Origin of the sequence: Dyadobacter crusticola DSM 16708 (genome assembly GCF_000701505.1) — a bacterium.
Taxonomy (GTDB): Bacteria; Bacteroidota; Bacteroidia; order Cytophagales; family Spirosomataceae; genus Dyadobacter; species Dyadobacter crusticola.
Genome location: NZ_JNJB01000001.1, coordinates 691,462 through 749,132, shown reverse-complemented (window position 1 = coordinate 749,132; position 57,671 = coordinate 691,462). Strand labels below are relative to the sequence as shown.

Annotated in this window: 42 protein-coding genes and 3 tRNA genes (2 of these 45 only partly in view); 12 read left to right on the top strand and 33 right to left on the bottom strand. The window is 44.6% G+C overall.

Annotated elements, in window-relative coordinates; all coding sequences use genetic code 11:
* Both tig and Q369_RS0103250 read right to left on the bottom strand, forming a co-directional pair.
* Window positions 1-182, bottom strand: partial view of a trigger factor gene (gene tig / locus Q369_RS0103255; protein WP_031526347.1) — the beginning only. The gene continues 1,168 nt to the left of window position 1, outside the view; the window shows 182 of its 1,350 coding nt (coding positions 1-182); its start codon is at window positions 180-182; the stop codon falls past the left edge of the window.
* Window positions 183-344: 162 nt separating this feature from the next.
* Window positions 345-426: transfer RNA gene (locus Q369_RS0103250), tRNA-Leu, on the bottom strand.
* Window positions 427-611: 185 nt separating this feature from the next.
* Here Q369_RS0103250 and Q369_RS0103240 point away from each other — a divergent pair.
* From Q369_RS0103240 to Q369_RS0103230, 3 genes are all read left to right on the top strand, one after another.
* Window positions 612-2,903 (top strand): RelA/SpoT family protein, encoded by a 2,292-nt coding sequence (locus Q369_RS0103240; protein WP_031526346.1) that lies wholly within the window; start codon window positions 612-614, stop codon window positions 2,901-2,903.
* Between the two features lie 123 nt (window positions 2,904-3,026).
* Window positions 3,027-3,530, top strand: a complete 504-nt coding sequence (locus Q369_RS0103235) for a Fur family transcriptional regulator (protein ID WP_031526345.1) — start codon at window positions 3,027-3,029, stop codon at window positions 3,528-3,530.
* A gap of 79 nt (window positions 3,531-3,609) precedes the next feature.
* Window positions 3,610-4,905 (top strand): adenylosuccinate synthase, encoded by a 1,296-nt coding sequence (locus tag Q369_RS0103230; RefSeq protein WP_031526344.1) that lies wholly within the window; start codon window positions 3,610-3,612, stop codon window positions 4,903-4,905.
* Window positions 4,906-5,073: 168 nt separating this feature from the next.
* Here the strand turns inward: Q369_RS0103230 and Q369_RS0103225 are convergent, their stop codons facing one another.
* The 5 genes from Q369_RS0103225 to nirB form a co-directional block, all read right to left on the bottom strand.
* A complete protein-coding gene (locus Q369_RS0103225) occupies window positions 5,074-8,016 on the bottom strand; it encodes a DEAD/DEAH box helicase (RefSeq protein WP_031526343.1) in 2,943 nt (980 codons plus the stop codon).
* A gap of 239 nt (window positions 8,017-8,255) precedes the next feature.
* Window positions 8,256-8,930 (bottom strand): response regulator, encoded by a 675-nt coding sequence (locus Q369_RS0103220; RefSeq protein ID WP_031526342.1) that lies wholly within the window; start codon window positions 8,928-8,930, stop codon window positions 8,256-8,258.
* A gap of 24 nt (window positions 8,931-8,954) precedes the next feature.
* Window positions 8,955-10,382 carry an ATP-binding protein gene (locus Q369_RS0103215; protein ID WP_031526341.1) on the bottom strand — a complete coding sequence of 476 codons (1,428 nt, stop codon included), beginning with the start codon at window positions 10,380-10,382 and terminating at the stop codon, window positions 8,955-8,957.
* 4 nt (window positions 10,383-10,386) lie between these two features.
* Window positions 10,387-10,740: a nitrite reductase small subunit NirD gene (gene nirD, locus Q369_RS0103210; RefSeq protein WP_031526339.1), complete on the bottom strand. Its 354-nt coding sequence runs from the start codon at window positions 10,738-10,740 to the stop codon at window positions 10,387-10,389.
* A gap of 174 nt (window positions 10,741-10,914) precedes the next feature.
* A complete protein-coding gene (nirB, locus tag Q369_RS0103205) occupies window positions 10,915-13,431 on the bottom strand; it encodes a nitrite reductase large subunit NirB (protein WP_031526338.1) in 2,517 nt (838 codons plus the stop codon).
* 277 nt (window positions 13,432-13,708) lie between these two features.
* On the opposite strand from nirB, the gene cobA reads away from it, so the two are divergent.
* The 5 genes from cobA to Q369_RS0103180 all read left to right on the top strand — a co-directional run bounded on the left by cobA (window position 13,709) and on the right by Q369_RS0103180 (window position 22,423).
* Window positions 13,709-14,467 carry a uroporphyrinogen-III C-methyltransferase gene (gene cobA / locus Q369_RS0103200; protein WP_031526337.1) on the top strand — a complete coding sequence of 253 codons (759 nt, stop codon included), beginning with the start codon at window positions 13,709-13,711 and terminating at the stop codon, window positions 14,465-14,467.
* A 24-nt stretch (window positions 14,468-14,491) separates the two neighbouring features.
* Window positions 14,492-15,850, top strand: coding sequence for an alginate export family protein (locus tag Q369_RS0103195; protein ID WP_031526336.1), 1,359 nt, complete (start codon window positions 14,492-14,494; stop codon window positions 15,848-15,850).
* Window positions 15,851-15,890: 40 nt separating this feature from the next.
* A complete protein-coding gene (locus tag Q369_RS0103190) occupies window positions 15,891-17,198 on the top strand; it encodes a NarK family nitrate/nitrite MFS transporter (protein ID WP_031526334.1) in 1,308 nt (435 codons plus the stop codon).
* Between the two features lie 209 nt (window positions 17,199-17,407).
* Entirely contained in the window at window positions 17,408-20,935 is a 3,528-nt protein-coding gene (locus Q369_RS0103185; protein ID WP_035332862.1) for a nitrate reductase, read from the top strand.
* Window positions 20,936-20,968: 33 nt separating this feature from the next.
* A complete protein-coding gene (locus tag Q369_RS0103180; protein WP_031526332.1) occupies window positions 20,969-22,423 on the top strand; it encodes a rubredoxin domain-containing protein in 1,455 nt (484 codons plus the stop codon).
* 120 nt (window positions 22,424-22,543) lie between these two features.
* Here the strand turns inward: Q369_RS0103180 and Q369_RS28655 are convergent, their stop codons facing one another.
* The gene (locus tag Q369_RS28655; RefSeq protein WP_084165627.1) at window positions 22,544-22,840 is read right to left on the bottom strand and encodes a response regulator transcription factor; all 297 of its coding nucleotides are present in this window, start codon (window positions 22,838-22,840) and stop codon (window positions 22,544-22,546) included.
* A 383-nt stretch (window positions 22,841-23,223) separates the two neighbouring features.
* Here Q369_RS28655 and Q369_RS0103170 point away from each other — a divergent pair, with 383 nt between their 5' ends.
* Window positions 23,224-24,672, top strand: a complete 1,449-nt coding sequence (locus Q369_RS0103170; protein WP_169739231.1) for a T9SS type A sorting domain-containing protein — start codon at window positions 23,224-23,226, stop codon at window positions 24,670-24,672.
* A 101-nt stretch (window positions 24,673-24,773) separates the two neighbouring features.
* Here the strand turns inward: Q369_RS0103170 and Q369_RS0103165 are convergent.
* Both Q369_RS0103165 and Q369_RS0103160 read right to left on the bottom strand, forming a co-directional pair.
* A tRNA-Leu gene (locus Q369_RS0103165) sits at window positions 24,774-24,862 on the bottom strand.
* A gap of 68 nt (window positions 24,863-24,930) precedes the next feature.
* A tRNA-Gly gene (locus tag Q369_RS0103160) sits at window positions 24,931-25,003 on the bottom strand.
* A gap of 351 nt (window positions 25,004-25,354) precedes the next feature.
* Between Q369_RS0103160 and Q369_RS0103155 the strand changes: the two genes are divergently transcribed.
* Both Q369_RS0103155 and Q369_RS0103150 read left to right on the top strand, forming a co-directional pair.
* Window positions 25,355-26,434: a TerC/Alx family metal homeostasis membrane protein gene (locus Q369_RS0103155; RefSeq protein WP_031526328.1), complete on the top strand. Its 1,080-nt coding sequence runs from the start codon at window positions 25,355-25,357 to the stop codon at window positions 26,432-26,434.
* Window positions 26,435-26,457: 23 nt separating this feature from the next.
* Entirely contained in the window at window positions 26,458-30,456 is a 3,999-nt protein-coding gene (locus tag Q369_RS0103150; protein ID WP_031526327.1) for an AAA domain-containing protein, read from the top strand.
* On the opposite strand, the gene Q369_RS0103145 is transcribed toward Q369_RS0103150, so the two are convergent.
* On the bottom strand, window positions 30,451-31,161 hold the full coding sequence (locus Q369_RS0103145; protein ID WP_031526326.1) for a 3-keto-disaccharide hydrolase: 711 nt from the start codon (window positions 31,159-31,161) through the stop codon (window positions 30,451-30,453). The genes Q369_RS0103150 and Q369_RS0103145 overlap by 6 nt on opposite strands.
* 123 nt (window positions 31,162-31,284) lie before the next feature.
* On the opposite strand from Q369_RS0103145, the gene Q369_RS0103140 reads away from it, so the two are divergent.
* Window positions 31,285-31,674 carry an HIT family protein gene (locus Q369_RS0103140; protein ID WP_031526324.1) on the top strand — a complete coding sequence of 130 codons (390 nt, stop codon included), beginning with the start codon at window positions 31,285-31,287 and terminating at the stop codon, window positions 31,672-31,674.
* A gap of 7 nt (window positions 31,675-31,681) precedes the next feature.
* Here the strand turns inward: Q369_RS0103140 and Q369_RS0103135 are convergent, their stop codons facing one another.
* From Q369_RS0103135 to Q369_RS0103030, 22 genes are all read right to left on the bottom strand, one after another.
* Complete coding sequence (locus Q369_RS0103135; RefSeq protein ID WP_031526323.1) at window positions 31,682-33,154, bottom strand: capsule assembly Wzi family protein; 1,473 nt, start codon at window positions 33,152-33,154, stop codon at window positions 31,682-31,684.
* Between the two features lie 104 nt (window positions 33,155-33,258).
* On the bottom strand, window positions 33,259-34,527 hold the full coding sequence (locus tag Q369_RS0103130; RefSeq protein ID WP_229206723.1) for a capsule assembly Wzi family protein: 1,269 nt from the start codon (window positions 34,525-34,527) through the stop codon (window positions 33,259-33,261).
* A gap of 225 nt (window positions 34,528-34,752) precedes the next feature.
* Window positions 34,753-36,174 (bottom strand): capsule assembly Wzi family protein, encoded by a 1,422-nt coding sequence (locus tag Q369_RS0103125; protein WP_031526320.1) that lies wholly within the window; start codon window positions 36,172-36,174, stop codon window positions 34,753-34,755.
* Between the two features lie 42 nt (window positions 36,175-36,216).
* Entirely contained in the window at window positions 36,217-36,816 is a 600-nt protein-coding gene (locus Q369_RS29440) for a sugar transferase (protein ID WP_229206722.1), read from the bottom strand.
* Window positions 36,817-37,439: 623 nt separating this feature from the next.
* Entirely contained in the window at window positions 37,440-38,612 is a 1,173-nt protein-coding gene (locus Q369_RS0103115; protein WP_031526318.1) for a glycosyltransferase family 4 protein, read from the bottom strand.
* On the bottom strand, window positions 38,605-39,600 hold the full coding sequence (locus Q369_RS0103110) for an SDR family oxidoreductase (protein WP_031526316.1): 996 nt from the start codon (window positions 39,598-39,600) through the stop codon (window positions 38,605-38,607). The genes Q369_RS0103115 and Q369_RS0103110 overlap by 8 nt, the downstream gene beginning before the upstream one ends.
* 27 nt (window positions 39,601-39,627) lie before the next feature.
* The gene (locus Q369_RS0103105; RefSeq protein ID WP_031526315.1) at window positions 39,628-40,893 is read right to left on the bottom strand and encodes a nucleotide sugar dehydrogenase; all 1,266 of its coding nucleotides are present in this window, start codon (window positions 40,891-40,893) and stop codon (window positions 39,628-39,630) included.
* A 197-nt stretch (window positions 40,894-41,090) separates the two neighbouring features.
* The gene (locus tag Q369_RS28180; RefSeq protein WP_051663875.1) at window positions 41,091-43,283 is read right to left on the bottom strand and encodes a hypothetical protein; all 2,193 of its coding nucleotides are present in this window, start codon (window positions 43,281-43,283) and stop codon (window positions 41,091-41,093) included.
* Window positions 43,284-43,635: 352 nt separating this feature from the next.
* Window positions 43,636-44,736: a glycosyltransferase family 4 protein gene (locus Q369_RS0103095; RefSeq protein WP_031526313.1), complete on the bottom strand. Its 1,101-nt coding sequence runs from the start codon at window positions 44,734-44,736 to the stop codon at window positions 43,636-43,638.
* Between the two features lie 11 nt (window positions 44,737-44,747).
* Window positions 44,748-45,956, bottom strand: a complete 1,209-nt coding sequence (locus Q369_RS0103090) for a hypothetical protein (protein WP_035332859.1) — start codon at window positions 45,954-45,956, stop codon at window positions 44,748-44,750.
* Between the two features lie 290 nt (window positions 45,957-46,246).
* A complete protein-coding gene (locus tag Q369_RS0103085; protein ID WP_031526311.1) occupies window positions 46,247-47,398 on the bottom strand; it encodes a hypothetical protein in 1,152 nt (383 codons plus the stop codon).
* A gap of 2 nt (window positions 47,399-47,400) precedes the next feature.
* The gene (locus tag Q369_RS0103080; RefSeq protein WP_169739230.1) at window positions 47,401-48,474 is read right to left on the bottom strand and encodes an EpsG family protein; all 1,074 of its coding nucleotides are present in this window, start codon (window positions 48,472-48,474) and stop codon (window positions 47,401-47,403) included.
* Between the two features lie 36 nt (window positions 48,475-48,510).
* Window positions 48,511-49,323 (bottom strand): glycosyltransferase family 2 protein, encoded by an 813-nt coding sequence (locus Q369_RS0103075; RefSeq protein WP_051663874.1) that lies wholly within the window; start codon window positions 49,321-49,323, stop codon window positions 48,511-48,513.
* Between the two features lie 55 nt (window positions 49,324-49,378).
* Complete coding sequence (locus Q369_RS0103070) at window positions 49,379-50,542, bottom strand: glycosyltransferase family 4 protein (RefSeq protein ID WP_229206721.1); 1,164 nt, start codon at window positions 50,540-50,542, stop codon at window positions 49,379-49,381.
* Between the two features lie 35 nt (window positions 50,543-50,577).
* Window positions 50,578-51,270: a class I SAM-dependent methyltransferase gene (locus Q369_RS0103065; RefSeq protein WP_169739229.1), complete on the bottom strand. Its 693-nt coding sequence runs from the start codon at window positions 51,268-51,270 to the stop codon at window positions 50,578-50,580.
* A 105-nt stretch (window positions 51,271-51,375) separates the two neighbouring features.
* Window positions 51,376-52,824, bottom strand: a complete 1,449-nt coding sequence (locus tag Q369_RS0103060) for a lipopolysaccharide biosynthesis protein (protein WP_031526303.1) — start codon at window positions 52,822-52,824, stop codon at window positions 51,376-51,378.
* Window positions 52,824-53,753 carry a glycosyltransferase family 2 protein gene (locus tag Q369_RS0103055; protein ID WP_031526302.1) on the bottom strand — a complete coding sequence of 310 codons (930 nt, stop codon included), beginning with the start codon at window positions 53,751-53,753 and terminating at the stop codon, window positions 52,824-52,826. The genes Q369_RS0103060 and Q369_RS0103055 overlap by 1 nt, the downstream gene beginning before the upstream one ends.
* Before the next feature lie 55 nt (window positions 53,754-53,808).
* Window positions 53,809-54,699, bottom strand: a complete 891-nt coding sequence (locus Q369_RS0103050; RefSeq protein WP_051663872.1) for an NAD-dependent epimerase/dehydratase family protein — start codon at window positions 54,697-54,699, stop codon at window positions 53,809-53,811.
* Window positions 54,689-55,768 carry a CDP-glucose 4,6-dehydratase gene (gene rfbG, locus Q369_RS0103045; RefSeq protein ID WP_035332854.1) on the bottom strand — a complete coding sequence of 360 codons (1,080 nt, stop codon included), beginning with the start codon at window positions 55,766-55,768 and terminating at the stop codon, window positions 54,689-54,691. The genes Q369_RS0103050 and rfbG overlap by 11 nt, the downstream gene beginning before the upstream one ends.
* Before the next feature lie 8 nt (window positions 55,769-55,776).
* Entirely contained in the window at window positions 55,777-56,550 is a 774-nt protein-coding gene (gene rfbF, locus Q369_RS0103040) for a glucose-1-phosphate cytidylyltransferase (RefSeq protein WP_031526296.1), read from the bottom strand.
* 60 nt (window positions 56,551-56,610) lie between these two features.
* Window positions 56,611-57,669, bottom strand: coding sequence for a GumC domain-containing protein (locus tag Q369_RS0103035; protein WP_051663871.1), 1,059 nt, complete (start codon window positions 57,667-57,669; stop codon window positions 56,611-56,613).
* Window positions 57,669-57,671, bottom strand: the 3' end of a protein-coding gene (locus tag Q369_RS0103030; RefSeq protein ID WP_031526294.1) for an SLBB domain-containing protein. Its footprint extends 2,391 nt past the window's final position; the window shows 3 of its 2,394 coding nt (coding positions 2,392-2,394); its start codon lies off the right edge, out of view; it ends in the stop codon at window positions 57,669-57,671. The genes Q369_RS0103035 and Q369_RS0103030 overlap by 1 nt, the downstream gene beginning before the upstream one ends.

The window sequence follows — 57,671 nt, the reverse complement described above, 5'->3', positions numbered from 1 at the left end:
CTTTTTCCGTACATCCGCTGGATCACGTGCGAAGGCACTTTCCCAGGGCGAAAACCTTTCAGGTTAACCTTTTTTGAATAATCCTTTATGGTTTTATCAATTTTCGGCTGGTAATCTTCTTTGGTCAGCGTCACTTTGAGTGAAGCCATTGTAGGCGAGCTTTTTTCTAACAGAACTTCCATGTTTCGCTTATGCTAATGGTAATACCTTGGGTAAAACAGAAAAGAAAAATAAAAATGCCCTCAAAACGAAGTCCTGAGGGCATTTGACGGGTCTTACTACGGAGCAGCACATTTTTCTAAATGGGATAGGAATCTGATGCCCCGTCATTCCCTTGTAATTTGTACGGGCGGAGGGAATCGAACCCCCACGCCTTGCGGCACTAGATCCTAAGTCTAGCACGTCTACCAGTTCCGCCACGCCCGCTCACTTTTTCCGCTTCCGATCGCAGTTGATAATGTCGCCTGTTCTCGAATTGGGAGTGCAAAGGTATTTCTATTTTTTAGATAGATGCAAGCTTTTTTCAAAATTTTATCTTTTGGTAATGACATATTGAAAAATGTCGCCGGAATTTGTTATTTTGGTGAAGCATACTAATTTAAAAAACAGCAGTGGAGCAACTCGTCGAGGCCCTCAATATTGACCTGGAGCAAGAGCGGAAGGATATCCTCAAGAAGTACAGGAGATTATTACGTACAGCCAAGCCATTCTTGAAGGATAATGATGCCAAATTAATCAAAAAGGCTTTTTATACTTCTGTCGACGCCCATAAAGATATGCGGCGCCGGTCGGGAGAACCCTATATTTATCACCCTCTGGCAGTAGCCCAGATCGTCGTGGAGGAGATCGGGCTGGGTACCACAGGCATTGTAGCTGCATTGCTGCACGATGTGGTAGAAGATACCGATATGCGGATCGAAGATATCGAAAGGCTGTTCGGTAAAAAGGTCGCCAAGATCATAGACGGACTTACCAAGATTTCCGGGCGCTTTGAGTACGGATCGTCACAGCAAGCTGAGAATTTTCGGAAAATGCTGCTCACGCTCTCTGATGATGTGCGGGTAATCCTTGTGAAGCTGGCGGACAGGCTGCACAACATGCGGACACTTGACAGTATGCCGCGTGACAAGCAGCTGAAAATCGCGTCGGAGACCATTTTTATTTATGCGCCGCTCGCGCACCGACTTGGATTGTACAGTATCAAATCCGAGCTGGAAGAGCTTTATCTGAAATATACTGAACCTCAGGAATACCGCGCAATTGCCAGGAAGCTGAGAGAAACGAAAGGGATACGTGACCGGTTTATCGCCAAGTTCATGGAGCCGATCGCGCAAGACCTGGAATCGGCGGGTTTAAATTTCATCCTCAAAGGAAGGCCCAAGTCGATTTATTCGATCTGGAACAAAATGCGGAAGCAGAATAAGCCTTTTGAAGAAATCTACGATCTCTTCGCCATTCGCATTGTACTTGAATCTTCGGCGGAAAATGACCGTGAAAAAGCCATTTGCTGGCAGGCCTATTCCATTGTTACCGACCATTATAAGCCTAATCCTGATCGTTTAAAAGACTTTTTGAGTACGCCAAGAGCGAACGGCTACCAGTCGCTGCACTCCACGGTGATGAGCAAAAGCGGGCAGTGGGTGGAAGTCCAGATCCGCACGACGCGAATGGACGAAATCGCTGAAAAAGGCTACGCGGCGCACTGGAAGTACAAAGGGAATGATACCAAAGTCCGCGGCAACATCGAACAATGGATCACGCAGGTACGCGAAACCCTTGAAAACGGCTTTGGAGATAAAACAGCAGCAATAGAATTCCTCGACGAATTCAGGAGCAATCTGTTTAACGAAGAGGTTTTTGTATTTACTCCAAAAGGGGAGTTGAAAGTACTGCAAAGCGGGGCTACCGCGCTGGATTTCGCATTCGATATTCACTCGGAAGTAGGTGCGCATTGCATGGCCGCCAAAGTGGGCGGTATTTTGGTCCCAATTAGCTACGTGCTCAACAATGGGGACCAGATCGAAATTATAACTTCTAATAAGCAAAAACCCAATGAAGACTGGCTCCGGATCGTAGTTACTTCAAAGGCGAGGGCACGGATCAAGGATTTTCTGAAAGAAGATAACCGGCGTTACGAAACTGACGGTCGGCAAATGGTTGAGAAAAAGCTCAAAACGCTGGGTATCGAGCTCACTGCCGAGGTTGTCAACCAGCTGCGCGCATTTTTTGAATGTAAAACGGCGGCCGACTTTTTCTATCGCATTGGAAAGGGATACATCCAGCTCGATGAACTGAAAAGATTCAAGAAAGATAAAGAGATAAAAGAGCGGAAAGCCGATACTGCCAATACAGTGAGTACAATTCCCGGCCCGCTCGGAAGCGATGGTAAGACGTTAACCAAGTTTTTAAAGCAAATTCACGGCGACCGGGCAGACAGTGACACACTGCTGATCGGCGATGATATGGACAAGATCGATTATAAACTTGCCGTCTGCTGCAACCCGATCGCAGGCGACGACGTTTTTGGTTTTGTCACGATCAATGAGGGCATTAAAATACACCGGACTACCTGTCCGAATGCGGCCGAACTCATGTCTAAACACGGTAACCGCATTATCAAGGCTAAATGGGAATCGAACAAGGATGAAGCCTTTTTAGCGGGACTTTATCTGTCGGGAACAGACCGTGTGGGACTGGTGAATGACGTAACGAGGATCATCTCAAATGAGCTCCATATCAACATGCGCGGGCTCACGATTGATACCAAAGACGGGGTGTTTAATGGCGATATCAAGCTCTATGTACAGGATACGCGGCATTTGGATATTCTGATCAGTAAGCTGGAACAGGTAGAAGGAGTTTACAACGTACAACGCTTTGACACGAACCTGAACCACACCTGATTGGGTGAACGATTATCATCAGGCAGTGTTAATAAATGGTGTCGACCCTGGTATTGTTAAATTACCAGATTGACTGTGATTTAGTATAAAAAAGCGTATTTTCGCGCAAGAATAGTCAGAGATATGCCACAAGCCAGCAAACCAAATTTCGAAGCCGCCAAGAAAATCCTGACGGCTTACCTGGAAAATAAGGGACTTCGTAAAACGCCTGAGCGCTTTGCGATATTGGAAGAGATCTACACCAGGGAAGATCATTTTGACGTGGATGAGCTTTACATCAGCATGAAAAACAAACGGTACCGGGTTAGCCGCGCCACTGTATATAACACGCTCGATGTTTTGGTAGATTGTGACCTTGTGACCAAACACCAGTTTGGTAAAAACCTGGCGCAGTTTGAAAAATCTTACGGTAACAAACAACACGATCACCTGATCTGCACAGATTGCCACAAAGTAATGGAGTTCTGCGATCCAAGGATCCAGTCTATCCAGAACATGGTAGGCGAAATGCTGAATTTCAGCGTGATGCACCATTCACTTATCTTCTACGGTAACTGTACCAAAGAAAATTGCCAGAACCGCAACGACGTACCGAGGGAAACTTCGGCTGCATACGAAGACAGATAATGTCGGAAATCCTTTAAGGCAGGGGCTTGCTCCTGCCTATCTTATTCTTACACATATAGTTTCAGTAATCAAAAATTGAATGAAAGTTGACGTACTACTTGGGCTCCAATGGGGAGACGAGGGAAAAGGTAAAATTGTGGACGTTTTGGCGCCGCGTTACCAGGTTGTAGCCCGTTTTCAGGGCGGCCCGAATGCAGGCCACACGCTGGAATTCGATGGTATCAAACATGTTTTGCACCAAATTCCTTCCGGGATCTTTCGCAGCGATATCCAGAATATTATCGGAAACGGCGTGGTTCTCGACCCGATCGTTTTCAGAAGAGAAATTGAAAACCTCGGCAAATACAACCTTGACCTTGTGAGCAACCTTGTTGTTTCCAAGAAAGCGTCGATCATCGTACCCACGCATGCATTACTTGATGCAGCTTATGAGCGCTCCAAAGGTGATTCCAAAATCGGTTCTACATTGAGGGGAATCGGTCCTGCTTACCAGGATAAAACTGCGAGGCTCGGGCTTCGTGTGGGTGACGTTCTTTCACCGAATTTCGCACAGAAATACCAGAAATTAGTTGATGCCCACAAGGTTATCCTTGATTTCTACCAATACGATTACGCAGAAGCTTTACCGAAAGCAGAAGAGAACTTCTTCGCTGCGGTGGAATTCATGAAGCAGTTTACATTGGTTAACAGCGAGTATGTTGTAAACGATGCATTGGCCAACAACAAGACTGTACTAGCCGAAGGAGCTCAGGGATCTTTGCTGGACATTGACTTTGGTTCATATCCTTTTGTAACCAGCTCAACTACAATGGCCGCCGGCGCCTGCACCGGGCTAGGTATTGCTCCCAAGCAGATCGGCGAAGTTTTCGGAATTTTCAAAGCTTACTGTACACGCGTTGGCAGCGGTCCATTCCCAACCGAATTGTTAGAAGAAACCGGCGAGAAAATGCGTCAGGAAGGGCGTGAATTTGGTGCCACTACCGGTCGCCCACGCCGCTGCGGCTGGCTCGATCTGCCTGCATTGAAATACGCGATTATGATCAATGGTGTTACACAGCTGATCATGATGAAGGTAGACGTACTTACTGTTTTTGACTCGATCAAAGTTTGTACGCACTACAAGCTGGCAGACGGAACCCTGACGGAGCAGCTTCCCTACGACTTATGTGATGAATCTGTTGAGCCGATATATAAAGAATTCAAAGGCTGGCAGCAATCACTCGACGGCATCCACGATTTCGACGCGATTCCGGAAGAGTTGCTCACTTACGTGAAGTTTTTGGAAGAAGAATTGAAGTTGCCGATCACTTTCATCTCCACCGGCCCCGACCGTGAAGCGCTGATTAGCAGAGAAACGTCAGCATTGTCGGTTTAGGTCTTTTTAGCTCAAAGAACTACTGCTTTGTCACCCTGAGCGGAGTCGAAGGGCGCTACCACCAAGCGGTAGCGCCCTTCGACTCCGCTCAGGGTGACAGGTAAAAGCTCAGGGTGACAAAGTTGTAGGGTACAGGCTGACAAAGTAAGTGCCTTAGGAACAAGCGTTTTACGCCAGCAGGTTCAGCACATCCTCCCTGCTTAGCGACTTGATAAACCCTTCTTCATTTGAGATCAGGTCGTCAGCGAGCTGCTTTTTCGATTTCTGCAATGCAAGGATCTTCTCTTCTACGGAGTTTTTGGTTATAAACTTATACGTAAATACAGTTCTGTGCTGGCCAATGCGGTGCGCGCGGTCTACTGCCTGTGCTTCAATGGCGGGGTTCCACCAGGGATCGAGGATGAAAACGTAATCGGCAGCAGTGAGATTAAGGCCAAGCCCGCCTGCTTTCAGCGAGATCAGAAATATTTTGATACCTGCTTGTTCCTGAAATGTCTCCACCTGCTCCTGCCGGTCTTTGGTTGAGCCGTCGAGATAGGCGTACCTGATATTTCGGTCGTCAAGATAATGCCTGAAAAGGTCGAGGTGCTTGATGTATTGACTGAAAACAAGAATCTTGTGATCCTCTGTCATGACTGTCTCCATTTTATGCAATACATCTTCGAATTTCCCCGAACCATGACTGTATCCCGGATCTACCATTAACGGATGGTTTGCCAGTTGTCTCAGCTTTGTCAAACCCTGTAATACCACCAGTTGTGACTTGGAAATACCTTCTTTATCAATGCTTTGCAGGATCAGGTTACGATAGTAGGCTTTCGCTTCTTCATAAGCTTTTTCCTGTTCTTCCACCATATCGCAGTACTGAATGCTCTCGACTTTTTCAGGAAGATCGGTTGCCACCTGAGATTTTAACCTCCTCAAAATAAATGGCTTGATCAGATTGTAGAGCCGCTTTGATTTATCTTCATCACCTTTTTTCTCAATCGGAATCTGAAATTCATCCCTGAAAAATGACTGACTTCCCAGCAAACCCGGGTTAACAAAAGTCATTTGCGACCAGAGATCAAGCGTATTATTTTCAATCGGCGTACCAGTCAACACGAGCCGGTGGGAAGAATTAAGCTTCCGTACCGCCTTCGTGATAATGGAAGTCGGATTTTTGATTGCCTGCGACTCATCGAGGATAATGTAGTTGAAACGGTAAGCCTCAATAATATCGATATCCAGACGAACAATCCCGTATGAAGTCAAAATCAGATCGTACTGATCAAATTGCGCGGTATCCTTTTCCCGGTTGGTACCTGTGTAAAGCAGCACTTTCAGGTCGGGTGTAAACTTCCTGGCTTCGAGTTGCCAGTTATACAGCAGCGAAGTGGGCATGATCAGCATGGAAGGATTGGATGCGTCATTCTCCTTTTCTGATTGCAGCAAAGCCAATGTTTGGACCGTTTTGCCTAAACCCATATCGTCTGCAAGGCAGCCTCCAAGCCGGTATTGTTTGAGAAATTGAAGCCAGTCGTAACCAGTTTTTTGATAAGGACGTAAAGTGCCATTGAAGTTCTTAGGCGGTTCTACGGGTTCAATCTGCTGAAAGTTGCGCAGGTTTTCCAGCTTTCTGCTGATCACCGTTGTTGCCAGATTTTCCTCCTGAAGTTCCTGAACAAGTGCCAAATGGTGCATTCGAAGACGCAGCTGATCATCGTCTTCGGAGTGTTCGGTAAACGAAAAGAACTCAGAGTACTTCGTAAACCACCATTCCGGAATTACCGCAGTTTCTCCGTTTGGCAGTAAAAACTCCTTTTTACGGTTCAGAATGTAGCTTCTTAACTGAATAAACGGGATTTCAAATTCCCCGAACTTCACTTTCGCATTGATATCAAACCAATCCCGGCCTTCCTGAACTGAGATATCCAGCGAGGAATAACCGAGGAAATAACGTTTGCTGTCGGCGGTATTCTGTCTTACGCTGATTCCATTTTCGGAGAGCGTTATTGCATTTCCCTGCAACCAGCCGAAAGCCTGTGACTTTGGCATTTGCAGTTTACCATTGCGCATATTCAGCCCCCATTCTTTCAGGAGGCGCACATTGCGGCTTTCGCCGTCTATATCGCGCCTGACCTTGTTGAAAAAATAGTCGTTTCCTTTCTTCTCCATATGCACACTCGAAGGATGCGCAAAGCTGTCATAATGGAAAGAAAAGCCGGCATATTGAAATGATAAATCGAATGTAACGTCGTTATCTTCTTCTTCAATCACCTCTACGTCTTCCGAATCCTGAAAAAGCACCGGAGTCTTTTTGGGTGCCGAGGTGAATTCCGAGATGGTCAATACAGTTTTTGGCTGCGAGGAGACATTTCTGATTTCAAATCCTTTGGCCACTACATCGTAAGAAGCAATAAGCGGCGCCACGAAGCGACCGTAGTACTGCTCCTCCACTTGGCCGGGGATTGCGATAAATTTTTTATTCAAAAAGGGCTTGATTTTCTTCCCGTCCACATTTCCCTCGAAGCTGTAAAGGTGACCGTCGACAATCAGCCAGGCAGGATCTTCACAGATTAAAAATGCATTTTTATATTGAAATTCAAGCTTTTGGTATTTGTGGCGGATCGTTGGGAAGTAATGTGTATTGTCCTCATTTCTTACGAAATGGAAACGTATCGTCGCTTTCTCCGGCTCGGTAACCACAGGTTTCCAGAGTGGATTTCCATCGCTTCCCATGATGAAAATGTCTTTTCCATTTAGCTTTTCAAGAATACGGGCCTTGCAGTTTTCAAGATAGCTTGCGATGGCTTCCTGAATGGCTTTATCGCCTTTTTGCGCGTCGTATACTTTGAGGAAGAAGTCGACTGCATTCAGTTTTTTGGTGTTGAACTTTCGGACTACCAGATCTTGCTGGATATCGTCGATGAGTTTGACCAACTCAAAATCTCCGGCATCAAGCCCGCTTCTGAACTCCTCTACGTTTTTGGAAGATATATTCTGGATCTGGAACGTAACGTCGCCCTGTGCATTCAGCTGCACAGCGAAAGATTCAAAAATATACCCCAGATACTCATGGTTCAGAATTGAATAAACAATCTTAAATGGCTCGGATGGAGATACTTTCATTATCCGGTTTTCTACAAATTATAAGTGTTGACGAACTGCTGCCCAAGGTTGGAGAGGACCTCCTTTTGGAATTGGGAAACTTCAAATATAGGTTAAATCACACCTAAATGAAAGCGCGTTCACACAGCAGCTGGGGATATTTGTAGAAAAAATTTTTATAGAATTCTAAACATTTCGATAGGCAATTCGCCTGAAACGCAGTCGGTTTGTGAGAAATATTGCGGATTGTAACTGCAAGTTTAACTCAACGACTTTTTCAGCGCCAGACTTACCAGTTCTGCCGTATTCTTTACATTGGTTTTCTTCATGATACTCGCCCGCTGATTAGCCACAGTATTGGAACTGATCTCGAATTTCTCGGCTATATCTTTGCTGCTCATTCCCTCAATAATGCATTTCAGGATCTGCTGCTCGCGCGGGGTGAGCAGGTTCCATACAGATTTCACTTCCAGTTCTTCCTGCGCCGGTGCTGGTTCAGGCGCGACAAGCAACTGTTTCATCAGTTTTTTGATGATAATGGAAGAGGCATAAGGCGGGAAGTATAACTCTCCTTTTGCGATCGCGCGGATCGCCAGGAGCATTTCGTCGCGGCTTGCATCTTTTTGCAGGTATCCCGAAGCGCCGCTTAATGCAGATGCTACAATGTAGTCTGCATTGTTGTGCATGCTGAAAACCAATATTTTGACTTTAGGAAATGCAGGTACGATCTGCTTGATCACGTCCAGCCCTGGCACGCGCGGCATGGTCAGGTCAAGCAAAATCACGTCCGGATTTACTTTTTCCACCATATCCCACACTTCGTCTCCATCGGCTGCTTCTCCCGCAATCAGCAGGTCTTCTTCATCTTCGAGCAGGGTAATAATCCCCTGCCTGACAACCGAATGGTCGTCGACAACCAAAATCCGTATACGCATTCCGCTTTAAAAAGGAGTAACAGTTCATAGTTTGACTTCCAGGACCAGCCTGGTGCCGCCGTCGATTTTGGAGGAGATATTCATTTTGGCATTCAGCAGCTGGCTTCTTGTGCGGATGTTTTCCATTCCATTGCCGGAAGTTGAAAAACCGCAATCTGCTTTCAGCTGATCCATTTCGAAACCTTTTCCATCGTCGGCGATCTCCAAAATAATACGATTACTGCTCTGTTCCAATTTAATCTTAATGCGACCTGCCTTTGCATGCTTGATCGCATTATTGAGCGCCTCTTGCGCAATCCGGTACAAGCTCGTTTCCATAATGCCGCTCATCGCAATTCTTGAACTGGTATCTCCTTCAAAGTCAACCCGTACACCTGCAATTTCGGTGGTCTGGTCGCAGAGCAGTTTCAATGCGGCAGCAAGTCCGAAATCGTTCAGTACGGAAGGCATCAGGTTGAAAGATACCTGCCGCGTGGTCTGGATAATGTCTTGCACCAGCGCCACCAGCTTTTCGAACTGGCGTTTATGTTTCTCATCATGAAACTGCACTGATTTGAGTTTCTCCGCATGCAGTTTTAGTCCGGTCAGCATTTGTCCGATCCCGTCGTGCAATTCCAATGCAAACCGCTTGCGCTCTTCTTCCTGTCCCTCAATCAGCGAAGCGGCCCGTACCCGGTTTTCTGAGAGCTGCATTTGATGCTTTTCTTCTTCCACGCGAAGTAGCTCGTTTTGGGTATCAACGAGTTGTATATTGGACTGTTTCAGTTTTTGGTTAGAAAGCTGTAATGCATTCTCCGATTCAGTGAGCATTCTGACAACCCGCCTGGTGGTATTAACAACCGGTCTGAAAATCAGCAAACCTTCTGCCAGCAAAACCAGAATGGTCATGATATCCAGGATCCATTCTATTCTTTCCAGATTTTCCAATCGCTCAAAACTCTCCCGGTCAAACTGGAAAACAATCTTGTCCATTTTGTCAAGAAAACGGGGTTCATTCTCCAAAATAGCTTGTAATCCCTTTTGGCGCGCCTCGGCGGAAGTGTCACGCCCGATGACGAGAAAATGCATGTACATTTCGTCGAATACAGGTTCGAGCTCTGCGAACATTTCATCCAGTACCGGACTTTTCCAGGTTACCAGCCCGTCTTCAACTGCCAGCCTTCTGCTTGCAAGATTTTCGTGGCTTGTTTTCCAGAGATCCAGTAGTTCCGAAAAGCGGGCAGAGTCCCGGTGAGCAGTACCGCTAATTTTGAGCAATGCAAGTTTCGTCAGCCGCTGGCTCAACATACGCTGGCGTCCCGCCACATTTACTACCCGACTGTCGTGGTTGAGGTTACTGATTGTCTTTCTGATCAGGAATAAGCCGCTGAGCGTCAGTAATGCCACTACGCACAATGCGACCACGTAGAACCTTGTCAGACTGCCTGCTACCCGTTTATCGAGTCTCTCCATTTGCTCATATTCCGATATACACCAGGTTTTCTTTCACCATCACCGGAAAGGTTTTGATTTGGTAAGCATTGTCATTGAGGCAATGCCCGGTTTGTAATGAAAAAGTTTTTTTGTGAAAAGGACAAGCAACTTTCGGCTCACCGTCCTGGCTCCCGATCATCCCGCGCGCCACGGCCATTTGCTGCCGGTGCGGACATTCGTTGTCAGTCGCGTACCATTCACCTCTTCTTGCGAAATTAAATATAGCGATTTGTTTCCCGTCAATCAGCGCACATCCGCCGCCGTCTTCCGGAATATCACTTACCTGACAAGCTACATGCCAGGTTACTTTTGTTTCGATGTTTGTTTCGGTGTTCATAGGAGAAATGGTTTTTTGGCTGTCGGCCGTCAGCTATCGGCTTTCAGCTTTTTTGTTTTGATTGTTTTATTAAACTATTGCTTCAACTAATGGAACCGTCTAACGTAGACTGCTCATTACTAAACAGCCGACAGCGACAGCCGACAGCCGACAGCCGACAGCCGATAGCCGTTTTTACACCCACTCCTTCGCTCTTTTCTGCTCTCTCATTTCTTCGAATTGAACAGAAGGATCTTTTGCGGGGGTGTTTACGAAGTGGGAGAAACGTTTACGTAGTTCGGGGCTTTCTACTACTTCTTTCCATTCGCATTGGTACACGTCGATCAGCTGCTGGAGTTCGCGTTCCAGTTCAGCGGCGATACCGAGTACGTCGTCTACGACCACCGCTTTCAGGTACGACATGCCGCCTTCCATTTTGTTGAGCCAGGTTGCAGTGCGGGTTAGCGGGTCGGCGGTTTTGATATAAAACATTAAAAAGCGATCGATCAGGCGCAGGCAGGTTTCTTTGTCTACGTCGGTCGCGAGCAATTGTGCGTGCTGTGGTTTGGAGCCTCCATTGCCGCATACGTACAAATTCCAGCCTTTTTCTGTCGCTATAATCCCGAAATCCTTGCTCTGCGCCTCGGCGCATTCACGAATGCAGCCCGAAACCGCGGATTTAAGCTTATGCGGCGAACGTAGCCCTTTGTAACGGTTTTCTACTTCAATGGCGAAACTCACAGAATCCTGGACTCCAAACCGGCACCAGGTCGAACCAACGCAGCTTTTTACCGTCCGCAGTGACTTTCCATAAGCGTGGCCGCTCTCAAAACCTGCATCGATCAGCTCTTCCCAGATCAGCGGCAGGTCGCCCAGGTGTGCGCCGAACATATCAATGCGCTGTCCACCCGTGATTTTGGTATACATACCATATTTCTGAGCTACCTGACCGATCACGATCAGTTTCTCCGGCGTTATTTCGCCTCCGGGAATGCGGGGAACAACCGAGTAAGTACCGCCTTTTTGAATGTTGGCTAAAAAGCGGTCGTTTGAATCCTGAATAGGAGCCCGGTCTTTTTGAAGGATATTCTCATTCCACAAACTGGCGAGGAGGGAAGCTATCAGCGGCTTGCAGGTTTCACAACCGTCGCCTTTTCCGAAGGTATCCAGAACAGCGTTATAGGTTTTCAGCCCATTCATTTTGACCAGGTCGAGTAACTCCTGCCGCGAGTACTCAAAATGCTCGCAAACCACGTTCCGGATGTAAACGCCATTCTGCTTCAATGTGCCGGCGATAATATCTTTGACCATCGGAATGCAACCGCCGCAGCCGGTACCAGCCTTGCAGGACTTTTTGATTGCTTCTATATGCTGGTGGCCTTTTTCATTTACTTCCTGGCAAATCATCCCTTTTGTTACAGCCTCGCATGAGCAAATCAATGCATCGTCAGGAAAGCTCATGACGCCCGCACCTGCCTCTTCTCCGCCCCTTGATCCTAAAATCAGATCTTCGGAATCGGGCGGTAGTATCGTTTTGTTCTTGCAGGTTTGTAAAAGCATATTGTACTGCTCCGCATCGCCCACCAGAATTCCGCCAAGCAGCGACTTCCCGTCAAGACTTACATTAATCCGCTTGTAAATGCCTTTCGCCTTGTTTTCGTACCGGACAGTGGTGCAAGCCGGCTCTTCTATAAATGGATCGCCGAAACTGGCGACATCTGTACCAATGAGTTTCAGCTTGGTTGACATATCGAATGGAAGAAACTCCTTTTCGCCGCCTGTAATCAGCGTCGCAACCACATCGGCCATTTCGTAACCCGGCGCGATCAATCCGTAAATCATGTGATGAGCCAGCGCGCATTCACCTATCGCAAAAATGAATGGATCCGAAGTTTGGAGCTGATTGTTCACCACAATTCCGCCTCTTGGATGCGTGTCCAGTCCTGCAATTTTAGCCAGCTCGTCGCGCGGCCTGATACCGGCGGAAATCACCAGCATATCTACTTCCAGGAAAGAATTATCAGCAAACTGCATTCCCTCAATGCAATCTCCACCTTTAATTTCCTGTGTGTTTTTGGATAAATGGATCTGTAATCCGAGCGATTCGAGCTGGTTCTGTAACATTCGTGAGCCCGCTTCATCGATCTGCCTCGGCATAAGCCGCGATGCAAATTCAACTACGTGGGCTTCCTGCAAACCAAGGTCGAGCAAAGCTTTCGCCGCTTCCAGCCCCAGTAACCCGCCACCGATCACCGCGCCCCTTTTCGCCTTGCGTGCATAGGTTTGGATCAGTTCGAGATCTTCAATGGTGCGGTATACAAATACGCCGTCCTTTTCGACTCCGGGAATGGTGGGCACAAAGGCACCGGAGCCGGTCGCCATAACTAAATAGTCATAATAAACTATGTGTCCGTGGTGAGAGCGGATAAGCTTGTTCTCTCGGTCAATGTCAACCACAGGGTCCGACAAGTACAATGTAATTCCGTTGTCGCTGTACCATTCTTCTGTGGCTAATGTAAGATCATCGGCAGACTTGCCCGCAAAGAATTCGCTTAAATGTACACGATCGTAGGCGGGGCGAGGCTCTTCACCGAATACTGTTAAACTTATATTCTGCCCTTCTTTCCGCTTCGACAATAGTTTTTCACAAAACTTAAAACCAACCATTCCGTTGCCGATTACTACAATTCTGATGTTTAATTCGTGTTTCATAGTAAATAGTAACTATTAAATTGTAAAACTGTAAGTATTTTGTTGTACTATTTTAATTATATACTAAATCTTGATGTTGTAAGTGCTTCCAAATTTAAATGGCTAATAGTCATTTTCCTAATTTTATATTTGCAATAATAGTCATTTGTAAATATAAATTTTGGTCAAAAGCTTGTTTTGTAAAATGTAGCTCCTAATTTTGATGCACCAATAACTATGATTGGTAACTACTACGTATAGTATATTTTTAATATTCACTCCTATAATACCAGCGGAATTGGAAGCAAAACTCACATTGGTAGGAGCCGGCCCGGGCGATGGGGAGCTGATCACCTTAAAAGGGGTCAGAGCACTTGAAAAGGCAGATGTAGTGCTGTACGATGAACTAGCCTGCAATGCGCTGCTCGATTTTGCGCCAGCACATGCCATGAAGATTTACGTAGGCAAAAAGGTGGGAGAAACTTCTTTCTCGCAAGATGAGATCAACGGTTTAATCGTTCGTCTCGCCCGGAAGAAAGGTCACGTTGTCCGTTTAAAAGGTGGCGACCCATTTGTGTTTGGTCGCGGCCACGAGGAAATGCAGTACGCCCGCGACTACGGGGTTACCGTAGAAGTAATCCCCGGCGTTTCCAGCAGCATTGCGGTACCCGCTTCCATGGAGATCCCTGTGACGCGGCGGGGTGTGAGTGAAAGCTTTTGGGTGATTACGGGAACTACACAGGACGGGACATTGTCCGACGACCTGCGCCTGGCAGTACAATCGAAGGCGACGGTAGTGGTGCTAATGGGATTGAATAAACTAGACGAAATCTGTGAGCTGTATAAGCATTTCGGTCGCGGGCATTTACCAATGGCGGTAATCCAGAATGGAACGCGGCCCGAGGAAAAAAGTGTGATCGGGCAGGTCTGGGAAATGCCTGAGCTGGTGCGCGAGCACGGAATCAGAACTCCTGCGATTATGATCATGGGTGAAGTAGTAGCACTCCACCCGTCTTATGCGTACGAGTACCTGCAAAGCGCCGGAATTTCCTGTTAGTAATTACTTCCAATCATTCAAGGGATGAGAACAACTCTATTCACATTCATTGCAGGTTTTTTAGCCTGTTGCCTGTTGTTTTGTGCCAACGCGAATGCGCAGTTCACATTATCGGGACAGCTGCGCACGCGCACCGAGCTGCTGCACGGGCAGGGGAGTCCATTGTCGAAAAATGACAAAGCTGCTTTCTTTACATCTCAGCGCACGCGGCTAAATGCAGGCTATACCGGATACAGGATGCAATTTTTTACTGCAATCCAGGATGTGCGCGTTTGGGGACAGGATGCTTCCACAAATAACCGCATTGCCAGCCAGAACCTGAATGGATTGATGTTGCACGAAGCGTGGGCACAGATCAGTCTGCTGGATACCGGACAGGCCAATGTAGGCAAAACGCTCGCGCTTAAAATCGGGAGGCAGGAATTACTCTACGACGACAGCCGGCTGCTGGGTAATCTCGACTGGCTGCAACAGGCAAGGCGCCACGATGCCGTTTTGCTCAAATACGAAAACAAGAACTGGACCGCACATATCGGTGCTGCGTATAATCAAAACCGTGAGGTGAGAAGCGGGACTCTGTACGACGGTGTTCCTGTAGGTTATCCGGCTGGTACCAATGCAATCGGCACAATGTACAAGTCAATGCAGTTTGTATATTTTGGTAAAAAGACAAAGACTGGCAAAGCTTCATTTCTGATCTTCAAAGATGATTTCCAGAAATATTCCAAAGATTCTATCGGGAAAAAAGAGCTGAAAGATGGGACCTGGAACCGCATTACAGTCGGGCCATATTTTGAAACCAAGTTGGGTAAATACTGGAATTTGGTAGCAAATGCATACTATCAGACCGGGAAAGACAAAGACGGACTTTCACTGGACGCATACCTTTATTCAGTACGTGGATTGTACAATGCAAACAGCCGTTTTGCAGTAGGGCCGGGCTTTGATTATACCTCTGGCAGTCAGGCAGGATCAGCCAAAAACCACACATTCGACCCGCTTTACGGAACACCACACAAGTTTTGGGGACAAATGGACTATTTCTATGCAGCCAATGGATTTGGTCGTGGCGGGCTGAAAGATTTTTACATTAATACTCTGATCAAACCTGGTAAGAAATGGCTGATACAAGGAGATTTGCACCAATTTTCAAGCGCAGCTCCCATTCGAAATTCAGAAAACCAGAAGCTTTCGGCCAACTTCGGGAGCGAGCTCGATATCATCGCCACTTACAGCCTGACCAATGCGATCAGCTTTCAGGCGGGCTATTGCACGTTTCTGCCGAGCAGCAGTCTGGCGGTTGTTAAAAACATTTCTAATCCTCAAAAGATGGCCAACTGGGCTTATCTGATGATCAATATCAAACCGGATTTTATCAAATAATTCCACGCGTCATTCTCTTACCTTACAACTCTTATTTACTATGGAAACAACTCAGAAACCTCTTGAGAAGCTGAATGTATTAAGTTTCAAGGGTGTACAAATGCGCACTTTCCACCTGACTTGGATGGCGTTTTTTCTCTGCTTTTTTGGTTGGTTCGGGCTCGCGCCTTTGATGCCGGTGATCAAGAAAGACTTAGGTTTAAGTAAAGAGGAAATCGGCAATCTTATCATCGCATCGGTTGCCGCCACGGTAGTTGCGCGCATTCTGATCGGTAAGCTTTGTGATTCCTGGGGGCCGAGGAAAACGTACGCTGCATTAATGGGAATTTGTTCCATTCCGGTGATGACAGTCGGGCTGGTGCATTCTTACGAGGCCTTTCTGCTTTTCAGGCTTGCTATTGGTGTAATTGGTGCGTCGTTTGTGATCACGCAATACCATACTTCGGTGATGTTTGATCAAAAGATCGTAGGTACTGCCAATGCGGTTGCAGGAGGCTGGGGGAATCTAGGGGGTGGCATCACCAATATGGCAATGCCGCTAGTTTTCGGTTTTTTTATTAGTTTGGGTTACCTGCCAGAGTCCGCCTGGCGTGTGGCAATGATCATTCCCGGTGCGGCACTTTTCATTTTTGCATTCATTTATTACTTTTTTACCAAAGATACCCCGGCAGGGAATTTTGAAGATTTGAATGTGACGGGAAGTAAGGCTGTCAAGGCAAAAGGTACCCTCGCAAAAGCAGCGAAAGATCCGCGTACCTGGGCGCTTTTCCTGGCTTATGGAGCTTGTTTCGGCATTGAAATTACATTTGATAACGTAGCGGCACTCTACTTCTCTGAAAACTTCGAGGTATCTCTCGCAACTGCGGGGATACTCGCCGGTGCATTTGGTTTTATGAACATATTTGCTCGTGCAATCGGAGGTATTGTGGCTGATAAGGTTGGGAATAAATATGGTATGCTGGGGAAAGGTCGCTTACTCGCTGCATTGCTGTGCCTGGAAGGAATTGGTATCGCCCTTTTTGCCCAGAGTAATAGTCTGACGGTGGCGGTGGTTACCATGCTCGGGTTCGCAATGTTTCTCAAAATGGCGAATGGAGCTACCTATGCGATTGTTCCATTTATCAACCGAAAAGCAATGGGCGCGGTAAGCGGGATCGTGGGCGCTGGTGGTAATGTAGGCGCGGTACTAGCAGGGTTCCTTTTCAAATCCAGCTCTATTTCCTACTCAGAAGCATTTATGTACATAGGTGGCGCGATCGCTTGTGTGGCCGCAGTAGTCGCATTGGTCAATTTCGAAAAAACAGAAGCCACGGTATCCGAAAGCCTATCCCCCTCTTCCGTTGGCTGAAGCCTACGGAAATAGATTGGGGCGATTGGCTTGGCGCTTGCTGCGCTCGCGGAAGTTGAATTTGCACATTCCGTGCCACGGGGGATCATTCGATTATTCTCTGTTCCATTGCAGCTAACTCGATAATTCACCATTCACTAACTCACTCATTCCCCGTTCCACGGCGGCTCATTCAATCATTCACTCATTCAATCATTCAAAATTAGACCATGATCTCCACATCCTACAAATCCACCTGCTGTTACTGTGGCGTTGGCTGCGGGGTGGTGGTGACCAAAGAAAGTAATGGACAACTAAGTCTGGAAGGTGACAAATCGCACCCTTCCAATAAAGGGATGCTCTGCTCTAAGGGAATGAACCTACATTATACGGTCATGGACCAGTCGGACAGGCTGCTTTACCCGCAAATGCGGATGAACCGGTCGATGCCGATGCAGCGGGTGAGCTGGGACAACGCATTGGAGCGGACTGCGGCTGTTTTTAAAACCTTCATCAAGAGATTCGGTCCGGATTCTGTTGCATTCTATGTATCGGGACAATGTTTGACGGAAGAATATTATTTAGTTAACAAGCTGATTAAAGGGTTTATCGGCTCAAACAACATCGATACCAACTCGCGGCTTTGCATGAGTTCGGCGGTGGTGGGTTACAAAATGTCTTTGGGAGAAGATAGTGTGCCCGTTTGCTACGATGATATTGAAGCGGCGGATGTGATGTATGTGACTGGCGCGAATCCTGCCTGGTGTCACCCGATTATCTGGCGGCGGGTCGAGGCGCATAAAGCGGCAAATCCAAATGTAAAGCTCATTTGTGTAGATCCCCGGAAGACGGATACCGCGCGTTCGTCGGACTTGCATTTGCAAATTATACCGGGTACCGACATTGTTTTAAATCACGCAATAGGAAGGTTGCTGATCGAAAATGGCAACGTCGATTATAATTTTATAACAAACCATACAGACGGTTTTGAAGCTTACCGCAAGAAAGTAATGCAGCGCACGCTCGCGGAATCTGCCGAGTTATGCGGGGTTGCTGCGGACGATATTGAACTCGCTGCCAAATGGATCGGGCAATCGCAGGGGTTTCTTTCTTTCTGGACAATGGGGTTGAACCAGTCTGTGATTGGGGTGAATAAAAACCTCTCATTGATCAACCTGCATTTGATTACCGGGCGAATTGGGAAGACGGGTAACGGGCCATTTTCGCTGACTGGTCAGCCGAATGCAATGGGCGGACGCGAGACAGGCGGTTTGGCGAATATTTTGCCTGGACACAGAGAGGTTACCAATGCAACGCACCGGCAGGAACTGGAAAATTTCTGGCAAACTCCCGTACAAATCGGAGCCAAGCCGGGGTTGACCGCGACTGAGATGTTTGAGGCACTGGAAAATGATCAGCTCAAAGCGATCTGGATTATCAATACCAATCCGCTTGTGAGCATGCCGGATATGAATGCGGTGGAAAGTGCATTGAAGAAAGCGAGGTTTGTGGTGGTGCAGGATGTGTCTGACCGCGCAGATACCGTGCAGTTTGCAGACGTGGTTTTACCTGCCTCGGCCTGGCTTGAAAAAGAAGGTACGATGACCAATGCTGAAAGGCGCATTACCCATTTACCCAAAGTGATCGACTCGCCTGGCGAAGCGCTGCCCGACGCGGAAATTATCTGGCGGTTTGCTGAGAAAATGGGTTTTGGGAGTTCTTTTACTTATGCCAATGCAGCCGAGGTTTACGATGAATATGTGAAAATCACAGCCGGAACGCACATCGATGTTACCGGGGTAAGTCACGAATTTTTGCATAAAAAAAGAAGTGTTCAGTGGCCGTTTTCAATGCAAATGCAGGAAAGTAATGTAAACGCGGGCCAGCAGCGGCTTTTTACTGATCATCAATTTTATACACCAAATAAAAGAGCGCAGATCCACGCGGTAGACGATGAAAATGCGTCAGAGCCCATTGATGCTGATTTTCCATTGATACTAACTACCGGCCGGATCAGGGACCAATGGCACACGATGACGAAAACGGGGCGGGTAGCGCGATTGAACAAGCATATCCCGCAACCATTTTTACAGATCAATCCCGAAGATGCTGCCAGCAGGAATATCGCGGAGGGCCAGCTGGTAATCGTGAAAGGCAGGAGAGGAGAGGTGCGCGTGAAAGCGCAGTTGACCGACGATGTCCGGCCTGGACTTTGTTTTTTGCCAATGCATTGGGGAAAGATTTTGGGAAATAATGCAGTCAGGGCTAATAACCTGACGAATGCATTGGTTGATCCAAAATCGAAAGAGCCGGACTTTAAATTCACGGCGGTTGAAGTTGCATTGTATCAAAAGCCTGTTGAGAAAATCATCATTATCGGCGCGGGTTCGGCTGGGCTGGGCTTTATCAATGCGTACCGGAAGTTGAATGCGGAAGATGAGATCCATGTTTTTTCAAAGGAAATTAATCCATTCTATAACCGGGTAATGCTGCCCGACTACATCAGCGGCGCGCAGCAATGGGAGCAGCTGGTCAGGTTGCGGGAAGATGAATTTGAGAATCAGCGCATTGTTGTACACAAAGGAACTGGTATTGTTCACATGGATCGCAAAAACAAGACCGTTATCGACGACAAAGGGCAGGAGCATACTTACGATAAATTGATTTTGGGAACAGGCAGCCGCGCTTTTATGCCGAAAAGTGTACCCAAGTTGCGTGGTATTTTCAATATGCGATCGCGGCCCGACGCCGACGCTTTGCTGCCCTTTTTAACACAACCAAACCCACATGCTGTGATTGTCGGAGGAGGTATTCTGGGACTGGAACTGGCGGCTTCTTTTCGCGAAATGAATGTGAAAGTAACCGTGATACAGCGCAGCGGGCGTTTTATGGAGCGGCAACTTGATTCCCTTGCAAGTGAGCTGCTCTACCAGGAGCTGCTTGATCGGGGAGTCGAAGTGTTTTTCAACGATGAAGTAGCCACATTTTCAGGAACTGAGCGGGTGGAAGGCATTCGTCTGAAATCGGGACGAAAGCTGGATTGTCAGGTGGTGGTGATGACAATGGGCACTGTGCCCAATACCGAGCTGGCGCAGGAGGCCGGGATCGAGTGCAAACGCGGCGTGGTCGTGAATGATTACATGCAAACATCTGATCCGGACATATATGCTGCGGGAGAAATTGCCGAATGGTGCGGAAGAATGTGGGGGATTACATTGGCTGCCGAGGAACAAGCCGAGGTTATTGCCAGCTATCTGGCGGGAGATATAACCCGGCCCTATAAAGGAAGCATTTCAATGAATATCCTGAAAATGGAAGGTTTGCATTTGTGCAGCATCGGGCTGACGGAAGTACCAGTGAACGATCCTGCGTATGAGCAGATCGTTTTTACGGATCAATCCAAAAGGTATTACAAGAAATGCATTGTGCACCGCGACAAGCTCGTAGGCGCGATCATGATTGGAGATAAAAATGAGTTTGCCGAGTTTCGGGACCTGATCGCAAGTGGGACTGAGCTTTCGGAAAAGCGTTTGCAGCTGCTCAGGGCAAGTAAACCAGCCGATCCGCTGATGGGGAAAGTGGTTTGCTCCTGCAATAATGTAGGAGAAGGAAATCTGGAAAAGGCGATTGTAAATGGCTGTGACGATTTTCAGGACTTGTGTAAAAAGACCGGCGCTGGTACCGGCTGCGGCTCGTGCCGCCCCGAAGTGCGGGCGATTCTTGAGAAGGTAATGGAGCGCTCGCTGGTTGTTGCGTAGGGTTGATCAGTTTACAATGAATGCGGTGAAAAGATGAGAGACTATTATAATGTAAAGATCAACCTGCCGGGCGGTATTGCTTCGCCGGGGTTTTTAAAGGAGATTTTATTAGCAGCGAGAGAGGCGAATGTGCACAAAGTGCGTTTTGGTTCCCGGCAACAAATGCTGATAACCGCTCATTATGAGGATATGCGCTTTCTTGAAAAAAGCTTGAAAAAAGCTGCGATCCGCTATGAGGTAAATACAGACCGGAATCCGAATATTGTCAGTTCCTACTGCGGGGAAGATGTTTTCAGGACTGGTCAGTGGCTGCTTGCGAATGAATACCATTCGGTACTGGACTGTTTTGATTATCAGCCTTCACTGAAAGTCAACATATCTGATTCCAACCAGAGCTTTACCCCGTTTTTTACCGGTAACCTCAACTTCATTTCTTCACCTGAGCCGCATTTCTGGTACTTATATGTACGTCCAAGGCAGAGTAATGTGGTGTTCAAATGGCGGGAGCTAATTTATACGAATGAAATTGGAAAGCTGGCCAATGCGGTTGAGGCTTGTTTGCTGGAAGACGAATTTGTTGATGAAGAAACTTTGTTTTCGTCTGTGAATGCGCGAATTCAATATATATCCCAGCCAGCAGTCGGCGAGATTGAATTACCATCGTTTTCGCTGCCTTACTATGAGGGTTTTAACCGGTACGAATCGCGGACGTGGCTGGGATTGTACCGGCGCGATGAACTGTTTTCTGTCGATTTTCTGCTGGATGTTTGTGCGCTTTGTATGAAAACCAAAATCGGTGAAATCTGTATTACGCCCTGGAAGTCACTGATTATAAAAGGGATTGAAGACCAGTACCGGGGCGATTGGAGTAGTATACTGGGGAAGCATAATATCAATGTACGTCACGCTGCCAATGAGCTGGCCTGGCAAACGGAAGATCACCACGAAGAAGGTTCAGTACTCAAAAAGGAGCTGATCCAATATTTCGACAAACACGATACACGCACATTCGGCCTTTGCTTCGGTATACAAACCCGCCCGAAATCCGAAGTTTTTGGTTCTGTTTTAATTAAAAAACGTCCACTAATCCGTATTGGTCAGCTCGCGATTTTGAGTTTGTACGATATTTATTACACCGAAAATTTTAACCCAAACAGCCGGCGGTTGCTGGCTTTTGAAAAAGGATTGTACAGGATGCAGCTGGCTGTGCAGCTCGAAAAGCTTTGCCGAAGGTTCAACAACCAGCGCTCAAAACAGGGAATGCAGCTCGCCTTTGCGGCAGAAGAAGAATCACAACAACAGCCCGAGCCAGGGAAGGTACTACACCAATGCCCGGACTGCTTTACGGTATACGACCCACAGTACGGCGACGAACAACAATGCATTCCGCCGGACACACCTTTTGAAGCGCTTCCCGAAAGTTACTGTTGTGCGGTTTGCGGGATTGGAAAAGCGGAGTTGCGGGAGGTTGTTTTGGAAGTGGTTTAAAAACAAGAAGCGGCTTCGAACATTGTTCAAAGCCGCTTCTTGTTTTTACATAGGGCAAGTCTTCTCGATACAATGCCGGCTAAGCAATGCAAGTAAGTAGGCGATCTGCATCAGGATTTGTTAATGCCGCGCGCTGATCGAAATTTCATATAGTTGCTCCAGTGTATCTTTATTACGGAGGCAGTAAAAAGCCAGTTTGTTCCGGCCCTTCAGCTTCAACTTATCGGCTATTTTACGGCGATAATTATCGACGCTTTTAGGCTCAACGCAGATTTTTGCTGCAATTTCCGAGGTAGCCATACCTCTTGAAAGTAGCGCTACAACTTCCCATTCACGCCTAGTAAGGCTCCATAATTGCGCCAGATCTTGACGGGAATGTTCATTAATAGAAAACGAGGGTAAAAATGATACAGACATAAGTAGTTGATAAGTGTAATTGCGGATACAATTAAATATTTTACTGCTATTGTTACAAGTTTTAGTATGTAGATGCTTTGGAATTATTCAGTTGTTTGCAGAACGACATATTATTAACTACTTGATTGTCAAAAATCACCTCAAAAATTGAGGTAGAAATACCTCTTAAAAGGAGGGCGAACTACTACGGATTGTTGATTGTGTTGAATATAGTTTTGTATTAGCAAACATTAGGTCTGTTTTGGCTACTTAGCAGGCCCAATGATCTGTTGCACATCAAAAACAAACTTTCTAATCATTAAACTTTTTTTAACATGAAAAAAATTTCCTTTTCGTTTTTAGTCATCGCACTGACGTTAGCTGGGCGATTGTTTGGCCAGACAGTGACAATCACAGGATCCTTTAATAACCTGGATCCGGGTGCCAGTTATATGTATGAAGCCAATGTTTCCGGTCTTCCGTCTGGGGCGGGAAGTATCAGTGTCTCGTGGACCTATGTTGGGCGGAATGAAGATGTCGAACCGACATTAACAACGGGTGGTGCAGGTACAAACGGTCGAACAACAATAAAATGGGCTAATACGAAGCATACAACTTCGTCACAAAAGAGTATAAAAGCGACAGTAAGCTGGAAAGTGGGGGGTACTACATCGTCCAAAGCGAGTGACCCGGTTCAGATATTTGTGAACTATGTGGGAACGCCAGCTTCCATGACGGTGGCTGGAACTGTTCGCAGCAATGGGCAGAGTATTGACCGGCCCTGCGGAACTACACCAGTAACTGTGTCAGTACCTGCGGTAGAGACATATATGGCTGGTCTGCCTGTTACCTACACTTACACCTTTCCCTCGGGATGGACTCCGGGAACCGTAACAACAACAGCCACATCTGCAACATCCACTCCATCAGCAGGTGGAGCGGGTACGATCAGGGTTCAGGCTAAGATAACAGGTCAAACCTTCCAATCACAAATCCAGGTGACTGTCAACAGGCCGCTTCCTACGATCTCTGCAATTAGCCAGTCAACCATCAAAGTTTGTTCCCCAACAGAGAGCGTCGCCATCACTGCTACGGGTACAAATGCGGATAAGTTTGTGTGGACACCTACGTCAAATGTCAGAGTAAACGGCAGCAGTTCCGCGCAGACTATTACCGGAACATCTGCAAATATCGGCGGCATAGCGGACGGAACTTACACTGTAAGGGCGTTTTCGACAGCATGTGGAGTGCAAAGTACATCTTCGGTGACAGGAACAGTGGATAAGCTGTCCCCTCCTAATCGCAGCGATCTGAGATACGACTTGTCAGCAACGCCAGTTGACACCTATACTCACCAGGTATCTCCCTATGATAATCATTATATTACATTCTATAATACGGACAACACAACTATCACATGGAATCCGATATTCAGTTCAGGCCCGGCACAAGGATCAGCTGGTGTAATGAGATTTGATTTCATCTTACAGCCTTACCAGACTCTTGATTTTAGTCCTCTTGTACTGACAAATCAATGTGGTACTCTGTCTACTATTGCCTCATTCCAGGGAATTGGGCCATGGTTGATGGCCGCTTATCCGAATCCAGCTAGTGATGTACTGAATCTGGATTTAGCAACCGCCGACAAGACAGCGAAACTTCCTAAAGAGGCAAAACTGTACAGCGAGAAAACCGGGAAGGTTGTTAAGAGTGTTTCTCTATCAAAAGGAGCTGAAAAGAATAACAAAGTGCAGATTAGTGTGAGAGATTTACCACGAGGTACATACTACCTGCAAATTGCCGATGGAGCTGACGATAAGGCTGCTTCAAAGACTAGAATCGTGTTAGATTAAATTTAATGAAGTGTATGGTATACATGAGCTTTCAAATAAGCGATTGTGGTACCAAAAACAAGAAGCGGCTTCGAACATTGTTCAAAGCCGCTTCTTGTTTTTGGTACCGGGGACGGGAATCGAACCCGTACGAGCGTTTCGGCTCACAGGATTTTAAGTCCTGCGTGTCTACCAGTTCCACCACCCCGGCCAGTAACCATTGTTTTTGTGATGGTACCTAAGAGAAAAAAAGCACCGTTTCCGGTGCTTTGCTCTCTGAGCGAAAGACGGGGTTCGAACCCGCGACCTCGACCTTGGCAAGGTCGCGCTCTACCAGCTGAGCTACTTTCGCGTAACCGATTCGGTTATCGTGGTGCAAATGTATGTACACGCACTATTTGACGCAAGTTTTTATAACAAATATTTAACAAAAAATCTGAGCGGACTAATTAACAAATTGTAAATCACGTACTATAACGCTTAAACTTTTTTTGTAACCCCGAAATCCTCTCCATAAACCTGGCGCGGTTTTATAACGAAATTTTTTTCGCAAGTCTTCCGGTTTTTACCGTCCGTCCGATTTCGACGATCCATTTCATATTTTGATTACCTTTATTCTTCGGAGTGGGCAATGCAGGCTGTAAAGGCCTTTTTTCCAGTCGGAGGTTGTCTCTAAGTTTAAAATCTATAACGGCGTTTTTTCATGTTCCTTTCCAACGAAGTACTGTTTTTCGGAGGTTTTCTACTGGTGATTACCATCATGCTTCTTCTTGACCTGGGTGTTTTTTTCAACAGAAAAGACCACGTAGTCAAGTTTAAGGAAGCTGCCGCGTGGACGATCGTGTGGATTATCCTGGCTATGGGTTTTTACCTGATCATCAAAACGCATGGTGATCTCATCCATGGAGTGGAGAATTATGCGCAGCTGGAAAATATCAAAAACAAATATGCGCCTCACCTAACACTTATTCCGGGGGATTACGAGGCCAGCGTGGAGGTATACCGTAAAAACATGTCCCTCGAATTCATTACGGGTTACCTGCTGGAATATGCATTGTCTGTCGATAATATCTTTGTCATCATTCTGATCTTCGCCTCATTTGGTGTGCGGCCGAAGTATTATAAAAAAGTGCTTTTGTGGGGTGTGCTAGGCGCAATCGGAATGCGGTTCATCTTCATTTTTGTAGGCTCCGCATTGATGCAGCGCTTTGAATGGATCATTCTGGTTTTTGGTGCATTGCTCGTTTACCAGGGGGGGAAGATATTTTTTGAAGGTGGAGAGGAAGAAAAAATTGATCCGGCCAAACATCCTGTTGTGAAGTTTGCCTCCAAATACCTGCCCGTTTTTCCAAGATATGTAAGAGAACATTTCTTTATCAAAAAGAAAGGCAAATGGATGCTGACGCCACTTTTTGTAGTTGTTCTGATCATTGAATTTACCGATTTGATCTTCGCAGTTGACTCAGTGCCGGCGGTTTTCTCGGTTACCAAAGATCCTTATGTTGTTTTCTTTTCTAACATTTTCGCGATCATGGGCTTGCGTTCCATGTTCTTTTTCCTCAGCAACATCATGGGCTTGTTCCGCTTCCTGAAATATGGGTTGGGCGTTCTGCTGGTATTTATCGGAGGGAAAATGCTGGCGCACAGCTACCTGGAATCAATTGGTTTTGAAACCATTTACTCACTCTACGTGATTATCGGAATTCTTGCTATCAGCATCCTGGCTTCCGTGGTTTTTCCGAAAAAGGAGACTAACGAAGGAAAAGTAATTTCAAATAGCTAGCAGCCAGGATCGTCGAAGTATTTATGAAGCGGATTCTGAAAGCCTATTTAAAACGACTGACAAACCTTAGTACCCGAAACAAATCACTGCTCCTGACGCATTTGGCCGCGGAGCAGTTTCTTGACCTTCACGATACGGACTTCGTTCTTGAAAAACCATCCATTGAGCTGGTTAAACAACTTGTGCAGCAAAAAGCACGCATTGCTGTTTGTGATGTTGCCGACGCGCGGTATGAGAAAGTTAATCTGATCAGCAAGCGCCTGCGCAAAATCAGCAGGACCGAGCAGTTTATCCAGGAAGAGCGCGGTTCGCAGGATTTGTTCGTTGGTTACCCCTTTGTGAAAGGGAAGCTGGCCGACGGGACTTCCATTCACGCTCCACTGTTGTTCTTTCCCGTTACCTTGAAAATGGACCGGGAGCAATGGTGTTTGCAGCTTCGGGAGGAAGGTAATGTTGTATTAAATCAAAGCTTTGCGCTCGCCTACGCACATTTCAACGAAACTTCCCTGCCTGATGAAATTTTGGAAAAATCATTCGAGGACTATCCCAAAGATTTCCTGGAATTCAGGACGCAACTGTATGAATGGCTGAAAACAACGCCATTCCGGATCAACTTTAATCAAGAGTTATTTGAGGAAAAACTCGTTGCATTCAGCGCATTGAAAGCTTCTGAGCTGGACAAGACCGAGCGAAGCGGTGAGTTAAAGCTTTTCCCCGAGGCTGTTCTCGGTATTTTCCCGCAAGCTGGTTCCTATCTTGTACCCGACTATAATGCGCTGATTACTGCCTTTGATGAAAAACCATTTTCAATTCCGCTGATCAATGCAGAAGAGGAACTGTTCCCAGCAGAGGGGGAAGACAACTTATTTTTTTCGTCAAAAAACAATATTTTAAAGGTTAAGGAAGAGGAAATCCTGACACCGTTTCCGGTAGACGAGGCGCAGGAGGAGATTATATTACAGGTAAAAACGGGTAAGTCAGTGGTGGTGCAGGGGCCGCCTGGAAGTGGTAAGTCCCAGCTGATATGTAACCTGATGTCGGACTTTGCTTCGCGGGGAAAACGGGTGCTGCTTGTTTGCCAGAAACGCGCGGCATTAGATGTGGTGCATCAGCGGCTGAAAACGATTGGAATGGATGAATTTGTCGCCCTGATCCATGATTTCAAAAATGACAGATCTGCGCTATACAGGCAGATCTCGGCGCAAATCGAGAAAGTTGAAGCTTATCGCAAGGAGAATTACAGTCTCGATGCTGTTTTCCTGGAAAGGCAATTTACCCAGGAGAGCCGGGCTATTGACAAGACGGTTGCTGACCTGAATGCGTTTCGGGAAGCTTTGTTTGATGAGACTGAATGCGGAGTGAGCATCAAAGAACTGTATCTCACCAGTGACCAGAGCGCGCCGCATATCGATCTTCTTGCGCATTACCGGCATTTCAGGATTGATCATTGGGATCACTTTCGGAGGCGGCTGAAAACGTATTTCGATTATACAATCCACATTCCCGCAACGCACGACTGGGCTCAACGCAGGGATTTTGCTGATTTCGGCTTGCCGGAGTTGCGCATAATGGAGCAAATGCTATCCGATTATCCGGCTGCTTTTTTTCGACAAAAAGAGAAATTTGCCCGGCTTACCAACATGCCTTTTTCAACTGATTTTGTGCAAAATCGTGGGGAGGCGCTGGGGAGGCTGAGGGATATCGCTGTTTTGATCAACAATGACGATAGCTGGTCTTTATTAAAGCAATACATTTTCTCAACACATAACACGCATGAGCGGCTTGCCTTCGTACGGCAGACTGCCGACGCACTTGAAGGGTTTTTGCAGGAAGAAGGCATTGAATTTTCACTCAGCACAGTTGAGCTGGGCGTGTTCTCTCAATCTTTAAACAAGGCAATGGAATCCAAAGAATCGGCATTAACCGGGTTCTTCTGGGGAATATTTAGCAAGGAAAAAAAGGAAATTGAAAAAGTTGCCGCTGCCAATGGGCTTTCAACTGAACTCGCAGATCTGAGGAAATTACAGGTGCGCATCAGGAACAGGCAGGAAGTGGAGCGTTGGTTGTTGCACGAGAGCCTGGGTTACAAAGGCGGCGCTGTAATGCAAACGCAGCCCGAAACGTCACTTACCCAATTTTTTAAGCATGCAGAGTCAGCGGCAGATGCTGCAATGCGTTGTGCGTTTCAGCCCTGGCAGGCAGTTTTGCATTCGATTATCAGGAACGTGAATGGTTTAGGTGATTTTGAGTCAATTCTCAAAGGATTAATCCACTGGCTTGAAACCTGGGACAAAATGGAGCACGAAATGCTGCCGTTTTTACTGCCTATCCAAATCAGTAAATTAATGAGTGCACCGAAGGAATATGCCACCCGGATACGTACCTCGCTGACCAAGGACTTCGATTCGCTGGTTGATATGGACAGGCTTTTCAGGGAAATGACAGGTACTGAGCAGGCAGTGGCAAAAAGCGTGAGTATTGAACGCAGCAAAGCAGGATCAGCAAGTACCGAATCTATGATGGCGCTGTTTGAGAACAGCATCAAACTAGCCTGGATTGAGCACATAGAGTCCAAATACCCGCAGCTGCGCGCTGTTACCTCGCTGAAAATGGGGCAATGGGAAGCACAGCTTCAAGAAAGTATCCGGCTGAAACAAAAACTGAGTGTCGACATCAACAATATCAAGCTGCGCGAGGGTACTTACGAAGATATCGAGAAAAACCGGCTTGGAAATACGGTTACTTACAGGGAACTGGCGCACCAGGTTACAAAAAAACGCAAAGTCTGGCCGATCAGAAAGTTGATGGAAAGCTACTCGAAGGAAGTATTTCAGCTGGTACCCTGCTGGCTGGCTTCACCGGAGTCAGTGTCTGCGATCTTTCCAATGGAACAGGAGCTGTTTGATCTGGTGATTTTTGACGAGGCGTCGCAATGCTATGCAGAATACGGTCTTCCCGCTGCATTCAGAGGGAAGCAGCTGGTGGTAACTGGTGATGATAAACAATTGTCACCGAGTGACCTGTACAAAGTAAGATACGAAGATAGGGGAGAAGAAGAGGAGGAATATTCCGCTGCCAGAGAGATCGAATCTTTGCTGGACCTGGCTGCACAGTCGCTGGAACAATACCAGCTGACCGGGCACTACCGCAGTCAGTCACTTGACTTGATTGACTTTTCTAATCGCCATTTTTATAAAAACAGTCTTCGGCTGCTTCCTGATTTCAGTCAGGTGAATGCAGGTAAGCCCGGTATTCAATACATTAAAACCGAAGGTATTTGGAAACAGAATACCAATGCGGCTGAGGTGGAAAGGGTAGTAGAGTTAGTGAAAGAGCTCGCACCGGAAGGAAAAAGCATTGGAATTGTTACATTCAATTTCTACCAGCAAGTTGCCATTCAAGATAGTCTGGAACGCGAAAGTATGTTGCCAACGGATCTGTTTGTAAAGAATATCGAGAATGTGCAGGGCGACGAGCGGGACATTATCATCTTCTCAATGGGCTACGCGCCCGATGAAAAAGGCAGGTTATCTATGCAATTCGGGAGCCTGAACATGCAAGGCGGCGAAAACAGACTGAATGTGGCAGTGACCCGGGCGCGGGAGCACATTTACTTTGTAACAAGTTTGTGGCCTGCCCAGATGCAGACAGACCATACCGCCAATGCAGGTCCGAAGATGTTGAAAGCATACCTGGAATACGCGCTCGAAGTTTCGCAGGGCAAATTCCAACCCGTCCCGGTAAGTGCAAAGCAGTTCAGGACAGACTGGCTGTTGAAAGAACGGTTGACTAAGTTGCGCCCTGAGTATCGGAAAGAACTTCCATTCGGTGATTTGACTATCAAAGAAGAAGGGGTTTATAAGGGCTTGGTCCTGACTGATGATGATCTCTATCATGAGAGCAAATCGTCAAAGGAACCTCACGCTTACTTACCCCTTCTTTTGCGGCAGAAAAACTGGCCATTCAGGCGCATTTACAGCCGAGAGTACTGGACCGGCAATTTGCCGGCAGATATATTATAGTTCTCTGATGCGGATGTTTCTGAAAGAAACCTGATCGCCGTGATCCTGCAATGCGATTTTTCCTTTTGTCGCAGCGCCAAACCCTTCCCAAGTTTTGAATTTGCTGTTCGAGACAAGGTTTTCCCATTCAGAACCCTGAGTTGGAAAATCAACTACTTTCTTACCATTCAACCAGCTTTCACCGCGACCGCCTTTGATCACGACTTTGGCTTTGTTCCATTGTCCGGCAGGCTTTACAGCTTTGAAATCGTTTGGAGGAAGCATATCGTAGAGCGAGCCGGATTTGTGGTTTCCTTCCTTTCCAAATTTTGCGTCCGGGTGTTTTACATCATCCAAAACCTGGATTTCAGGACCTGTTGAATATGGGCAGCAGTATTTCTTGTCTTCAATTACATGGTAAATGATACCGCTGTTGCCGCCTTCTGCAATTTTCCATTCGAGTTCAAGTTCAAAATCACCGTATTCTTTGTCAGTAACAAGGTCTTTTCCGCCTTTCTCTGTCAGTACAATTGCATTGTCTTGTATTTTCCATTGCGGCAATACTTCATCTGACTGCCAGCTATGCCAGCCTTTCAGTGATTTGCCGTCAAACAGCGTTTCCCATTTGCCTTTTTTTTGCGCTTCTGCATTGTTAGTGGTAGAAGCGAAAGCGATCAATGCGATCAGGGATGCTCTGCTGAAAGCTTTCCAATTCTTGCTTGTCATGTTTTGTTTGTTAAAAATTTAGATCGCAATATTAAGTACTTTTCGGTTTTTAAATACTTATTTCAAACGAAAGTTCGGCTGCCAGCGTGGGTATTCGGACCTGATTTTTTTAAACTAACAACCATGGCTTCTATATTTTCAAAAATAGTCAACGGAGAAATTCCTGCTCACAAGATTGCGGAGAATGACGATTTCCTGGCCTTTCTGGATGCGTTCCCAATTGCAAAAGGACACACTTTGGTAATACCCAAAAAGGAAGTCGATTACCTGTTTGATCTCGATGATACTACTTATACCGGATTGTTGCTGTTTGCAAAGAACATTGCGCCAGCGTTGGAAAAAACAGTGCCCTGTATGCGCATTGGTGTGAGTGTAATTGGCCTTGAAGTGCCGCATGTTCACATCCATTTGATACCGCTCAATAGCATGAAAGACGCCGATTTTTCCAAAAAAATCAGCATTTCACAGGAGGAGCTGGCGCGTCTGGCTTCGCAGATCCGCGAAAACCTTTGAGCTAAGATCAGTAAAAAGAAAAGTCTTTTCGGAGGCCGAGGGTGAAGCCCTGTGTTTTGCGGTACAAATCCCCTATATCCGTCGCGTAAGCTCCTTTGACAGTGAGCCCGCCAAGCACGTCAAGGCGGGTTTGGAGGGCAATGTAGCCGGAGAATTGTTTCGGGACATCGAGAAACCGCCACGCGTATGTTCCGTAATTATGGGAGTAAGAGAACTTGGTCTGCCACTCTACCTTGCGGAATAGCGTCCCGCGCAAGCCAAGGTGGTAAAGCAGTACCCTGTTATTGCTGGTGAAATTATCGGCGTACTGCGGGTATTTCCAAACCGTCTGGGAGGTTGGTGGAATGAAAGGGGTCCCGATTGTTCTGTCATAATAGGACCAGCCGTCGCGCACCTGCTGGTTATTAAAATAATCGTCGTGCCCGCGTTGCTTTCCATCGCCGATGACGAACACATCTCCGCCCTGGCTCTTGGTATAGAGCATTTCCAAAACACCCTCTGTAATTTCGAAATTGGCGCCGTACGAATTTTTCTTACGCAGCCTGATCCCGTACAAACCGTCGTTTAATGTGGTGAGATAAAATAAGGAGCCGTCTTCGAATACGAATTGTCTGTACAAAAAGATGCTCATTCCATACGTCTCGATCTCCATTGCAGCATCAATGGAGCCAAGGTGGTTACCAACGCGATTGGTACTGTCAAAATGCGTAAGATTATCACCGGAGCCTCCAATTGCGCCTGTAACTGCGTGGATGTAGTTAGCAAAACCGTCGGGCAGCTTGCCGTTTTCGCCGCTAAGATGTTTGGAACTTCCTCCCCATTGCACCTGATGGTTGAAACCCCCGTACAGTTTCAAAGTAGAATGCGGCTTTCCGATCCGAAGGTAAAACGATTTTTGGTGCAATTTCAGACCGCTGGTGATCGGTCTGCCTTTTTCGAACAAGCCGTCGGCATAAAATGCCTGGAAGGAAACCCATTTTTTTGTAAAAGGAACAGGAACAAAGCGCGAGGTACCCAGGATGATTTTCGGGATCGGCATTGCATTCCCCGACCATGCATAAGAGCCGGAGCCGATCGTGGAATCGGCCAGGCCAATCCACTGCTTTTTCCGTCCGACAGACAGTTCCCAGTTCTTGAATTTCAATGTCGCATGCAACTGGGGTATAAGTACTTTTGAAGTTTCGCCGAGGTTAGCTACTGCCTCCACTCCGCCGCCTACTCTCCACACATTCCTGCCGGTATTTTCTGAGAGCGGCCAGTACCCTTCAATTCCAGCCCTTGCAGTTCCGGCGGGGCCAGTTACAGGTACAGTACCAAACTGATTTGCATGAATCCAAAAGGGCGTATGTCCATTGTTACTTCCCATGCCCGACAATTCTATGTAGTTGATTGTCGAGTCTGTGTATATTTCAGGTTGTTTGTCGTACTGCGAAAATCCGATCGAAGGTATAAGCAGCAAAAGAAAATAGTAGTATTTCATATATATACCCTCACACGCTCCGGAATGTGTATAATGTTTCCTTTCTCATAAAAATAACTATAACTTTTAGGTTTTCATATTGTACTTCCGCTGGACGATGCTAATTAGTCCAGAAAACCACTTTTACGAAACCCAATCATCAGCCCTGTTGAATGCCCGTACAAATCCCCATAGTCAGAGGCAACACTTGTGAAAATGCTGCTTCCTCTTAGTATTCTCAGCCTTTTCTCCACGCTCAAAATGACCGACGCCTGTTGCTTAACCGAATCAAATGAACTGATAAATGAGCCTGAATTCCGGGAATATGTTCCTTTAAATGCCCATTCCAAATCAAGCCAGCTCGCTGTTACTCCTGTATGAAACGCCCACACACGATTATTATTGGTAAATTCAGACCTGCTTCTCGGCAGATCCGGCCTCGTCTGGGAGGCAGCCGGGATCAATGGAGTACCTATTCCACTACCATAATAAGACCAGCCGCGGGTAAATAAATAGCTGTTGTAATAATTACCTTTTTCGAAGATAACCAGGCCGGAAAGCGGGTTCTTGTTCGTCTGATTTTTGGTACCAAGCACTTCAAACAGGAAAGACCGGAATGCGAAAAACTTTGCACCCTTCGGTAAAGGTTTCAGGCGCTTCATACTAATTCCATTCAGACCGTCGGAAAGGTTGATTACTTTAAAAAGAGAGCCGGATTCGTAGATGTTTTGTCTATACAAGAAATACGACCATTCTTTCCCCCTCCATTCTCCACCTATATCTACGGTGCCGAAGTGATTTCCGATTTTGCGGTAGTCAACAGTTTTTCCGATAATGGTATAAAGGTAAGCCTTGGGCGGACTAAGCTCACGGATTGGCATTGTTTCAGCCTCACCACCCCAGATAGCCTGGTGGTTCATACCCAGGTAAACCTTGTACCTGTCCTGGGGCTTACCCACTCTGAAGTACAGACTTTTATGATGAAAATAGGACCTCGGGACGCGACTGACACTTCCATAATTGATGATACTGGCCCCCAGATAGCCATCGGAGTAGGCAAATTTAAGTGCCACGATATTATCTGTAAAAAACAGCGGCAGATATTTGGGTATGGAAACCTGCACCCGGGGTATTGGGCGTGCATTACCTGCCATCGCCAGAGAACCGGAGCTCATCGTTGTGTCCATGAGCCCGGATACCATTCTTTGCTGACCGGCAAGGATTTCTACCATATTGAACTTTGCACTCAGGTAGGCGTCGGAGAGGAACACGTTACCGGCTTTCCCGTAACTGGCAATAGCTTGTACACCGCCGCTCCACTGGAATGTTCGTGGGTTGTTGGGGTTGAAGATCTTATAAACGCCAATGTCTGCCAATCCGAAGTTTCCGCTCAATGGAACACTTCCGTGCTGATTTGCAAATTGCCAGAACGGAGTCTGAGCAGTGGCGCCTGCAGCCGAAATAGAGGCTTTATAATAAAGCGTTGAGTCTTGAGAATAAGCGCTTAAAACAAAGCAAAATGTACAAAGAAATAAGCAGATTCGGCGCTGACAAACTGGAACGGGCATTTAAGTATATAGAAGTTATTCCTCCGTTGATCAATTGATAATTCATCAAAGTTATCGGATAAAACCGGATTTTCTCCATCCAAGCAAAACAGCTGCGCTCTTCGGAAATAACTCTCCAAAATCTGCGGCAAGCATGATTGCGAGGCGGTTGCTTTTGGTAGCAAAAATCGGGCTAGAAATGTCGAGAAGCAGTGAAGTTTGTTTGATTGTTCTTGAGAATGGAGTATTGTATGTGCCGAAATTCTGCGAGTAGCTGCCTTTGACGTTGAAAAAGATATCATTGAAAGATGCAGAAATCGCGCCATGGTAGGCGAGTAGCCGGTTGTTTGGCGTGAATAATGCTGCATTATTCCGGAGTTCTTTCCGCACCATAGATTGTGAAGGAATAAACGGTGTCCCGAAACTCCTGCCGCGATAAGACCAGCCCTGGCCATAGACATAATGGTTGAAGTAGTTATCCCTGCCGTATGTGCCGGTAGTGAAATCAAAAACTTCGCCGCCCTGATTTTTGGTATACATATATTCGAGCAGAATTGTATTCATATGGAAGCCGCGCTCCGGTGCGCCAGATGAATTTCGCTTGAACCTTAGTCCATTCAGACCGTCGGCTAGGTTGGATAAGTTGATGAGAGAACCATCTTCGTATATGCTTTGCCGGTAAAGCAAGTAAGTCCAGTTGTTTCCTTTCCATTCCGCCGCGACATCGATCGTACCGAAGTGGTTCCCAACCCGGCTGGCGGCCCAGGGTTTGCCGAAGACAACATAGCCGTAAGCTTCTTTGGGTTGGAGGCCGCCCGTGAAAATCTTGTCTTCACCTCCCCACATTGCCTGATGGTTGAAGCCCGCAAAAAAATTGAGCCGGTGTTTCTTACCACCAAGTTTAATGTAAAAGGATTTCTGATGCAGGTAGGTTTGTTCCACGCGACGGACATTTCCGAAATGAACATTTGCAGCGCCCAGAATACCGTCGGAGTAAGAAAACCTGAATGAAAGAATATCGCTGAATGGAAGAAGCTTGACAAACCGGCGGGTACGGATTTCGACTTTAGGATAAGGCCGGAAGTTAGGGGACATTGCTACTCCTCCGACACTAAGCAGGCTGTCGGACAAACCCATATATTCCTTCCGCTGACCGACGCTTAATTCAAATGGGCCTGCACTTCCGCCTATAAACAAATCCGAGAAGAACAAGTCGGACTTTCTACCTGCACTTGCAATGAGCTCAGCACCTGCAGTCCACTGGAAAAAGCGGGGGTTATTTGGATTGTAGATCTTGTAAAAAGCAGCCTTAGCTAACCCGAAAGAGCCCTCTTGAGGCACTGTGCCAAACTGGTTTGCATGCATCCAAAAAGGTATTTTGGATGTAGAGGCAGCACCGGAAATCCCAAGGGAATAATAGAATGTAGAATCCTGGGAAAATATTTTGGAGGAGCAGGCTGATAATAAAATAAAGCCCAGCAGTAAGGTCCTCATCGGGGTTGATGTCAGAAGATGGAACAAAGTGACAGGCAATTACTACCTGCCCTTTTTTCCAAAAATCACAACTGCGGTAAGCAGGATTATTCTTAATTCCAGGAACAATGTCCAGTTCTTAATGTAATAGAGATCATACATCAACTTGTGCCGCGCATCAAAAACGCCGGCTCCATAGGAGTACATAACCTGAGCATACCCGGTAATGCCCGGCTTGATGTTATGCCTCATGTTATAGTAGGGGATTGTTTCGTCAAATGTCTCCGTGAAAACCTGACGTTCTGGCCGTGGACCGATCAGTGAAAGGTCTCTTCTGAAAATGTTAATGATTTGAGGTAGTTCGTCAATGCGCGTCTGCCGCATAAAGGAACCGTAAGAGAATGTACGGGAATCGTTCTTTTTAGAAAACGACGCGCCATTCTGCTCTGCGTCCAGCCCCATAGAGCGGAACTTAATACAGAAAAAAGATTGATTATTCATCCCAACACGCTCCTGGCGATAGAAAATCGGCCCGGGAGATTGCATTTTGATGCGGAAGTAACTTAAAATCCAGAGTGGAAATGTGAGAAGAAAGAGAATAATGGAAATGGAGACATCAATAATTTTCTTAGGATATCTTACTCGTTTTCCGAAAGTGGGCATCGTTGACAAGTTTGGATTTGTCTCCAAAATGTCGTCAGGGATATAAACTTTTCTCAGGCTTTTTTCACAAAAATCGTAAACAGTTGTGATACGAATTGATTTGTTTTTACGCACAACCAATTCATAAATTACCCTATTTCTTCTGTCGTAATGGGGATTGGTGACGAGATGGACCTTTTCAAATTTATCTAGTAAAGGTCGTACTGTGTGGTTGATCAGATAATCGTCGTCGGATGAATGCGGTACTAGAATTATTTCTCTATAAATCCTTCTGAGATGCCTGAAGTCATTTTTTTGGAGAAAGTAATCATAGCTTGTGATTATCAGAATCTCATCGGTAGAGGCATTTTTGCTCAGCAGTCGATGTACATACTTTCGGTTAGAAACAGAAGTTTGATTCATATGTGTGCGGCATTGTATAGTTTAAAAGCGTGTGCAAAAGAGATGCAATAATAATCTAAAAATCTCTAATAAAAAATATTCGGGTCCTCACAGTGAATGTTCGGCATGTCTCATTTATTAACAAGACAATTATGTGAGAATAACTTATATCGCAAATGCTTCAAAGGGGAGGTTTTTTGATTCTCTTGAAAGGGAGCTGTTTGTGCATTCTACCGATAAGCCTACATATTATTTTTTTTAATCTGATATTGTGTTTGGTAGAATTCGCGTATTACTCTCCAGAGATATTGCTGCTCGAAATTTTCAAGTACAAACTTTTGCGCTAATTTTCCCATTTCTTCACTTTTTCGGCGATTCTCTATTAGCTTCTCGCATGCAGATACAATCGCTTCCGCACTTTTAGGCGCTATGAGAAATCCGGTTTTCCCATCTTCAATCATCTCGTTGCATCCATTTATATTGGTTGCAACACAAGGAAGCCCCATTGCACTAGCCTGAAGAAGTGCCTGCGGGAAACCCTCCCTGTAACTTGGAAAGACAAAAATATCAGATGCTATTAAAAAGCTCCGTACGTCTTTTTGATGTCCCACAGCTATAATGGACGGATTATTCTCGATCTCGCTTTCCGTTGTCGCTTGGAGTGGGTTAAGTTCTTCGGGCGCGCCGATAAGTAAAAGTTTCAGCCTGGTGTGTTTACTTTTTAAGAGGAGGAAAGCCTTCACAAGTTCGTTAACACCTTTGTAGAAAGCCAATCTGCCCAGAAATCCGAGCACAATGTCGTCAGGCTGAATCCCTCGTTCCAGCTTGAACCTATTGGCGTCTTCCACTACGGAACTCGTTCTGGCGAAGTAGTTGAGATCTATTCCATTACTGCTTCCATTTCCAAGAACAATCACTTTTTTGTCATCGGGTAACAAGTTTTTCAAAATGAATATTCTTAGCTCCTGGGAATTAGGTAGTACCCAGTCTGCGCACCAATACGTGAATTTCTCAACCCAGTTGAGCAGAACTCTTTTAGCACCATTTACTTCCATTAAAGGCAAGCCCGCGACAGTGTGGATTTTGACCGGAACCCCACACAAAACAGCAGCCAACATGCCCACCGTCCCAGCTTTGGGAGAATGCGTGTGAACGATGTCAGGTTTGATTTCCCTGATCAGCCTAATTGTATGAAATAGTGCTATCAGATCCTTAACCGGGGTCAGTTCACGTGAAAGTGGAAGCGGGAAAAATTTCGCATTCTGGTCTCGCTCCAACTCTGGGACATGCGAATCTGGGGTAGCAGCCATGTAGACGTCCATGCCATTTTCCGACATGTATTTGAGCTGTCCCTTCAGTAATAAACGCAACGAATAAGTTTCGGTCGAGATTCTAAGTAATTTGATCTTACCCATGTTGGCCAACCACGCCTTTAAAATAGGAAATTGTTTCTTTCAACCCTTCCCGAAACAGTGTTTCCGGATTATAGCCGAGACCTGATCTCGCTTTCGAAATATCAGCCAAACTGTGCTTGACATCACCTCTGCGTTCCTGAACAAAACTAGCTTGCAAAGGACTGTTTAGCTCATGGGTGATGCTTGACACTAGCTCGCGCAAGGTTGTTTGCTCGTTACAGGCAATGTTAAACACCTGGTGTTTGTCTATATTTTGCGACAGCAGAGCTTTTATATTTGCCTGAACAACGTTTGAGACAAATGTGAAGTCACGAGATGTAAGTCCGTCTCCATTGATTGTAGGACTCTCTCCTTTAAGAACCTGAGTGATAAATAAAGGGATTACAGCAGCATAAGGTCCATTGATGTTTTGTTTTGGACCGAAAACATTGAAATATCGCAAACCTACGCTATGAAAGTCGTATGTCCGGGAAAAAACATCAGCATATAATTCGTTCACATATTTGGTGACAGCGTAAGGGGACAGCGGGTTCCCGATTATTTCCTCCTTCTTGGGAAGCGATGGACTATCGCCGTAAGTGGATGAGGATGCTGCATACACCATTCGCTTTACTCCGGATTCCTTAGCGGCTTGTAGCACGTTCAAAAATCCGGTGATATTCACATCATTTGTAGTAATAGGGTCATTAATTGAGCGCGGCACCGAGCCCAGCGCGGCTTGGTGGAGGACGTAATCTATACCTTGCATTGCACGAAGGCAGGTGTCGAAGTCTCTAATATCGCCTTCTATTAACTCAGCCTGACCGTTTTCTATGAATTCAGATATATTTTCTAAATAGCCCGTTGATAAATTGTCCAGGATTAGAATCCTCTGAGCTTGATGCTGAGACAGATAATCTACCAGATTAGATCCAATAAATCCAGCGCCTCCGGTAATCAGAAATGTTGAGTTGGTTATATCCTGTTGATGATATCGATTGAATTTCATGTAGGTTGTTAAGTCTGATTACTTGTCTTAAAGACGGGATGCCACTTTGTTTTTTGGGAAAATACCTTTCACATCATATATAATGGGACCATTGGCGCCACTTGAAATTTCCAGGTTCAGAAATTGATCATGTCCGACTGCGGCGATAATGCCTTGGTAGATGGACAGGTCAGCGGGATAATCTACCAATGTTATTCCGTATTCGTGTTCCACTTCACTGCGATTAGCCCAAGGATCATACACATGCACATTCATCTCGTAGCTTTCTAGCTCGCGAATAATATCAATAACACGGCTGTTCCGGATATCTGGGCAGTTTTCTTTGAAGGTTATGCCAAGTACAAGCACTTCCTGTCCTTTGATTTTTCGATCGTTCTGGATGAGCAGCTTAATGAACTGGGTGGCCACGTAGGGCCCCATTGAGTCGTTTAGTCGGCGACCGGCCAGAATTATTTCGGGATGATAACCTACTTCTTTGGCCTTTTGTGCAAGATAAAATGGGTCAACTCCAATGCAATGCCCGCCTACAAGTCCCGGCTTGAACGGGAGAAAGTTCCACTTCGTGCCTGCTGCTTCCAGAACTTCACTTGTGTCAATTTGAAGCAGATTGAAGATTTTAGCAAGTTCATTAACAAAAGCAATGTTAATATCGCGCTGAGCATTTTCGATCACTTTTGCAGATTCAGCAACTTTTATGCTGGAAGCCTTGAATGTTCCGGCAGTGATGATGGTGCTGTAAAGTTCATTTACCTCGTCTGCAATCTCCGGTGTAGACCCAGACGTGACTTTTCTGATTTTTGTCAGTGTATGGTGTTTGTCGCCAGGGTTAATTCTTTCCGGTGAGTACCCACAAAAAAAGTCTTTATTATAAGAAAGGCCTGAGATCTTTTCTAAGATCGGAACACAATATTCTTCTGTTACACCTGGGTATACTGTTGACTCATAAATAATGATGTCGCCGGGCTTTATTGCACGCGCAACCGTTTCTGTCGCTTTTCGAACAGGCGTCAGGTCAGGATTGTTAAATTGATCTACTGGGGTTGGGACGGTGATAATATAAATAGCAGCTTCACTAATGTCATCTACATCGTCCGTGAATCTAAGTTTGCTGGCAGACTTCAAGCCTGCTTCATCTACTTCAAGTGTGCGGTCAAAAAACGTTTTTAACTCATTGATGCGTTGGAGATTAATGTCTAACCCAATGGTATTAAACTTCTTTCCAAATTCGACTGCGAGTGGTAGCCCGACATACCCGAGGCCCACCACACAGATTGTCTTGTTGTTTTGGTGCATATAGTCTATTAATGTCTATCTGCCACAAAATTAGCGATACTCTTCAATAATTTTGAAACATCATCGAAATTTCAGGTTGCGTATCTATCGTAGTGTCTGATTCACGCTATATTTGGTCAACGGGTCAAATAAAAGCAAGACAGCTCAGCCAGTAAATGAATGATCTACCGGCTGAGCTGTCTTGTATGACCTTCTAATTATGGAACCACTGTCCAGGTTCCGATCTTTTCAACAATTGTCCAGGTGTTGTCACTTGTTTTCCGAAGTCTCAGCCTGCTACCAACAACCTTGCTAGTAATCCACTTTCCATTGGTTGCAGAAAGAGGCATAATATTGTCGGTTGCATTTGGTATAACATAGATATTGTTTGCTGACTTAACTTCTACAGTTACTTCAGGCCATCCTGCATTTACCTTACCCAGTGTGATATTCCTTGGCCCAACAGATTTTTCATTTGTGTAATACGGCCTGTAATAGGTATAGTCCGCCAGACTATTCCATGAACCAAGTTCGTGAAGCATGGTTCTATTCGCGTCTGAAAGTGAGAGTTCGGCATTTACAATCATGTTGTTTGATGGGAAATAATCACCCGATTTAATAGGATCCACTATGCTGCAATTCAGGATTTTATTTGTACTATTCCAGTCTTTGAAGCTGAATGCACGTGTGCTAAGCTTTGTCTCGCGCTGGTCCGTTATAGTTGGATGGATTATATGAATATTCCCGATATTAGTGTCTCCTGTATCATTTGCCTCACGATGAATATAGAATGCCGCGCCGGCTGTTGGCGATGTACTCGCGTTCGAGTTGCAGTTTATAACAGTCGGGCTAAGTAACATTACTGAGCATGCGCGCGAACTCCAGTTCCTGGCTACGAACCCATTCAACTTCGCATTCTTCCAAATCGGGCTTTGAATCGTTATAGTTCCGCTCAGTGTATTTCTTACAGTTGTGGCTAGCATCCCATATTGGCTCCCATCGTCAATATGATTTGATATTGTAACTTCAACATTGTAGCCGGTTCCAGCAAGTGCCCCCGGACTAATTACAATGCCCGGGCCCTTATTGCCTCCTGTTACAGGATTTGAAATTCTTATCCCTTCCAATCGTTGCCCGGTATTACTTGGTTCAATGTCTATTCCTGCCTGAGGACCTTCACCATTTGTGTTAGTAAAAGTGGAGTTGATAACGTCAATGTTCCGAACTGAGGTAATGGAGAGTCCCTGCCTTCTGTTGTTATTAGCTGAAACGCTAACCAGTTTAATATTTTCGCTGATCTTTCTTACGCTACCAGAGCCTACATAGAATCCATCTCCCCCGCTGTCGTTTGCGGCCATGCCTTCCAAAACTACATCAGCTACACCTTCCATAGAGAAGATATGTCTGTGCTGGCCGGATGTATACTTTGATTTTAAATCCCTAAAGATTACGCCAGGGGCCTTGATGGTAATGTTAGACGCATCATACATGAACATCATTTTCTGCGATGTTGCCAAGGTTCCCATACCTTCTACAATCGTACCTTCCTCGAACGTAAGCGTAGAATTGCTCCAAATGCGTATACTTTTTATTTTGTAAGGCGAACTTCCTTTCGGGAAAAACACATTGCGGTATTTCGCATTGTCAAGCATCTTTTGAATGGCGGCTGACTGATCATTTGTCCCGTCAGCTACAACACCAAACCATCTTACATTAACTGCACCTTCATATACACGCTCATACCTTCTCGTGCCTGCAACCAGCGTCATTGCGCCATCATCCGTCGCAGTGGAAGTGCGATTGTACTTGAACAAGCCGGATCTGCCTTCGTCAGTGATGAAAACGGATGAAGCTGTATCAGCTACACCAGCCCTTAGCTGGGCAATGGTGAGATAGGGTATATAGTTTACCGCCGCAGTAGCAGCGACCCTCGCGTTCAACTCATCATTTTCATTAACAACTCCCTCGTCAGGTTTGAAGGATAGCTGCGACACGGCAATATAGGTGCTCTGATTATCCGCTTTCCGATGACTGCGTAATAGCTGAAAGACGCCATCGCCTGAGTTGCGTGTAAATTTCCCTTTTACTGTAAAAGCAACATGCGGCTTAGCTGATGAAAGCTCTGCGCCAACAAAATCAGAGAAGGTACCACCGGTCTGTTCAAAGCCGTCGGGCAGAACCAGTTTCAACCGGAATGCGTTTGATCCTTCGAAAACGAATACGGTGCTTGCGGTAAGGTACATGTAGCTTGCCTTGATGTCAATCTGGAACTCTTCATTTAAGCCGACGTGGGTAGCTTGTGTACCGATAGAGAATTTAATCGGGTCTATGAGAGGTGCAGCGCTGACCGTGTAGTAGACATTAATCAACAGAAGCAGTAAGGTTGCATTTAGGCGTGTAGTGCTTTTCACAGTTTTGTAGTTAAATAGGATTGTAATTTAACTACAAAACTATTTAAAAAGTTCTACAAAGAAAAATATAAATTATTAACTAATTCTATCAATTCTGATTCAATATTGTAGATAGAAGGTTAAAAAGCGCATGAATTTGGCGGTACGACCATCAATGCGGTATTTTTCCATAATACGGTAATTTTCAGCTTTTTAGCTGAAAAGATAAGCAACCGAAAGTTACAAAAGTTGGGAAGAAATAAATTTTGATGTGTAGTGAATATCTGTACCACTGTTAATAGAATATATTCTACTTTTAAAAGCCTGTTGTTTGGAGAAACGTCAACATAAAAGCACTAAAAATATGATGAAATCAGGATTGTGTAGATTCGATTTGCTCGATGAGGGAATCTGCGTACAGCTTTTTAGAGGCGAAATGGGCGTGGCAGTTAGAAGACAGTTTTTGATACAATTGCGGATCTCTGACGACGCTTAAAACTTTGGCATAATCCTGATTTCTCTTTCCAGGATTATGGATGTCGATGAAAATCGCTGATTCCATATCTTTAGAATAATTTACAATTTCGCCGACAGGGGATACCACACTTACAATGCCGCTTTGCATTGCCTCGGTAACGCTCATCGCCATGCCTTCATTGAAGCTTAGTTGAAGATAAAAGTGATATGACGGGAAAGTCTCCCATCTGTTCGAGCCGGTAACCTCACCTTTAAACTGGACATAGGAGCCTAAGTTGTTTTCACCAACAAGCTGTTGCAGGCTGGCTTCGGTTCCATCATCATCCCTGCCGTATATGTCAAAATATGCTTCTACACCATTTTCATGCAGATATTTAATGAGTTGAATGGCGCCAGGTAAATTTTTAACCTTATTTATCCTTCCTAAAAACATAAAACGAACATTATCGCCGATCTCCGGGCCCAATGCTTTATTGATAAGCGGTGTAGGACGGGTAAGAAAGCTTACAACCTTAATGTCAGCACTTGGTTTGAAGTGGCTGGCCACGTACTTCTTCGTTGCGAAGCTATCTACTAAAACAATATCAGCGGTGCGCACAGCATGTTTGTTAAACTGCTTCGCCAAAGCGTGAGGGAAGTCTGTACTATGAATAAATGAATAAAGCTTGACTTTCCTGTTCAGTAATTTACAAAGTGTCCCTACCAGGGAGCTCCTCCAGAGCGAGCAGATAAGTACATCAGGCCGGGTTTGTAATACTGCGCGGACAAGTTTGGGAAGTACAAGCGGATAGAGGGGCAGCGGGTAATCTAAGGATATGAAAACGCGCTTTTCTTCCTCCGAAAGGCCTGACATAACTTGTGTGTTGATCTTACCCAAAACAATTACAGTGAGGTTGTATTGCTTGTTAAGCGTAGGAATTGCGGAAAGTAGTGCAACCTCTACACCTCCAATCGCGATGCTATGCAGCACGTAGGTTACTCTTTTTTTTGAATTCAAGTTTAGCAAGGCTATTTTATTAAAACTTTGTTTCTCGAATTTGCCTGATCTATCATGCTCCTGATCTTCTCATTACCTGCCCGATTCTTTATGGTGTAAGCTTTGCCCTGATGGACAAGCTTCGCATTATTGAGGATGTACTTAACACCGCCTTTCATTTGCTCGTTTGTACCCTGGAAAAAATAGTAGTTCGGCTTGGGCGTATTTCGGATGATAGTTGGGTTAATAAACGTAACAGTTCCCGACACATCTTTAGCATGATAAGAAGTTGTATCACCACCTCCTAATGCAAGGGAGGCACCATACACCTTTGGACTGTCGGTGTAGTCCGTCCAGTTTTGAATGACAATGTCGATCTTGTTCACTCCACAAGTATTTTTTGCGAAAATGTTATGGAAGTTGGCTGTTGTAAGTACCGGTCCCAGGTTGTTGGTAGTTTTCAAAGCATTGAATTTGCAATTCACATACTTGCTGGTACAATCGTTAGGCTCAAATGACAGTGCCGTTTGTGGCTTAACAATCTTCGATTTTTCTTCTTCACCCGTACCTTCGATGGAAATTGCTTTAAATGTGCCATTTATAATCCCCGTTACTAACATTCCGACTCTTGTTGCATCGGTAATCGTCAGCTTATTAATCTCAATATTTTTGCTTTGCCTGTTCCAATGGACCCTCACCGTAACCCCATCACCGGAGCTTTTCTTCACACTTGCATTTGAAATTAGCACATTCTCAGGCGCATACATAGCAATCCCGGCACCATATTCTGACGTCTTATAATCAGGATTAGCTTTACTTCCGACAATATTAAGGCCATCGACGAACACATTCTTCACGTCCCACGCAATGAAAAGCATGTAACCATTTGTTTTCAGGCTTGAAGGACAAACGAGCGAGCTCCCCTTTGGGAAGTATAGTCGATTACCTGAATTTACAGAAATATGTCTTTTATAACCCTCGTATGATTCGTCGATTCCAATTGAAATCGCATACGGGGGAAATTTAACGTATTTGTGTTCTCGAAGAAATTTATTAATATGAGGTGAATAGTTGAAGTCCTTTAGAATTTTGCCGCCATTGAGGCTTTTAAGAAACGGTTCAATGTCTGTTCCGTACTTGATAGTGCTATCCCTTAATACTTGTTCACGTTTCTGCGCAAACGCACTTATATACATAAACGCGAATATGGTTAGTACTGTTAAAAAAGCTGATTTCTTCATAGTTTGAAAATTTGCCTAGAACAATGTCTTTGTCGTGGTATATATCAAGCCCAGAACAAAATCTTGCCACTTACGCCGGCTAGCGGAACAAAAAGCACTAAATGGGGAAAAGCCAGGTTCCCATTGTGTACAATTCGCTAACCAAAAAGCAGATAAGCTGAACTGTTAGCAAGCCACATGCTGATATCTGCTCTTATTGGTGCCACTTTTCCCAGCAGTGAATTAGGGACACAATGTGGGTAAATGTTGCATTCGAAATCGCCGTAAACAGGAATCTTGCAATCTACTAACTAAATTTTACCTGGATTAATCACGTTCTTAAGTTGTCGGGTAAGATTCTCACTCGACATATATTCATTCTTAAATCTTTGAATATTAGAAATATATTGCCTGTAAGCCTCGCTATCAATGATTTCCTCCTTGAATTCTGTCAGCAAATAGCTATTTAGTTCCTGTGGTGAGTTGAAGGGAATGCCTATTGGTCCTGCAATTGAAGCATAATAGTCGAAATAGTCATTTTTTACATAAAGCATCGGGATTTCCGCATTGATGGAATCCCAGAACGAGCCACTTGAACAGAGTGAGTAGTCGGAGTTCTCATAGTAAAAAACGGTGAAATGTGACTCCTGCGTGAGTTTGTCAAGCTCTTCGCGACTTAACGGACCAAAATCGGCGCGATAATTGACGTATTCATTCAAAAACGCTTGCATGTTGGGATACACGCGCCCGCAGATGTTGAATTTGTACCTTCGGTTTAAGACCTGTGCTTCTTTCGCAAGCTGAAAAAAATAATGCGAGTTTTTTGCTTTGGTTGCCACACCCAAGGTAGAAAATACCACGGGTGACGAACTTTTGTGGACCTTAGCAGGAACTGTAAATGGATAGGGGTGGTCGAGTATGATCACAGTCTGCGATGCGAAGGCTGGTAAAACTTCTACCAGGTTCCGATAAATACTTTTTCCAAGAATAATGTAGCTGATGTTTTTACTTATTCTTGAAAGTGTATGCTTTTGAAATGTCCCCCAGATCTTATTTACGAAATGCTTATTGAATTTGAGTGATTCAAGTTCTCCATGTGCAACTATATAAATTGGAAAATTCTTCGCACCGAATATCTTAAAGAGAAATTGAGCGAATGGATGAATTAAAAGAATGAGCAATCTACTGGCATTATTCTGCTTTGCCAGATAAATGAGTTCATTCAATTTTTTAAACTGCTTGTAAGCGCGAATGAATTCTTTAAAGCCACCGCGACGATTGTAAACGGAAATTGGATTGAAGTTGATACCCTGTACACCAGCTCGTACGATTCTCAGATGATCTTCTTCTGCAAAAAATGTAATATCCTCATCAGGAAAAGTATTCTGCAGAAGATTAAGGAACGATTTATTAAATTGCTCGTGCTGAATACTGACTGATGAAATATCTGATACATAAATCATCGCTATTGATCAAAGATTGTTTTATACGGTACTAGTACACCAGGGTCATTCTTGATAGTCGATGTGAATTTGTATATAGAAAATGCAAATACAAGACCTAAAAAGACAATTTTATAACGTCTGCTCGCATTGTAGTATGCAAGAGGTATTGCTAAGATTTGAAACATATCGTATGACCTCGCTATTCTGCTGAATATCGGATTTAAGTGTGTAAAGATTGTGTATAAGATTATACCGAAAACATAAAGATTAAACAGACCATTAAAAACCTTGTCACCGTCGTCAGAGTAATTTACCATAGGCAGCAATAGCAACAGAAAAAGTATTCTGCCAGAAAGTCCTTTCAGGAGAGAAGTGTAAGAATCTTCAAATACCTCTTGACCCAATTCCATATAGAATTCAGTTTTTCGTTCTGCAATAATAGAGCCGATCGTTTGAATTAAATATCCTGACAAGAAGAAGCTGATTGCAATTACCAATAATACAGCGAGCACAGTCAGGACATTCCATTTTAAATTATAGAGATAATAAGCTGGAAAGAAAACAATAGCAGATTTATGCAGTAGTGTAGCTAAAAATACAAGGAGAATAAATTTAGGAAAGGATCTTTGCTGTATGAAAATAAATGAGAGTAAAGTAAGGCACAAAGATATATCTTGCCTAACTCCAAAAATACTCCCCGCTGGACTGTACGACATAAACAAGAACAGCGAAAATATCGGATATGGACTTAATTTATAAAGGGTGGTGGAGTTTAGGGTTGTAATTAGTGTTGCAAAGAACAGGAGAAAGAATGTATACTCACCGCCAAAAAATAGTTTAGAGAAGCGCACGATAAACTCGTATCCTATCTCCATATGACTTTTTCCGATAGGAATTTTCTCTATCATACGAAAAAAGTTGATGTAGTTTCTCCAATCTGTACCAGTCTCCCAGCGAAATCCGGCCATCAAAATTGTAATTAATGCGAGAATTACAATAGGAATAATAAGAGATTTTTTCGACTCTTTTTGAATAAAGAGGTCGACGATTGTGACGATCAGCAATATGGAATATACAACATAATAAATTGTCATAAAGCTCAACATTTGAGACGATCTGTCTCTGTTACTCTATTTTATATTGAATTTTAACAGGTTTTTTAACCTGTTTTTTCCCTGTACCCCAATCTTCCTGATAATGAAGTCAACTACCACTATTCTAACAGATGATTTAATCCAGGATATAGACGGAAGATTTGGATAAACATTATTTTTTCTTTGAGCTTTTCTCGTCTCGGATAGCAACTTAAATTTACTAGCTGTGCTGCTGACCCCTTCCATTCTCATTCTGGATATAACTAAGGGAATATAGGTTGCATCATTGGATTTAAGGTTACTTAGTAGTAGATCGTAGTCACCACAAATAGCAAAGGATGTGTCAAATTCGCGTTGCGCAAATAGTTTCCTAGAATGGAAGATCGCCTGGTGTCCCATTGACATGCCAACAGATCTGAACCTGTTCTTAATTTTAGACCATTGCTCACCTACATCGATTTCTGAATCGTGGGGATATAAATATGTGACCTTTCCATATGCGACCAAATCATTGCAGTCTGTTAAATAGGTCACAGCTTCCTCAATAACTGTTGGAGTGGCGAGATAATCGTCTGAATTGATGAAAAGCACCCAATCGCCTGATGATAGCCGCACTCCCTTGTTCATTGCATCGTAAATTCCGTTATCAGATTCACTTATCCATGTGGCAATTCTGGAAGCATACTTTTCGATGATCTTTATTGTACCGTCGCTTGACTTTCCGTCAATAATTACATATTCTATGTTAGGATAAGTTTGATCTAAAATACTTTGTATTGCATGTTGAATATACTGCTCTCCGTTTCTTACAACAGTTATAATAGATATTTTGGGATTTGGATTGCTCATCTCAGATTCTAATGTGGAACATAGTCCATGGTATTTAGATTGGGGCTAAAATAGACTATATATGACGGGTTGCTTCGTCTACGAAATTGTTGACATACGTCTTTATTGTAAAGTGCTTCCTTACATCTTCAACTGCATTCTTTGAGATTCTGGCATATAATTCCGGATTTTGGATCAGTACTTCGATTTGTTGCGCCATAGTTGACTCGTCACCAAAATAGAGCAGTCCGTTAACTTCATTATCAATGATTTCGATAGTACCATGAGAGCCAAAAGCAACAACAGGGACACCGTACATCATACTTTCTACTGTAACTCTTCCAAATGCTTCACTGAAAGAGCACATCAGTGAAATATCAGTGTCCTTGAAAATACGAGATGTTTCTTTTACAAATCCTACGAATTCCACGCGGCTGCCAATATTTTCATGGTCAATGTAGTCAGTCAGAACCTTGTGATAGTCGGGCGAGCCGACGTCTCCAACGATTTTCAGCTTTACATTTATGTTTTTCTTGAGCAACAAGTTGACAGCCTTCACTGCCATAAGCTGATTCTTTGCCGGATTTATCACTCCAACAATCGAGATAGTCACCACGTCTGCTGCATTTCGCTGTTTGGGTGGTACCAATTCTTCTGTTACCAGACCATTATATATAATTCTGGTTATGGCTTTTACATTACTTTGTATATACCTGGTTTCCTGGATACTTTTAGAGATGCAGATGTTACAGGCTGCGCGCTTTGCGAAGAAGTTAAAGGCGGCTTTCCCCAGGCTGTATCGCAAATTATAGTCTTCGTAAACAAATTCTCTGATATGCCAAAGATGTTTTTTCCTCGAAAAAAATGCCACCAATGATCCAATAAAGATCACCGATGAATTTGTGTGAACGAGATTCACTCCTTTCCTGGCCACCAGAATTGCCAGGTAAAGTGCAATTCCTAAATTGTAGAGAAGCTTGTAGCATCCACGAAGTAATGGAAAACTGAGAGGTGGGGAATAAACGTCAGATTTGAAGTCAATTACACTGAACTTAATGCCGGCCTTTGCCAACTCCTTTGTAAAATCGCCCTCTCTACGACAAATTACCCACCATTCAATCTTATCACAACAGGAGATTAATAGCGTCAGTAACGACCTATTAGCCCCATAAAGCTGCCCATAATGGCTAAATGTTATTATTTTGATTTTATTACCAGTCATTAGAATCTGTTCACTCATTGGTAATGGCGTATAAATAGCCCTTTGCAGCGATCTTATAGGCTTCGTGTAGCGTGTGCATTATCGCGGTGAGTTTGAACTACCTTTTTTGCAACCAGGATAAAAGTACACGCATCTCTATCTTTTGCTTTCTGTGATGGGATTTTGTCGAATAAAATAATCAGCGGCTGCATTATGATGGCAAGAACGGGGCGAAGAGATTTTGGAATTGAGAATGTGATACCGTCTTGGAAGAGTTGTAGCCCCATTGCTGATCTGCCTATAATTCCCTTAAAAGAGACTACCTCGAAACCGGCATCTTCTACCACCTTCCTAAGTCCTGTTGATGTCCACCGCCACAAGTCTGTTGGATCTGGATGGAACATCCAGTAGCCGTGAGTACTTAGGATCAGTTGCCCATCGTCTTTTAAAACCCTATGAGCTTCCGTAAGATAAAGCGCAGGATTCACAACGTGTTCAAGAACTTGCGTCGACAGAACTACATCCAGGCTTTGCTCATCTAATGTGATTGTACCTTCAGGCTTAATATGGATATCTGCTATCTTGTTTTCAGGTAAGTCAATGCCGATATATTTTTCGACAAAAGGAGCTATCAGAGATTCATATGGTTTATTCCCGCATCCATAATCAGCCAAAACTAACCTAACGGGGCTACTTGCAACATATTTTTCAATAACTTCTTCAATTGCTTGCCTTAATTGTCTCAGATAGTAATAGCGTGTTGCCATTCTTCCGAATATGGAAGGGTAAAGTCGTTCAATACCAGGCTCTCTTACGTACATAGAATTATCGTGATGTGTAAATGATGATTAATTATTAGCAATCTATCCCATCTAGGAGGTAGCTTTTGAAAATTTCTTTAGAATCCCTGAGAACTTCTTAAAATGGAATATTGAGAATACTACTCCAACAATACTGAACTTAATTGCCAGTAGAACAATATGCGATCTGCTGGAAATGTGGGGCGTGATGTACTTCTCGGCACCGCTTAATAGTAAGATCAAAACAAAGGCGAGCGGAAGCTGTGAAACGATTTTTTGTATAAAAGCAGCGAGATTCTCCTTTAACAGGTTTGAAATCAGGATAAAAAAGACGGTTATGAAATTCACTCCAAAAGCGATGGATAGTGATATTGCTGTTGCAGTTAACGACTTAAAATAAATAACCCCGGAAAAAATGGAAATGACAATTGTTACCGCACTGAAAAGACCTAACTTAAATAATGTATCTGTCCTACCCACAGCCTGAAATATCGCTCCTGCACTGGAGGTAATCATTTGCACCCAGATAGTTATGCTAAATACCCGCAGAATTGGCACGACTTCCATCCATTTGCTTCCAAGCAAGATATAAATGATCTCGTCTGCAGAGAAGAAAATCAGTATCGAAACTGGAACCCCGAGCATGGCGAGAATATTTACAACCTTCAAGTATTCCTCAAAGATAATTCTCGGCTGATCTTTAAATTTCGCCAGGACAGGATGCAAGACTGGTGTTATTACATGTGTCAGGTTTGACACTGGATACATCATAAGCTGGTAAGATTGATTGTATATACCCAAACTTTGATTTCCCATGAACTTACCAATCAGTATATTATCCAAATTTCGCGAAAAGTAGTTGATAAAGTTAAATGCAAACTGGAAAAAAGAGTAACGGGCAATTTTTCTAAACCCTGATAAGCTGAATCCTTTGAAGATAGTCAGCTTTGAAAAGTATACATGCAGAAAAAAAATAATGGTACTCGATAGAATTGAACGCCAGACAATAGAGTAGTAACTCCACCCGCGACTCGCCAGATAGATCGCGCAGGCACCTGTAATCACGGCAACGATCACTTCAATAGTTCCGATCAGCTTGAATGAACGGGATTTCGATAACAAGCTTTTAGGTATAACTGATAGCGAGCTAAAGAAAACGCTGACTGCCAGCAGTTGGCCTATCGGCTTGTAAACCTCATTTTCATAATACCATGCGATCGCTGATGAAAGCAATGCAAATGAAACAGCTAGTACCAGACTTAGAAAAACACTGATTTTGAAAATGTCAGACGTGTCTTTCTGTGACAGACTCTGATCCTGAATAATCGCTACTCCAATTCCAATATCACTTAGAATGTAAAAGAATGAAATAAATACAGTCACAATGCCCAAAATACCATACTCTCCTGGCGAAAGTAGCCGGGCGAGTACAGAGTTTATTCCCAAACCAATCAAGATGTTACTGTACTTCGATATAAAAACTGCTATTGTTCCGCGCCTGATCTCCCCTTGAATGTGCATTATGACTCAAATTTTCGTCTTAGCTTGATCAAAACCAGCATAACAGGAAAGAACAGGGTAAACCATACACTGGCATTTTTAGCAAAAGCAATACTCCGCGCTGCTTTCCAAAATGCTTTTTGACCTTGCGAGCTATACATGGTCAGCCGCCAGAATTGGATGAACATTAATGACGCCTCAGACTTAAAACGAAGACCAGTAGAGATTGGCAACTTTCTGTAATTATCAAAAAGATCATTGATTAGCCCGTCTTCTCCGTAACCCCAATCTTTCTTTTTAACGGGTTGAACTACCCGCACCGGAAATTCCGTAATCTGGTATGTTGATCCTCTGAGACAACACATTCCAGCAAAGAAGATATAAGGGTATAAATTATCAACCTTGTATCTGTTGTACTCTTCAAAAAGTCCTCGCGTTTTGAAAATCAGCCCGCTCATTTGATGCGCTTTCCAGGCATATTTTAGTATGGCTTTTGGTCCGGCTGCCATTTTTCTGACAGGCCCAATCGGATCTCGTGACTCAGAAACGATTTCGTCATCTACTGATACAGGCACATAATTTGGAACAATATATGTGGTTGTTGGATCTGTTCTTAAAATACGCATGCATTCTGTTAGGTACTCGTAACCGATGTAGTCATCATCGCCAAGGAACATCACGTACTCCGCAGTTGCTTTCTCCAAAACGAACAGTACATTAGCCTTCAAACCAATATTCTCTGACTGGCGATATAAATCAATGCGCAGCTTATTCCGGTTCTTAAATGCAGTAACTTGCTGGAAAGTATCGTCAGGCGAACAATTATCAGATATAATAATCGAGATCTCATTAGTAAATTCCCCCTGCTCTATTATCTCCTCCAGTATTTCAAGGTTTCTGAGTAAAAACTCTGTCCGATTATAGGTTGGAATAATAATACTTAGTTTCATATATCTGGCTATGAATGACAAGCTGTTAACGCGACATTCACATTTGTTTAACTACTCAGTTGAGGTATTCCTCAATACTGTCTAAAATAGAAATCGTTGGCTTCCACCAGGGAAACTGGTTTTTCATTTTGGTAAAATCCAATTCCAGGTATTTCATGGTTTCATCGTAACGTTGCAGACTATCGGGGCTTAAAGATTCGTCTGCGCCTAGCGCTGCATATATACTGACGATAATGTCTTTTACAAACTGCGTTTCGTAGCTGGGTACATTGTATATCCCAGCCGGCACATCGTCAGATTGCAGCAATGCATCCAGCAAAGAAGCAACATCTTTGGAATGAATATACTGTCGCTTTTGATGCCCTCCGGTTAGCTTCGGTTTTTGTTTATTAGTCAAAGAAGACACGAGATAAGGGACAAGCCGCATTGAATTTTCACCTTTTCCATAAATAGTGGGTAAAATGAGGTGAAAAAACCGGGTCGAAAAGTTGGCGCTATCGAAAAACCGGGATAACAGCCGCTTTGAAACGCAGTAATTATTAGGTACCGGGAGTCTCGACATTAGAAGATCATCCTCTGTATATGCCCGGTCAACAGTATTATTGCCAATCTCGGCATAAGAGCCAAAAGTAATGTACTTTCCTTCGAAACTATGTTTATTGAGGAATAATGCGATTTCCAGAGGAAGGTATGTGTTTAGCTCATAAACAAAATCTTCACCCTTGCCAGCCTGAATACCACTTCCCGCACAGTAGATGATGTGATCAAAGCGCAACAATGCGTCGAAATCTATTTTAGTTTTCGGATAGTCGAAGACAACGTGCTCTGCTAGCTTTTGGCTGTTGTTCCGGCTAAAACCTGTAATCTGATATTTTGCCGAAAGGGTCTTAACCAGATCAATGGAAAGAAAGGAATCGCTACCAATAACTGCTACTTCAGTTCGCATAGGCTAGAATTGTCTTCTTTGTTTGCGCTTCTATCTCGGATGGTGTATTCGAGAAGGTTTTATACCATTCCAGCGTCTTTGCTATTGCAGTTTCCGCATTGTATTTCGGCTTCCAAAGCAGCTCATTTATTGCCAGGCTGATATCTAGTTTCAAAAGCCCCGCTTCGTGCGGCTGCCCTGCCAGTGCAGGCGTTTCAAACTGGCCGCTTCCCCAGTAAGTAATAGCCTGTTCAGCGAGCTGCTTTACGGTAAGATTATCCTCAGCAAGCGGCCCGAAATTATAGCTACGGCTGTATTTCAAAGGATTGTCGACAAGCTTTGTGCCCAAATGCAGGTAGCCGCCCAGTGGTTCAAGTACGTGCTGCCAAGGCCGCACTGATTTGGGATTTCGCACGGTGATCACTTCGTTATTTTGCAAAGCCCTCACTATATCCGGTATGATCCTGTCCTTAGCCCAATCGCCACCGCCGATTACATTGCCAGCTCTTGCACTCGCAATTGCCTTTTGGTGAGAATCGTAGCTGGCCGGATTGAAAAAGGAATTTCGGTAAGAGCTGATAACCAGTTCAGCGCAGGCCTTACTTGCGCTGTAAGGATCGTAACCTCCAAGCTGGTCCGCCTCGCGATATGGAAAGTGCCACTCTTTGTTTTCATAAACCTTGTCGGTAGTAATCAAAACAGTAACGCATTGATTTAGCAGAAGCCGAACAGCATCAAGCACGTGAGCAGTTCCTACTGCATTCACTGCAAAAGTCTCTGCAGGAATTTCGTAGGAAAGCCTTACCAGTGGCTGAGCTGCTAAATGGAACACAAAGTCAGGTTGAAAGGAGGTAATCTCTTCAACAAGTCGCTCGCGATCCATGATATTACTGATTACCGAAGTACACAGCTGATCACCATGAATGCAATTGTATAAATCATTCTCGTTGGTAGGTGCCAGCGCATAACCTTTCACTTCCGCGCCTAGTAAATGCAGCCAGTATAAGAGCCAGCTTCCTTTGAAGCCTGTATGTCCCGTAAGAAACACTTTTTTCCCTCTGTAATATTGAGGCAGATGTTTGTAATTCATAAGAGAACTTACCAGTTTTTCCAGGGAGCTTGTCCTGAATTCCAAAGACTTTCGAGTTCCTGTTTGTCGCGGAGGGTATCCATAGGCTTCCAAAATCCATTGTGCCGATAAGCGACCATTTTGCCGTCAGCAGCAATGTTTTCAAGAGGCTCTTTTTCAAAGATAGTACTATCGGCAGAAATGTAGTTCAATACCTCTGGCTCACATACAAAAAAGCCACCATTGATCCAGGCTCCGTCGCCTTTTGGCTTCTCCATAAAGGAGACTACGCTATCGTCGTTCTCTGAAATATTCAAAGCCCCAAAGCGGCCGGAAGGTTGTACAGCTGTAACGGTAAGTAGTTTGTTGTTCTGCTGGTGGAAGTTTACCAGCTGCTTAATGTCAACACTACCAACGCCATCGCCATAAGTAAGTAGAAAGGGTTGATTGTCAAGATATTTTTGAACCCGTTTCACCCGGCCTCCGGTCATTGTTTCAGTACCGGTATCCACCAATGTAACACGCCAGGGTTCAGCTTGTGAGTTGTGAATTTCCATTCGGTTTTCCTTCATGTCAAAAGTGACATCAGATTGGTGAAGGAAGTAGTTCGCAAAATATTCTTTGATTACGTAGCCTTTGTAACCGAGGCAAACAACGAAGTCGTTGAAGCCGTGTGAAGCATAGATCTTCATGATATGCCACAAAATAGGGCTCCCACCTATTTCGACCATGGGTTTTGGCCTTGATACTGTTTCTTCGGAAAGACGAGTGCCTAATCCTCCCGCAAGCAATACTACCTTCATGAAATTTGGTTTGATAGTGTGACTAATAAGCAGAAATACAAAATTCCGCCTTTGCAAAATTTACTTTTCGAGCAATAGCAAATGGTACTTCTCTCTAAAAAAGACAATGTAAATGAGTGTAAGAATTGCACTGACCACTGCAAATACGAAAGCAATTATAAATCTCTTCGGGCTGCTTTTGTTGATCGGTACCTTAGCCGGTTCAAGAATTTTAAATACCGGCTTTTCTTCCTTCACCTTGATTTTTGATTGTTCAAGCTTAACAACCAGATCAGAATAAATTGACTGGGCAAGTACATACTCTGCCTGCAACCGCTGTTCTTCAATTCTGGCTACATTTAGAAATGCATTCCTATTTCGGTCGCGGTAGCTTGATAAAGCATACTCCGCTTTATCCTGACGCGCTTTCGCCTCTTTTACTCTTTCATCAAGAAATAATGCCTGGTTGCTGGTTTTTGAAGTCCGGTAATCTTCTACGTATTGAACAAGGTATTCCTTTGCACTCTCCACGATCATAGCTGCTATTACAGGATCTTCCATTTCACATTCAATCGTAATAATTCCATTCTTATCATCCACATTGATACTTACCAGTCCGATTGCTGCTGAAATCTTGGCTTGCTCGTCAATAGTAAGGGAGATTATATTAGACTTAGGGAGCGACTTTTGAGCTTTTGTTAGAGCTGGCTTAGATCTAAATAGCGACTTAACACGTGTAACCAGGCTTTGAGTAGTATCACTCTCGAAATATTGACGAAGGCTTGGGTAGTTTTTACCGGATTCGTCAGTTACAGGTTGCTTTAATAAATATTGACCAAATGGGGTACTTCTAAGAATGTTAGGGTAAAGCTCTGGTACCAATTTTTCTGCGCCGCCTCTGTCAGCATTTACAGCCATACTGAAAAACGAACCCTGTCCTGACATTCCATATTCAGGAAGAAGGATGGTTTGTGCTGTAAAAAGTTTCGGAAGTAAAAAACTGTACAATATTCCTACCACTGCAAAGCAAGCGGGTGCCATTATTAATACAAGAAAGTACCTTCTTACAAAATCCAGCAAATCTGCTATGCTTACTTCCAGCGTTTCCCTCTTAGTTGAAATCTTGTTCTCCACCATCATTA

Bases quoted from the DNA above. Each gene is read 5' to 3' on its own strand.
- Q369_RS0103235 (WP_031526345.1), top strand. From the start codon at position 3,027: ATGCCACAAGCCAGCAAACCAAATTTCGAAGCCGCCAAGAAAATCCTG.
- Q369_RS0103230 (WP_031526344.1), top strand. From the start codon at position 3,610: ATGAAAGTTGACGTACTACTTGGGCTCCAATGGGGAGACGAGGGAAAA.
- Q369_RS0103225 (WP_031526343.1), bottom strand. From the start codon at position 8,016: ATGAAAGTATCTCCATCCGAGCCATTTAAGATTGTTTATTCAATTCTG.
- Q369_RS0103220 (WP_031526342.1), bottom strand. From the start codon at position 8,930: ATGCGTATACGGATTTTGGTTGTCGACGACCATTCGGTTGTCAGGCAG.
- Q369_RS0103215 (WP_031526341.1), bottom strand. From the start codon at position 10,382: ATGGAGAGACTCGATAAACGGGTAGCAGGCAGTCTGACAAGGTTCTAC.
- nirD (WP_031526339.1), bottom strand. From the start codon at position 10,740: ATGAACACCGAAACAAACATCGAAACAAAAGTAACCTGGCATGTAGCT.
- nirB (WP_031526338.1), bottom strand. From the start codon at position 13,431: ATGAAACACGAATTAAACATCAGAATTGTAGTAATCGGCAACGGAATG.
- Q369_RS0103195 (WP_031526336.1), top strand. From the start codon at position 14,492: ATGAGAACAACTCTATTCACATTCATTGCAGGTTTTTTAGCCTGTTGC.
- Q369_RS0103190 (WP_031526334.1), top strand. From the start codon at position 15,891: ATGGAAACAACTCAGAAACCTCTTGAGAAGCTGAATGTATTAAGTTTC.
- Q369_RS0103185 (WP_035332862.1), top strand. From the start codon at position 17,408: ATGATCTCCACATCCTACAAATCCACCTGCTGTTACTGTGGCGTTGGC.
- Q369_RS0103180 (WP_031526332.1), top strand. From the start codon at position 20,969: ATGAGAGACTATTATAATGTAAAGATCAACCTGCCGGGCGGTATTGCT.
- Q369_RS28655 (WP_084165627.1), bottom strand. From the start codon at position 22,840: ATGTCTGTATCATTTTTACCCTCGTTTTCTATTAATGAACATTCCCGT.
- Q369_RS0103155 (WP_031526328.1), top strand. From the start codon at position 25,355: ATGTTCCTTTCCAACGAAGTACTGTTTTTCGGAGGTTTTCTACTGGTG.
- Q369_RS0103150 (WP_031526327.1), top strand. From the start codon at position 26,458: ATGAAGCGGATTCTGAAAGCCTATTTAAAACGACTGACAAACCTTAGT.
- Q369_RS0103145 (WP_031526326.1), bottom strand. From the start codon at position 31,161: ATGACAAGCAAGAATTGGAAAGCTTTCAGCAGAGCATCCCTGATCGCA.
- Q369_RS0103140 (WP_031526324.1), top strand. From the start codon at position 31,285: ATGGCTTCTATATTTTCAAAAATAGTCAACGGAGAAATTCCTGCTCAC.
- Q369_RS0103135 (WP_031526323.1), bottom strand. From the start codon at position 33,154: ATGAAATACTACTATTTTCTTTTGCTGCTTATACCTTCGATCGGATTT.
- Q369_RS0103125 (WP_031526320.1), bottom strand. From the start codon at position 36,174: ATGAGGACCTTACTGCTGGGCTTTATTTTATTATCAGCCTGCTCCTCC.
- Q369_RS29440 (WP_229206722.1), bottom strand. From the start codon at position 36,816: ATGCCCACTTTCGGAAAACGAGTAAGATATCCTAAGAAAATTATTGAT.
- Q369_RS0103115 (WP_031526318.1), bottom strand. From the start codon at position 38,612: ATGGGTAAGATCAAATTACTTAGAATCTCGACCGAAACTTATTCGTTG.
- Q369_RS0103110 (WP_031526316.1), bottom strand. From the start codon at position 39,600: ATGAAATTCAATCGATATCATCAACAGGATATAACCAACTCAACATTT.
- Q369_RS0103105 (WP_031526315.1), bottom strand. From the start codon at position 40,893: ATGCACCAAAACAACAAGACAATCTGTGTGGTGGGCCTCGGGTATGTC.
- Q369_RS0103090 (WP_035332859.1), bottom strand. From the start codon at position 45,956: ATGAAGAAATCAGCTTTTTTAACAGTACTAACCATATTCGCGTTTATG.
- Q369_RS0103085 (WP_031526311.1), bottom strand. From the start codon at position 47,398: ATGATTTATGTATCAGATATTTCATCAGTCAGTATTCAGCACGAGCAA.
- Q369_RS0103080 (WP_169739230.1), bottom strand. From the start codon at position 48,474: ATGACAATTTATTATGTTGTATATTCCATATTGCTGATCGTCACAATC.
- Q369_RS0103075 (WP_051663874.1), bottom strand. From the start codon at position 49,323: ATGAGCAATCCAAATCCCAAAATATCTATTATAACTGTTGTAAGAAAC.
- Q369_RS0103070 (WP_229206721.1), bottom strand. From the start codon at position 50,542: ATGAGTGAACAGATTCTAATGACTGGTAATAAAATCAAAATAATAACA.
- Q369_RS0103065 (WP_169739229.1), bottom strand. From the start codon at position 51,270: ATGGCAACACGCTATTACTATCTGAGACAATTAAGGCAAGCAATTGAA.
- Q369_RS0103060 (WP_031526303.1), bottom strand. From the start codon at position 52,824: ATGCACATTCAAGGGGAGATCAGGCGCGGAACAATAGCAGTTTTTATA.
- Q369_RS0103055 (WP_031526302.1), bottom strand. From the start codon at position 53,753: ATGAAACTAAGTATTATTATTCCAACCTATAATCGGACAGAGTTTTTA.
- Q369_RS0103050 (WP_051663872.1), bottom strand. From the start codon at position 54,699: ATGCGAACTGAAGTAGCAGTTATTGGTAGCGATTCCTTTCTTTCCATT.
- rfbG (WP_035332854.1), bottom strand. From the start codon at position 55,768: ATGAATTACAAACATCTGCCTCAATATTACAGAGGGAAAAAAGTGTTT.
- rfbF (WP_031526296.1), bottom strand. From the start codon at position 56,550: ATGAAGGTAGTATTGCTTGCGGGAGGATTAGGCACTCGTCTTTCCGAA.
- Q369_RS0103035 (WP_051663871.1), bottom strand. From the start codon at position 57,669: ATGATGGTGGAGAACAAGATTTCAACTAAGAGGGAAACGCTGGAAGTA.